This window comes from Microcoleus sp. A2-C3, assembly GCF_036706065.1.
In the GTDB taxonomy this organism is placed as follows: Bacteria; Cyanobacteriota; Cyanobacteriia; order Cyanobacteriales; family Microcoleaceae; genus Microcoleus.
The window spans coordinates 1-57,671 of sequence record NZ_JAUBVX010000012.1; the positions used below are offsets into that span (position 1 = coordinate 1).

The following is a 57,671-nucleotide window of genomic DNA, read 5'->3' on the forward strand; positions in this document are numbered from 1 at the left end:
CACACCCCCAGCCCCTCTCTAGAGGACACACCCCCAGCCCCTCTCTAGAGGACACACCCCCAGCCCCTCTCTAGAGGGGAGCTAGATCCGGTCCCCCTCCTGGGAGGGGTTAGGGGTGGGTATTATCTCGATAGTGCCGACAAATCAAGGGATTCTGTTGTGTGGAAAAAAGCTAAAAGCCGATCGACTATTTGAGCAACACCACCCTTAACATTAGACTCAACATTCAAAGGCATCACCGGATCGTGCAGTGACAAGCGTAGCAGAAACCAGCCCGATTCGCTAGCTGACGTGCAGGAAATTCGCAAACCTTCGTAGTTATTGGGCACAATTTCCCAGTCGGCTTGCTTTGCTGCAAATTCTTGCAGTTGCTCAATTACCTGATTTCCGTGCGCTTTGAAATCATCCACACCAATTTTAATCCGAAACTCTGCACTTTCTTCAGGTTCTTGTAAATTTGCAATCAAATCCGGCAAAGATTGATTGGCCAGCTTAGATTTAGCCAACTCAATCAACAATTTGCTGACCAAATAAGCGCCATCATCCAGAAAGTAATTTTCCTTCAAAGCGCCATGTCCAGAAGTTTCAATGGCTAACCATGATTCCTGTCCGGCTTGATTGAGGCGAATCGACTCGTCAATCACATTTTTATAGCCGCGTTTAAACCGATGGTGAATTCCTTGCAAATCCTGTTCGATGAATTGCGTTAAACCATCGGATGTGATAGAATCGGTGACGATGGTTGATGCTGGGTGCTCTTGGAGGACGATCGCCGAAATCAACGCGATTAACCGATTGCGATTCAGTTCCTTGCCAAATTGATCCACAGCCGCACTGCGATCGACATCCGTATCAAAAATAATCCCAAAATCAGCTTGATTGGCAATAACCGCTTGACAAATTGACTGCATTGCCTGTTTATCTTCGGGATTCGGCACGTGATTGGGGAAAGTACCATCGGGTTCTAAAAATTGGCTGCCGGTGGTGTCTGCACCCAAAGGTTTTAAGACTTTATCGACATAAAATCCGCCCGCACCATTACCCGCATCCACAACAATTTTCAATCCAGTTAGCGGCTGCTCAAAATTATCGGGATGATTGACTGATTCCCTAATTTTTTCGACAAATTGGTTGCCATAAACTGAGATAAAATCATGCTTGGTAATCTTACCTGGTAATGCTACTAGGTCAAATTCATTAGTCGCAGCTAGTGTTAAGATATCGGTAATATCTTTTTTTTGTAATCCACCATTGGCAGTAAAAAACTTTAAGCCATTGCGATTAAAAGGTAAATGGCTAGCAGTCAGCATAATCGCGCCGTCGCACTCAAAACCTGGGGTAATTGTACTCATAAACATGGCGGGAGTTGAGGCCATTTCAAAGTCGTAAACTGTGGCACCAAGTGAGGCGATTCCGTCCATAACTGCTTGCATTAATGTTGGCCCGGAGAGGCGGCTGTCACGCCCGATCGCAATTATTAACTTTTCAGCAGGTTTGTGGACTTTTTGCACCAGCCAACTGACAAAGGATTTACCTAAGATTGTGGCAATTTCCGGCGTGAGGTTGACTGTTTCACCGGGAACCCCTTCGAGGGCGATACCACGAATATCTGAGCCGTTTTGCAGTTTTGTCCAGTTATAATTTTGCATAATCAATGATGGTAAGAAGGTTCGGCAGCGGATTTTGTAACGGATGTAACGGATTTCAGGGATTTGAGGGATTTCAGGGATTTCAGGAAGAAGACATGAACAGATCAGACGGCGGTTTCAACCGCGACTCGTTAGTGTCAAGTTGAACCAGAAAATGTTTGTATTTTTCGTTTATCGCCGAGGCCAGATCCCCCTAAATCCCCCTTAAGAAGGGGGACTTTGAGAATGCTTTTCTCCGCCCTTATTATGTGGATATCCCCCTAAATTCCCCTTAAGAAGGGGGACTTTGAGAATGCTTTTCTCCGCCCTTATTATGTGGATATCCCCCTAAATTCCCCTTAAAAAGGGGGACTTTGAGAATGATCTTCTATTGTCCCCCCCTTCTTAAGGGGGGCTAGGGGGGATCGGGCTTAATTGATGACATTAAACTCTAATTACTTAGTCCCGTTCAACGCTATAAATTGCTTGCAAACTGAACTCGCCATGCGCGGGAACTTCCACAATATCCGTCGCGGCATTGGTCGTTTCTACGCAGATTAAGCGCTGATAATCTGCATCATCAAGGTCGGCCATGTTTTTAGATATTGTCACCCAGGGATTCCACACAACGGCGGATTTACTGCCAGATGATTTAATCCGAATCCGACGATTGAGGGCGCTATCGTCTATGACGAATTCGTTGGTGACATCGAGATAAATTCGATCGACCTCACCGACAGCTACGACTGCACCTACTTGAGTTTTTTCGACTCCACCGTCAACTTTATCAAGATATTGGCTGTTTTCTAAACCCAAAACCTGTACGCGGTTGATGTCGCCGACTAGGAAGTAGGTGTGGAAGGCTTGGGTGAGGGGAAATGCTTTGTCGCCGAGATTCCGGGTGATTAATTCTACTGTGAGAGTGGTGCCGACGGTAATTACGATCGCCAGTTCAAAAGCTTGGGGCCAAATTGCTCTAGTTTCCTCGGTATCCTTGAGGCCTAAAGTGACTTGGGTTGCGCCGTCTGGTGTGGTGGAGGTGTTGACGACATTCCAGAGGCGATTGCGGACAAATCCGTGGACTGGGCGGCCCAAGCCTTCGGGATCTGGACCAAACCATGGCCAACAGATGGGTACACCGCCTTTGATGGCTTTTCCTTCGGCGTAGTAGGCTTTGTCGCTGAGGAACATCAAATCTGCGGTTTCGGTGGCTGGTTGGAAGGAGAGCACTTGGCCGGAATACACAGAAATTAAGGCTTTGGCTTGGCCGTTGTCGATGTGAATCATCGGGAAACCGCCGTTTCCGGTGGCGAAGGTGAGGTGGCCGGCGATGCTGTAGTCTGTGTTTAGTTGGTCAATACTCATGCTGGTGGCCTGGTTAATTGCTTCCCAATTATCCGATATTATGGTGGCTACGGTTGTTTGTATTGTTGAGTTTGAGTGGGATGTGCGATCGGTTAATACAGTTGTAATGTGGATAATATTGATGTGTTCTGAGAAAATTTAGGTTTGCTGGCGAGAGTATCTGGGAAGAAACCCGGTTTCTGGGAATTACGCAAAGATTAAGAAACCGGGTTTCTCAGAAAATCTAGGTTGGTGGCGAGAGTATCTGGGAAGAAACCCGGTTTCTGGGAATTACGCAAAGATTAATACAACTGGTTTTTGATATCAATTGCCAAAAATAATGCTAAATCCCCGATACGAATTTAGGGTTTTTCTTGCTGTTTTTGATTGTGCCAATCTGCACAGGTATAACGGTTTCAAGCCCTAGACCGGAAAATAGGTATTTTCCGGCCCAGATCCCATTCCCGATATTGACTTGTTTTTTTGTTTCAATCCCTAATAGGGTTTTAGGTATTTTCCGGCGCCAGGAGCAGCCTCGAATTCTACTTCTGCTCCGTTTCAATCCCTAATAGGGTTTTAGGTATTTTCCGGCGTGACTTTTTCAACTGCAACTTGCCAATTGGTGACGTTTCAATCCCTAATAGGGTTTTAGGTATTTTCCGGCTCTAGCGATTCCTCCCGGCTCCAATGAGTCCTAAGTTTCAATCCCTAATAGGGTTTTAGGTATTTTCCGGCTATTGTGCTGTTACCGCCGACATACCATGCAGATGTTTCAATCCCTAATAGGGTTTTAGGTATTTTCCGGCGAAATGCTAGCCGATCGCAATTTCGTGATTGACGACGTTTCAATCCCTAATAGGGTTTTAGGTATTTTCCGGCTCTGGCCACTGACGATGTAGCGGACTTGTTCATTATAAGAAGTGTTTCAATCCCTAATAGGGTTTTAGGTATTTTCCGGCTTTCCCTGCTACCTAATGAAATTGCAGCGGCAAGTTTCAATCCCTAATAGGGTTTTAGGTATTTTCCGGCTTGATTAGCTTTCAAAATAGTTGATTTTATTTATACGTTTCAATCCCTAATAGGGTTTTAGGTATTTTCCGGCGTCTAGGCACGTCGCGATCGAAGTAACATTGCACGTTTCAATCCCTAATAGGGTTTTAGGTATTTTCCGGCAAGATGGGGTCAAGCCCAAGCTGCTTCCTGTTTTGTTTCAATCCCTAATAGGGTTTTAGGTATTTTCCGGCCAACAATACTCGGAAGCTTCGACTATTACGACCCGTTTCAATCCCTAATAGGGTTTTAGGTATTTTCCGGCATTTTGTAGCATTAGATTTCATGGTTGCTCCTTACAGTTTCAATCCCTAATAGGGTTTTAGGTATTTTCCGGCTTTTCAATTCAGTCCAATGGTGTACCTTAAATTGAGGTTTCAATCCCTAATAGGGTTTTAGGTATTTTCCGGCCGTATTAGCGCCGAAGCTGCTGGGCTAGGTATTTTGTTTCAATCCTTAATAGGGTTTTAGGTATTTTCCGGCGCGCCGGCCTACCGAGCTGCCCCCGCTACCCTGGTTTCAATCCCTAATAGGGTTTTAGGTATTTTCCGGCCGCCGACTCTTTAATCTGGCAAGCGGCCAAAATTCTCTCGTTTCAATCCCTAATAGGGTTTTAGGTATTTTCCGGCAGGTATTGCAAACTCCCCTTCTCATACCCGAAAGAATTATCAGTTTCAATCCCTAATAGGGTTTTAGGTATTTTCCGGCCTCCATTAGTGCTAGCAGGTCGGTTGCAGATGGGCAGTTTCAATCCCTAATAGGGTTTTAGGTATTTTCCGGCTTGTGAGTCAGTGAGTCAGTAAAAAGTGGCAGTTCGGGTTTCAATCCCTAATAGGGTTTTAGGTATTTTCCGGCAGAGACTTCCATCCGAAAAAGCTCAGAATAGACCGTTTCAATCCCTAATAGGGTTTTAGGTATTTTCCGGCCCGTGCAGCTAGAAAGTAGTGCATCACTTCATAGCAGTTTCAATCCCTAATAGGGTTTTAGGTATTTTCCGGCTATGCGGGAAAGCGTAAGTTCCACTGGTCGTTCAAAATGTTTCAATCCCTAATAGGGTTTTAGGTATTTTCCGGCCAATATAATCCGAGGGTTCCCGATTATTCTGCCTCCCAAGTTTCAATCCCTAATAGGGTTTTAGGTATTTTCCGGCGTCATTTTTCTTAGCTAATCGCTTCATAGCGCTCGTTTCAATCCCTAATAGGGTTTTAGGTATTTTCCGGCTTGAGTAAAAAATCAATTCAAAGTCTAGAAGAGTTTGTTTCAATCCCTAATAGGGTTTTAGGTATTTTCCGGCGCGTAGCCCCTAGTTGTATACAGGGTAGCTCGTGTTTCAATCCCTAATAGGGTTTTAGGTATTTTCCGGCTTCCTATGTCACTCCCAAGCATTCCCCCCGATGGTTTCAATCCCTAATAGGGTTTTAGGTATTTTCCGGCCCGAAATTCTTAATAGCGCAATCAATCGCCAACTCGTTTCAATCCCTAATAGGGTTTTAGGTATTTTCCGGCCTGACTATCACTTCCCATGAAGACTTGAGCGTTCGTTTCAATCCCTAATAGGGTTTTAGGTATTTTCCGGCTTCCCGATACCTCAGCCCGAACCAACTCCGAAAAGTTTCAATCCCTAATAGGGTTTTAGGTATTTTCCGGCTTGACGAATCTTTCCTTTTTGCTGAGCTATTTCGTTTCAATCCCTAATAGGGTTTTAGGTATTTTCCGGCCTTACCCTCTAAATCCCCCGGCGACCCATCGCGAGTTTCAATCCCTAATAGGGTTTTAGGTATTTTCCGGCACGAACTACCCTGCATACAGCTAGGAGCTACGCCGGTTTCAATCCCTAATAGGGTTTTAGGTATTTTCCGGCCAAATATTGCGAATCAATGATTGAATGCAGTTCGTTTCAATCCCTAATAGGGTTTTAGGTATTTTCCGGCGCAGAAAAAAAGTGACAACAAAGTTGAGAATTATCGGTTTCAATCCCTAATAGGGTTTTAGGTATTTTCCGGCTTGTGGGAGTAGCAAACCATCCCCAATTTGATGGTTTCAATCCCTAATAGGGTTTTAGGTATTTTCCGGCTAATCCCTGATAAGTGGATACAAGATGCTGCTGGTTTCAATCCCTAATAGGGTTTTAGGTATTTTCCGGCCCAGCAAGCTGCCTTTCATTCCAAGGATTTGTATTGTTTCAATCCCTAATAGGGTTTTAGGTATTTTCCGGCTCTATCTCAGTGTGGATGCCGGGCCATGTTACCGTGTTTCAATCCCTAATAGGGTTTTAGGTATTTTCCGGCCGCCCGTTCCAGAAGGCTTGCTGTATTTGGTTTTCAACGTTCATTTGCGTCTGTATTAGCAAAAATACCATTTCAGCCACCGGCTTGTCAAGAGGCAAAATTTTCAACAGCCCTCAAAAGCACTCACAGCAACCATTACAGGGTTTGCGGGAATCGTTTTTTTCGGCTAAGTACCTCAAACCCATGCTCTGCAAGCAATACAGCCGAAAAACTTGACCCCTCAAAAAAAACACCTACCGGTTCCCGCAAATTCTCATAAATCAGAACCGGGCTACAAAACTCCGACTGCTGACAGCGCCTCCGCTTCAACCTCGTTCATCTCATCGAGTTTCTGCCAAACTTGGTGCATCAACTCATCCAACCCAACTCGACTCACCGCCGAAATCATCAACACCGGAGCACCGCTGATTTCCTGCAATCGCGCGATCGCATTTCCAATTTCCTCATCCTCAAGATCGATCGCATCTACCTTATTAAAAGCCAAAATCTGCGGTCTATCGCCCAAACCTCGCCCATAAGCTTTCAATTCTTCTTGAATTGTGATGTAATCGGCGATCGGATCTTCATCAGTAATATCCACCAAATGCAGCAACAACCGAGTCCGTTCAATATGCCGCAAAAACTCATAACCCAAGCCCGCGCCCTCGTGAGCCCCGGCAATTAATCCCGGAATATCAGCAAAAACAGTACCGTCGCCGCTCGGTTTCCTGACTACGCCCAAATTCGGAATTAAAGTTGTAAACGGATAATCTGCAATCTTCGGACGCGCCGCCGACAAAGCAGAAATTAGCGTCGATTTGCCCGCATTCGGCAAACCAATAATTCCCACTTCAGCTAATAGCTTCAATTCCAAACGCAAAAACTTATGTTCCCCTTCTTTTCCCGGCATCGCATAATCTGGAGCCCGGTTAGAATTTGTCAGAAAACACTTATTTCCTAAACCGCCTTTGCCACCTTTGGCCACACAAAAAGTCTGTCCCGGCGTGACTAAATCTGCTAAAACTGCCTGAGTTTCCGCGTCGTAAACTACTGTACCGCAGGGAACTTCAATTGTGCGATCGTCCCCAGAAGCCCCAGTCATATTCTTCGGCGCGCCCTTCTTCCCGTTTTCGCCCTTAAAAATCCGGTTGTACTGGAAATCTAGCAGCGTTTGCAGGCTTTCCACCGCCACCATAAACACAGAACCGCCCCGCCCGCCGGTGCCACCGCTTGGCCCACCCGCTGGTATATACTTTTCTCTGCGAAAAGCTACCATACCGTCGCCGCCTTTGCCGGCTGCGACTTGAACATCCGCTCGATCGATAAATTGCATAATTTAGTCAGTTGTCAGTTGTCAGTTGTCAGTTGTCAGTTGTCATTAGTTATGATACCAGATCCAAGTACAATGTTTATCTTTTGGTGCGCTGTGTACCATCCTAATCAACTAATTAGTAGTCATTGGTTAATAGCTGACACTCATTAATCGAACATTTCAAAAGAATGACAACTAACAACTAGCAACTGACAACCTGACAACTGACAACTAGCAACTAACAACTGACCAATGACAACTGACAACTGACTACTAACAATATGTCGATACATCTTCCTTACAATCATCTGCCAAATAGCAGAGAGCTCGAAAGCGCATCCCCACCAACTGTTCGTAAAGTGGGTTAATCTGGCACATCGCCGGAATGTGGACGATTTTGCGACCAAATAGTACGACATCTCGCTCAAACGGACACTGAGACGGAATCATTTTGCAGACGAAATGTGCCACTCTGGGATCGTGAACTTCCCAGGCGTCAAGCCAGTCTTTGACAGGTTGCAGGACATTTTTGTGGTGAGGTTGAGGTGGCCGCGCCGAAAGCGGTGTTGCTGCATAATCAACGACTGCTTGGCTGCTTGGGCCCTGCGGCTGACAGTTGCTGTCTTCGATGGTGTGTCGCAGAGATTCGATCGCCTCGACGTTATGACCCAAAGCTATGCAAAAATTGTAAAGTACCTCGTCTTCGCTGAGCGAGTACGTACCGTCTGCTAAGGCTACCATGACTGCTGTTCTCAAAAAATTCTCGCCGTTGGCGGTTCCTTTCCCTAACACAGCAGCTAGTTCCTCTGGGGCAATCGGTTCAAAACCGGCATCGAAAGATACTGGATGTAATTGATCCTGAGTTAGATTCGCAATCATTTTTTGCTCGTTTTCGTCAAAGTTGCCGTCAGCCCAAGCAATTGTCAGCAATCCCCGCAGCCAAGCGGCAATCTCTTGATCCGTGCAGTTGCATTTCGCGTTACTCATCAGCATTTCCAGTTCGATATACCAGTCGATTTGTTGGTTTGGAGCGGGATCAATATTCCACCCTAAATAATTTTTACTGCTTTTTTGCTCGATCGATCTTTTTGTTGAAGGTTTGTGCCCGAAGATTGCTCCAAACGCTTGTAGTGGACGTGTTAAAAGCATATTTGTGTCTCAGGAGTGTCGCTGTCTAGCGAGCTAATCTATTGGATAATTCTATTCCCCTAAAGTGTCATCTATCTGGAGGAATAGGTTTGTCTGATTCATCTTAACTATAGTTGCACCGATTCGAGATGGCGATCGAATTTTTGGCAAGAAATAACAGATTGGCTAATATAGGATCTGCTAGGGAACCCAGTTTCTCGCGGACGGGGCGATCGAACTTCGCTATGTTTATATCTTAATATATATTTTTGTAAACTTTTGTGTATCGGAGCGCAATATTTGACAGCGAGCCGGCTTAATGCTTTGGAAAGAACAAAAGCTGATGCAACTATTACCGTCTATCAAGGGTTATGATTGCTGTGTTCGTCTAGAAATAATACCATTTATCAAAAAAAATTACTGCAAAAGAAGTGTTGGGTTTGTTTGCTGAATCTGTTTGTCGGGTGCGTCGCTGTGAAACTCTCTATCGAATTGAGAGCTTCTCGACAGGGACCCACCCACGGCTTTATGTATACTATTCCCTTCTTCCTTCTGTCAACAGCCAACTATCAACTATCAACTGTCAACTGTCAACTGTCAACTGTCAACTGTTACTTAACTGCGGCGACACAAAATCCAACGCAATTCCATCGGCGGGCGTCCATTTGCCATCGGAAAAACATCTCTACCCGTGGCCCAACTGGGAAACCAGGGCGTCGGAGGCCAGGCTTCTTTTGGCAGGTGGTGGCGTTCGTACTCCCACACCAATTCGTCGGAGATTTGGACTAAGGGTAAGCCTTCCATTGCGGTGGCGAGCTCTTGGGGCGTAAATAAAGTAGACCAGGAGAGTTGGGCAACTTGTCGCACGAGGGGATCAGGCTGGTAGTCGCCGACAGTTAAGAATGTGCTGAACAACAACACGCCTCCGGGACAGAGGAAATCGCACATTTTAGCGAGGAAAAGCCGTACTTGATCGATGTCTCGAAAATGTGAGATGACTTCGGCGGCAACTGCTAACTGGTAGCGGGCTGGTTTCATCCGCATTAACGGGTCGAGTACATCGCCTTCTGTTACTGTGACGGGAAGGTTTTCGGCGGTTGCGGCTGTTTGCAATTGTTCGGCAAAAGCTGGGGTGAGCTCGATCGCATCTACAGAATAGCCTAATCTCGCCAGCGGCAAGGTATTGCGGCCAGTACCAGCGCCCACGTCTAAGATGCGGATGCGATCGGGATTTCCCAATTTAGCAGCCGTTGCCATCAATTTTGCATCGGGATGGGAGCCAAATAGAGGCGGTTCTCTAGTGTCAACCCAGCTTTTATATTGTTCTCCAACTGTTGAAGTAGTGACAATTACTTTGCAAGCTAAACCGGTTTGTGGCGGCTCTACAGATTCGTATTGCAGGATCATCATTGATGCTGTTGAGGTGCGATAGCCCTGTTCTAACTTAGTAACTAAAAGCTTTCTGAGTTCCTCTTTACGGTCTTCTGGGAGGGGTCTGTCAAGGGTGCTAAATAGCTTTTCGATTGACTTGAGATAGTGGTTTACCATTCCCGGTACGCAGGGGAAAGCTAATTCTCCGCGTGCGGTGACACGAGTATTGATTTTGTAGAGGATGGCTTGCTGGAGAATGTCGGGATTTACTACCAGCGGTAGCTGTTCGGTTTGGTCGATCGTGCTTTCGGCGCCCATAAGTTCAGTTGACAGTTGACAGTTGACAGTTGACAGTTGACGGTTGACGGTTGACAGTTGTCAGTTGTCAGTTGTTAGTTGTCAGTTGTTAGTTAAAAAAAATAGTATCTTGTAGATACGATGTTTTTGCCCTGATCTACTTAGAGCTTTGTTTTGGATAAATCTTAAATTTATAATCTCAAATCTACCAAGCCCAAAATCCGATTAAGTCTGAAAATTCGAGTTAATATCTCGATCGACTGTAGCGCATTTAAATTGGATCTTTTACGGCGAGGTGGAAAAAGCGTCAAATCTTCCCGCCTTCTCCCCCCGTCAGCCATCACAGGCAATTTATCTGGGTAGCAACTTAAAGCAGGGCTTAGTTGCTGCCGGTAAAAGTCACTTCGGGGAACTTTGACTGAGCCTCAGTCATCGGGCGCCGTCTGCCTTCCTCTTGCCAGTAGTTGATCACTTCTGTGGCTTGGTTAAGGACTTCGACGCGATCGTTGTCAGCAATCCAGTGTTTGGCTTCGAGTTCGTTTTTGAGTTCTTCCCACGCATCCTTGCGGGGCCAGAAAAAGTAAGCAGTCAGCGGGCTAGTTCCTTTACCGACCACTTGGTCAACGGCGAGGGCAACATTCTCTTCTAGCCAGAGAACTTTTAAGATGAACTTGGACAAGCAAACCTCCGGGGTTCCGATCGAACTTATTAAAAATTTCTACAATCGCTAAGTGTAGCACATTCTGTTCAATAATGAGTCATCGACGATTAAAAGTTTTGTCGCGCGGCTGGGTTTCCCGCTGCTTATGGGCTGGAAACCGATAAAATTTGTGCAAAACCCGCCCCAGCTACAGGGATAATTAAGTTGTGAACAGAGTTATTTTAGTTTTTGACATTGACGGTGTGGTGCGGGATGTGTCCGGTTCCTATCGGCGGGCGATCGCCGATGCGGTAGAACATTTCACGGCGGGTGCTTTTCGCCCGAATTCTCTGGATATCGACTCTCTGAAGTCGGAGGGAGTGTGGAATAATGACTGGCAAGCGTCTTTCGAGTTAGTTTGCCGTTATTTTGAGCGGATTGGGCGATCGCGAAATCAACTTGCTTTCAACTATGACGAATTAGTCGCTTTTTTCCAAAGTCGGTATCGCGGAGATGACGATCAAAATTGGACTGGTTACATTTGTGACGAACCGCTACTATTAAGTCCAGCTTACCTGGAAAATTTAACAGTTGGAGGGATTATTTGGGGCTTTTTCAGCGGGGCGATGCGAGATGAAGCAGCTTATGTTTTGAAAGGGAAACTCGGCTTAAATTCTCCCGTGTTAGTGGCGATGGAAGATGCACCGGGAAAACCAGATCCGACTGGACTTTTCGCCGCAATTGAACAGTTGGAAAACCTGCACGATTTAGACAAAAATTTGCCCGTGATTTACGCCGGAGATACAGTTGCCGATATTTACACTATTGTGAAAGCGCGGGAAGTACAACCAAATCGGGTTTGGCTGGGGATAGGAATTTTGCCACCTCACGTTTTGGATGATGCTGTGCGCTGCGAGGCCTATGCTGCGGCGCTGAAAAATGCTGGTGCAGCAGCAGTTTTTAGGAATGTCGAAGAGTTGACTGCTGCACGAATTGGAGAATTAGACGGCGGTTGAAACCGCGTCTACGGAAGATCAGAAGATCAGACGGCGGTTGAAACCGCGTCTACACAAACGATGTCCGAGCTCAGAGGGACTCAAGAAAATAACATAATTTAAACCGTCCGATCTTCAACCCGCGCAGGCGGGTTTTGTTTGTGTAGACGCGGTTTCAACCGCCGTCTTCTTCGGATAATATTGGCATTTTTGGGGAGAATTCCTGATTGCAAAATGCCGTACAATCATCGGGATTCTCGAACTTTACCATTAACACTTTGAAATTATTTCAAATTCAAAAAATCGTCTAAGGCGCTAACTACAACTGGCGGCCAGCGACGGGTTTTTGCCACCCAATCGAGGTGTTTGTAGCGGGAATCGAGGCCGACTGCGGCTACCCAATTGCTCTCAGCTTCACCGGGCTGTCCTGCCTCCCAAAGACAGGCACTGAGGGCTGCTCTCATGTCAGCAAATTGGGGATATCTGCGGACAATATTTTTCATGTTGCGAATTGCTTCTTTGGTTTGCCCGTTTTGATAAAGTGCGAGGGCGTGGTTGGCGCGGGCAAAGGCGTATTCTGGAGCTAATTCAAAGGCTTTTCCGTAGTCGGCAATTGCTATTTCCCATTTACCTAAACCTGCTTCGGCGTTACCTCGGTTGTTGTAGGCTGCTGGATCTTTGGGGTCTAATTCTAGTACATGATTGTAGTCGGCGATTGCTTCTTCCCAGCGTCCTAAACCTTCTAAGGCTGTGCCGCGATTTAGGTAGGGATCGGGGGCATTGGGAGCTAGTTCGATCGCCTTTTCGTAGTCAGCAATTGCTAGTTCTAGTTTATTTTGGCTAACTCTAGAATTACCTCGGTTACTCCAAGCTGCGGCTTGTGAGGGAAATTTGTCAACGATTTGAGTCCACAAAGTTTCGGCTGCGGGAAATTTGCCTTCATTTGTAGCTTCAAAAGCTTTCTGAACAAGTTCTCCTAATTCCTGCTGGGGATCGGCGAGATCTGTTGGTTGTACTTGTGCGGTAGCGGGCGCGATATTCCCCAACCAAACTAACCCAGTTACAATTAATACTGTAAAAAATGTGAAAAGTGAGCGAATCATCTTTGGTGGCAGTTGAAACTTTACTTAAAGACATTATTAACCGAAATTCCGGGTATTGGTTCGATATTTTAGGAGTAATTTTATGAAAAAACGCTTATTAATTTTGGGCGGAACGGGTGATGCTGTTGAACTAGCTGCCAAAGCGTCTCAAATCGCTGATATCGAGGTGATATCTTCGTTAGCAGGACGCACTAAACAGCCTTTGACCCCAAAAACGGGTACGGTGCGAATTGGGGGGTTTGGTGGGGCGACTGGGCTGGCTGAGTTTTTGCGTTGTAGCCCGATCGACTTATTAATCGATGCGACTCATCCGTTTGCGGCGCAGATTTCTGCCAATGCTGCGATCGCTGCGGTTGAGTGTAATGTCCCTCATTTGATGATGGTGCGCCCTGGTTGGGAGATGGTGGAGGGCGATCGCTGGATTGAAGTTGCCAACCACTCGGAGGCTGCAACGGCTTTATCAGGGCAGTCTCAGCGGGTGTTTTTGACGATTGGTAGGCAGGAATTGGCTGCCTTTGCGGGTTTGGATGCTATTTGGTTTTTGATGCGGGCGATCGATCCTCCTGCACCCAATACTCCTGTTCCTAACGGTAAATTGTTATTAGCAAGGGGGCCTTTTTCTTTGGCAGATGAGCGGCAATTGCTGTTAGAATATCGCATCGATACAATTGTCAGCAAAAACAGCGGCGGCGCTGCTACCTATGCGAAAATTGTGGCTGCTAGGGAACTGGGTATTCCGGTTGTGATGGTGCAGCGGCCGCCGATTCCCGATGTTGAGCAGGTTGCTGATGTTGAAGGGGCAATTTCTTGGTTAGTTGAGCAGTTATGAGTTATTAGTTATTAATTACATCCTTTTGGCGATCGGAATGTACCCGATCCAGAAACTGAGGTTGTAGCAGCCAGACTGCAAAAATTGCTCTCCCCCTTAGTGTCTAATCAACTAGCCTACTAGCAGCAGTTGGGGTTAAGGTCGCAGATCTGACGGGGTGACAACGCTTCTGTCTTTTTAATAGCGATCGATTTAAACTCTTATAAGTGCAAGGCTTTCCGGTTGCTGGTCACTGCCTCAGTAAAATTATTCTAATACCCATACCAAATAAGGAGACTCAAATATATGCAATACAAAAACGGTATGCCCATTGCCATTATTGGCGCGGGAATATCAGGCATTACGACAGCCCATATTCTCAAGAAAAATGGTTTCCAAGCAGTTGTTTTCGAGAAATCCCAACAGGTTGGCGGAGTATGGGCACTTGCATACCCAAACGTACACCTGCAAAATATCAAGGAACAGTATCATTTATCTGATTTTCCCTGGCCATTCACCCCTGATTTACATCCCACCGGAGAACAAATCCTGAATTATTTGGAGCAAGCGGTCAACCATTTAAATCTTGATGTGCGGTTAAATCACGAAGTTATCGAACTCAAAGAAACAGAAGATGGTTGGCTATTAAAATATAAAAACGAGGATGGCGTTCACGAAGAATTATTTGGATACGTCGTTATCTCAGTTGGGCAATATACAGAAGGAAAGTATCAACCTGAATTTCCAGGTATAGAAAATTTCGGCGGCAAAATCATCACTGAACGGGATGTCCACACCCTTGATATATTCGACAATCAACGAGTTGTAATCCTTGGCTTCGGAAAAAGTGCTTTGGACATGGCGACTTTCGCAGCCAAACAAGGCGCACAAGTAAATCATGTATTTCGTACACCGCGCTGGCTTGTGCCAGAATGGATTTTGGGCGTACATTTTACCCACGCATTATTCAGCCGTTTTGGAACAGTGATGATGACAAGTTGGGCACATCCAACCGCCATTGAACGTTTCCTGCACAATCGCCTTGGTTTCATTGTTTCAGGTTTTTGGGATTTGATTGCATCCATCTTCCGCTTTCAAGTTCAGCGAAATGCTTCTGGAAAAGGTCAAGAGGCCCAGCGCCGCATCCAAGCTGTACAACCAGATCACAAACTATTGCCTGATTTACGTTCAGCCACAGCGGTTGCGCCTGAAAATTACTATCCGTTTATTGCAGAAGGAAAAATCTCGCCCCACCGTGCAGAATTATCTGGTTTTTCGCGAGAAGCAGTAAAGTTGAAAAATGGTTGCGAGATTCCATGCGATTTAGTCATTCTATCTTTGGGTTCGCAAACGCCGATTTTTCCATTTTTGCCTGATCAATATCGAAAAATGTTGGAAACCGAACCCGATGGCGTGCAGTTATATCGCCACTTGCTTCATCCTCGGATTCCTGGCATTGCCTTTGCCGGGTTCAATCATGGATATATGCACGTGCCAGCAGTCGAAATTGCCACACAATGGCTGTGTGCTTACTTGCGTGGTGAACTTGACTTACCTTCCAGCGAAAATATGGAAAAAAGTATTGAATATATCCGCCAGTGGAAACGCGCAAATATTCAATTTGAACCTTCGCGATCCTGTGCGATTAACACTCGCTTTCAACAATATATTGACATCATGCTTAAAGATATGGGTGTTTCTCCTTACCGAAAATTGCCTAACGTTTTCGCTGAGATATTCGGCAGATATCAATCATCCGATTATCTTGGCGTATCGGAAGAATATAATCACAAAAAGAAAAGTCGCTCTACTCCACTACACCCTCTTCCGTTGGATACATGATTGCTTCTAAAGCTTACCAGGGGGTCAATTGATATAAATTCCGGTTGCACCGGAATTATTGTTGACTGTTGACTGTTGACTGTTAACTGTCAGTCAACAAACTGAATGATAGTTGAGTATTGACTGTTGGTTCGATTGTACAATTCCGATGCTAGCGGAGTTGATATGACGCGCTATTCTGCTGTCCATTTCGCACTTATTGGAAAGGATATCCAAGTTTGGGTAAATTTATTTGCTGACAATTCGGCATGATTGTTCGATCGCCAAAATCTAAGTTTTCTACCCAAAATTTGAGTAAATTCTGAGCATAATTCCTGATTGAAAAATGCTTCCCTAGCTGAAGTTATTACCTTACCAATGGGTACTGCCTGGGAATATAAATCTCTCGGCTATGCCTTCAATTCCAATCACCAATTCTAAATGCCAAATTACTTTGATTTTTTCTGACTATTCAAAGAATTAAGATGATTTTTCATCTCTTGTAAATATGCTTTTAAAACTGGATACTGCGAAGTTGTTAGCAGCGCATCTTTTTTCTGGGTGACAGTTGTTTCTAAGGGCAAAACGCGATAGTTCGTTTTATTGTTCTGAGTATAGCGCTGTACCCAAGTCGGAATGGTTTTGATGTTGGTAATTTCTGTAGTTTTTTGGGGAAACTTTTTGCGAATATCGATTTGCAAAATTACGCCTAAGTCTGTATAATTTTGAGTCTGACCGGAAATAAAATTTCCCATTGAATAAATTGCTACGGCTTTTCTTGTTTTCCCGTTTTTTCCGGGGAATTTAAAGATTTTGTAAGGCTGCACGACGTGGGGATGGCTGCCGAGAATGATGTCTGCACCGGCTTTTAAGAGGTTTTCAACTAATTGTTTTTGCTGCGGGTTTGGCTGTCGCTGATATTCGTCGCCAAAATGTAGGGAAATTGCAATTATATCTGCTCCTTTTTTTCTGGCTTTGGCGATGTCTTTGACTATCTGTTTTTCGTCAATTAGCGAAACCAGGTAATCTTTGCCTTTGGGTATCGGGATGCCGTTAGTGCCGTAGCTGTAGGCTAACATCGCAAGTGAAATCTTGTTTTTGGTGATGATTAAAGTCGTATCGCCCGCTGCTTTCGATTTGGCTGTCCCTGTGGACGCTATTTTGCGATCACCCAAATTCGCGATCGTCTTAATTACTCCTGTTTCTCCCCGATCCAAAGCATGATTGTTGGCAGTTGTCAAGATATTAAATCCAGCTTTTTTAGCCGCATCCAGTAATTGAGCCGGTGCGTTAAATAGCGGATATCCCGTATATCCGCCAGCATCTTCGCCCGCTAAAGGTGTTTCGAGATTTCCCGTTACCCAATCGCCTTTTGACAGGATACTTTTAACTGGTGCGAAGAAACTGTCAAAATTGTATGTTTGCTTTTTTGCGTCGTAGCCCGATCGCGTTTGCGTACTGTGCATCATGATATCGCCCACAGCAATCAGTTGTGCTTCTTTGATTTCAGACTTGGGTTTTGCGCGTATAGTGGCTGCAATGGGCGATGGCATCCCGCCCCGCAAGCTACGACTTTCGCGCTGTATATTGGGTTTTGGCGTTTGGATGTCGCAGCTTGCGATCGAAAGCACAGCAATTACCGAAAGCAACCGACGAAAATCCATAATTTTTAATAGTGATTTATCGGCATCTATGGTATCATAACTAAATTAGTTTTCGCGAAATAAATGACTAAAAAATATCTAATTATTGCCTTTTTTATTTTTATCTCAATTACCACTTTTAGTATTTTAACTTACGCTCAAAATTCTGGCGATAAACCTTTTGAATTTGCCTTAATTGGCGACTTGCCCTACAGTGCAGAACAAGAAGCAAAATTTCCGAATTTGATTGCAGAAATCAATCGATCGCCCGCAGCATTTGTCGTCCACGACGGCGATATCAAAAACGCTTCTAGTGTGTGCGATGATGCAACTTTTGTCAGTCGCCAGCAGTTATTTAACAAATTTGAAATGCCGTTTATTCTCGTCTATGGCGATAACGAATGGACTGACTGTCACCGTTCAAATAACAGCAGTTACAATAATCCCATAGAAAGACTCGCTAAACTGCGGGAAATCTTCAACAAAGGTACTCAAAGTTTGGGAAAGCGCACCTTGACTCTCACCCGTCAAAGCGAAAACCCACAGTTTGCTAAATACCGTGAAAATGTCCGCTGGACTTATAATGGGATGGTATTTTTTGCGATAAATATGCCGGGAAGTAACAACAATTTTGGTCGCACACCTGAACAAGATCAAGAATATGCCGATCGCAATTCAGCTAATTTAGCCTGGATCAAAGAATGTTTTACCTTAGCCAAACGCAGCAACAGCAAAGGAATTATGTTAGTTGCTCAGGCAAATCCGGGCTTTGAACTCGATCGAACCGACAAAAGAATAACTGGCTACAACGATTTTATCACAACTCTGGAAACAGAAACCCACAGTTTTCCGGGACAAGTCGTATTCGTGCACGGCGATACTCACTACTTCCGCATCGATAAACCTTTACCCCGTTTTACCGATGAAACTCAACTTCCGAGACTGAAAAACTTTACTAGAGTTGAAACTTTTGGTTCTCCCAACGTGCATTGGTTGCGCGCTACTTACGATCCTAAAAGTCCTAATTTATTTGAATTTAAACAGCAGATTGTTCTGCAAAATTAGGCGATTCAACAGCACTTTTATACAAGATAAATATTTTTTGTCTTACAATGAAGATCGGTAGCATTGAGGAATTTATTTATGACGATCGCAATTGAGCGCATTACCCTTGAAGAATTTTTGAAACTGCCAGAAACCAAACCAGCCAGCGAATACATTGAGGGCGAGATCGTCCAAAAACCTATGCCGAAAACAAAGCACAGCCTATTGCAATTAAGAAGCTGCAACGAAATTAATTGTGTGACTGAAACTCCCAAGATAGCTTATGCTTTTCCTGAGTTGCGGTGTACGTTTGGCGGGCGATCGATTGTTCCCGATGTTGCGGTACTATTGTGGGAACAGATTCAATTTGATGAGAACGGCGAACCGTTGGATGATGTGCTAATTGCACCCTATTGGGCGATCGAAATCCTGTCGCCACAACAAAGCTCAAATCGCGTAACTAAAAAAATTATTCACTGTCTGCAACATAATTGTCAGTTGGGATGGCTAGTCGATCCAGGCGATCGATCAATTTTAGTATTTTTACCCAATCAACAACCGCAATTCTGCGAAGGTAGCGATGTCGTTCCCGTGCCCGAAATGATTCCCCTAAAAATCACCGCCGAACAAGTGTTTAGCTGGCTGAGAATGCAAGCATAAACAGCAGGTTCTTAGTGAGGACTTGGCGTTGCTGATTGACGGTATGAATTAAGTTCTACCCAAAACCTCAACGACCCAAAAAGTCTATGTTTTACTCAATGGTAAAAAAAGTCAATTCATACTCAAGTTCAGCAACGCCAAATTTTCGTTCCTTATCTCTAATTTCCCAGCGGTGGAATCTTCGCCAAAACACCTTTTTTCAAAGCTTGAGGACGCTCAGACCAAGGCAACAAACCATCCGGCTTAGCATAATATTGACTCGCACATTCAAGCACCGCCTCGACGCTTTTCGGCTCATTTGCAGGCAAATCACCAAACAAATAAGTATACTTTCCAGCAGCAGCAAAAGATACTGCACAAGCATGACTGCAAGCACTCATGCACTCAACTTGTTGAATATCAAACTTATCAGACAACTCCCAATCTTTAGCGAGTTTCGATAAATCTTCCATGAATTGTTGGCCGCCACTTTTACCTTCGCGCTTGCCATCTTTCCAAACACTAGCGCAAGCAGTGCAAACTAAAAGACAGTGTTTTGTTCGTACAGCCGTGTTAGTTCCATTCATCATCCATACCTCGTAGATGCGTTTAAAAGTGAGTTAGATATCGGCGGGCATTCTGACTTGAGAAACCACAAGGATTTCATTACAGTTGCGGGACAGCGCCGGACTTGCACCGAACTTTCCCCGTTTCCTCTGGCGGCTGCTCCCCGCTAGAACCGATCGCGAATTCAAATCCTACCACACTTGCCGCCTTTTTCCAAAAAAGTTATCTTGGTAACAGCGCTTTTTAATATCTACCCACATAAACCCCGTTCGTAGTAAGGACTTTAGTCCTTCTTAAATAACGGCTGAAGGACTGAAGTCCGAACGATCAAACCTTATGAACACTTTTCCCGACTTTTCCACCCACGGCTATCAAATAACCCGCGAACTCGGATACAACAGTTTGGGCGGCCGCGTCACCTATCTCGCCACAAAAGTTAACACAAATAAGTCCGTTGTCATCAAGCAATTTCAATTCGCGCAATTAGGTGCTAGCTGGACAGAATACGATGCTTACGAACAAGAAATCAAAGTGCTCAAAAAGCTCTCACACCCTGGAATTCCCCGCTATCTCGATGCTTTCGGGACTGACAGCGGATTTTGTATGGTGCAGGAATACAAAAATGCCGAATGTGCGATCGCCCGGACTTTTTCGCCGCCGAATATTAAACAAATTGCGATCGCCACTTTAGAAATTCTAGCTTACCTGCAATCCCAAGCACCGTCTGTAATCCACCGCGACATCAAACCAGAGAACTTATTAATAGACGAAGACTTAAATGTTTACTTAGTAGACTTTGGTTTTGCCCGGTTAGGAGGCGGAGATATCGCCGCCAGCAGCGTTGTCAAAGGCACAATGGGATTCATGCCACCAGAGCAAATGTTTAACCGGAAATTAACAAAAGCATCCGATCTTTACGGCTTGGGGGCGACGCTGATTTGCTTGTTAACAGGTACAAAATCCGTGGATGTCGGCAACTTGATCGACGATAATTATAGCATTCATTTCCGGCATTTAGTACCGCCATTGCAGCAGGGTTGGATGAACTGGCTGGACAGGATGGTAGCACCGAGATTGCAAGACCGATATCAGTCGGCTGCGGATGCTTTAACTGCGCTACAATCTTTGGATGTCAGCAGCTTGCCGAAAGTGAGAATTGATCGCGACCGCATTCAATTCACCGCCAGAGAATATGGAGAAATCTTAACACAAACTATTGCAATTAGCAACCCAATTCCCGACACAATGCTTTGTGGCAGGTGGGAAGTCGCGCCACATCCGAACGATCCGCCCCACACGCCCTACGACCATTCTTGGATCTCCTTTGAACCGCAGGCATTTGAAAGCAATAATATCGAGTGCAAAATCGCAGTCGATACGAGCAAATTGCTGGCAAGTCAAATTTACAACCGCCAAATCATCTTGCGCGCAAATTCTGAACCCGGAACTCATACAATAGAATTGCAAGCTACAACGGCCCCGCTGCCCGTACCGCAGAAAACTACTTTTTTGTCGGTATTCAGGAGGCTGAGTTTTATATGCTATTTGATGTTAATAGTTATGATATTTTACAATTTGGATTCTTATTCTCCCTATGTGGAGGTTGACATCTTTTTGTATTCTGGGACTACTACTATCCTGCTTCCAGTCTTTTTCACGAGTGGCTTCTTGGGATTGTTAGTCGCCGAAATCGCCATTACAGCCAAAATTAAAAAATATGATTTTAATTGGTTTCTAGCTTTATGTGGAGGGTTAATAGGATTGATTTGTTCTGGTTTTATTAGCAGCATATTAACCCGTATTATTTTTGATATCGCGAAGGGTACGATCGATGATCAATTAATAAGTTTTGTGTATGCTGGGTCAGTGCTGGTTTCGATCTCAGTAACTTTACTTGGAGCCTTAATACTAGGAGGAAGGATTACAAATGTTACGATCAAAAATATTACGATAGTAGCAGTTATTGTGCTGCTTTTATCATTTTCATTCTATGCTTATAGAGTCGTACTGATTCTAGCGGTGGCATCCGGGATTTACGCGATAGCCTATTCGGAATTTAACAAGCGGATTAACGAGCAGATAGACAGAGAAATTATTGAAATAGATGCTACCAAAAGAGATTTTCTTACTGGCGGATTTTGGCTGAGTTTGTTAGTAGCATTTTTATTACTTGTTAGGTTAAAATATCAATTAGAATGGGTTGAACAAAAAGAAATATTAGTTGTAGGAGGAACGATAATTACATCTTTAGCCGCCACTGGACTTCCGTTAATTGACTCGCTCGTTTTTAAACCAAAAAGAATCCTTGCCAACTATCGCAAATCCCTACCAAATTTGATTAAACGGTAAAAACTTGTTCGCAGCAAGGACTTTCAACCTCAATGACTGAAGTGTTCACTACAAACCTTACCAAATATTAAGAGTCTGCATTCCGGCCTGTTGTTGGCGGATTGTTTCGAGAGTTCGCTTTAAATCCACTTTAAAAAACCTCGCTATTAACTATCACAACTATCAACTACTAACTATCAACTATCAACTATCAACTATTTACCTATGAACGCTTTTCCTGATTTTTCCAACTACGGCTATCAAATAACCCGCGAACTCGGACACAATCGCGCGGGCGGCAGAGTTACCTATCTCGCTACCGAAATTAATACCAAACGTTCTGTTGTTGTCAAACAATTTCAATTTGCCAAGACTGGTGCTAATTGGGCGGAATATCAAGCTTACGAACAAGAAATTGAGATTTTGCGATCGCTAGATAACCCCAACATTCCCCGCTATTTAGATTCCTTCCCAACTGCATCCGGTTTCTGCATGGTACAGGAATACAAAAAGGCTAATTCTCTCGCAGCTTCCCGCCAGCAAACTCCGCAAAAGACTAAGCAAATTGCTATTTCTGTGTTAGAAATACTCAAATACCTGCAAAACCGGGTGCCGCCAGTCATCCACCGAGATTTGAAGCCGGAAAATATCTTGGTGGACGATCGCCTAAATGTCAGCCTTGTCGATTTCGGATTTGCTAGAATCGGGGGGGGAGAAGTAGCCGCCAGCAGCGTTGTCAAAGGCACTTTGGGCTTTATGCCGCCCGAACAAATGTTCAACCGCCAGCTAACAGTCGCATCCGATTTATACAGTTTGGGCGCGACGCTAATTTGTTTATTAATCGGGATAAATTCTACCGAAATTGGCAGCTTGATGGATGAGACGGGGCGGATTAATTTTAAACATCGCTTACCGCAGCTAACTCCAGAATTCCTTGAGTGGCTGCAAAAAATGGTGGAACCGAATTTTAAACACCGCTATGCTTCCGCAAATGCAGCCCTCAATGCTTTGATTCCTCTAGAGGTGGTTCAGCAGCCTAAACAGTCAAAACTTGCACTGATATCAGTTGGATTATTAACAGCAATTGCTGCTATTTTTATTCCTTTGCTCTGGAAATTTCCCGAACCTCAAACAGCAGTCGATATCAAACCAGTAATCAACGCAGTAAAGTTAAATCCTCAGACTAAAGTGATGTTAACTGACGAACTAGAATCGACAAAAACTCGAGATTTTTGGTCTTTGAAGCAAAACAAAAAAGTCTATTTTGCTGTAAGTGCTGCTAACTTGCCAGAAGGAAAATATAGAAGTTATTGTAAGGTTGTCAACCCTCAAGGACTATTCGCAGCCCAGGGTCAATTTTATTTAAAAACGACGGGCGATCGATTAAATACTTGGTGCTGGTACAATTTTAAACAAGATGACAAACCTGGCAATTGGCAGTTTCAATTTTACTTAAACGGTCAAAAAGTGACGCAAAATAGTTTCAAGGTCTTACCTTAACGTTCGGGCTGGCAGTTAACTACTCCAAAACAGACGTTGTTCAGTGCTGGCAGTCAATTTCTTTGCCGTCAAAAGTTGGCGGACTCCAAGTTTCTGCATAACTTGCATTAACTCCATTGCTATAGCAGATAGCACTAATAGTTTTTATTAGATTGCTACCCTTTTCTTTGTAAGCAAATACTGCGCCCTTCTGGTAAGCAAATACTACGTCCTTCGTGTCGGATTTCCCGGGGTTGCTATCAGTAAATGTGGCGATCGCGATCGCGCTTTCAAATTGTGCTGGTTCGCGGCGATTGCGCCTAGTTTGAACCGGGCCCATTGATGAGACGATCGTGTAATTATTGTTCTTGGTCTGTTCTTTAATTCCAATACCCAATTTTGCAATGGAATCGCTAAATTGACCGTATTCTGCATAGTAAGCTTGCTGCCCTTTATTGATTTTTGCAATAAAGCCTCTGGCTTCCAAAGAGAATATATCAACCTTTGACGGGGAAGAGGGCGGGACGATCGTATTGAGTTGGAAATCGTAAAAAGACGCTATTATGCCAGCCATAACCCCGCTGTAAATTGCAATCCTCGGCAGAAAACTGGATACTGGCAATCTCGATTTTTTACTGGTTTTAGGTACATTGACTGACATTTTTTTAACTGTCATAAAGTACATCTGCTAAGTTTGCAGGGTGCGCGCCGCACACCCTACACTCTAAAAACTAAGCTGTTTCGTGCTGTTTGTGCCATGCGGGATGCCACAGCAATTCGGCAGTCGATCGCTTCTCGACCATTTCCTTGGTAATCGTACAGTCAGCAACATCCTTGCGGGAAGGCAACTCGTACATCACATCGAGCATTAACTCCTCCAAAATGCTGCGGAGAGCTCTCGCGCCGGTTTTGCGCCGATAGGCCTCCTGGGCGATCGCCCGTAGCGCATCCGGCTCAAATTCCAACTCCACACTATCCATCTTCAACAGCTTCTGATACTGCTTCACCAGCGCATTTCGGGGCTCAGTCAATATCTGCATCAAAGCTGCTTCATCCAGCGGCGAAATCACCGTCACCACCGGAATCCGCCCGACAAACTCAGGAATCAAACCAAACTTAACTAAATCATCCGGCTGTACCTGCTGCAAAATATCAGCAGCCCGCTTATCCTTCGCCGGCAGAGTCGAGTTACTTTCGGTTTCTGTTGGCTGAATAAAGCCCAAGGATTTTTTACCCAAACGCTGTTCAACTATTTTTTCCAAACCGACAAAAGCACCGCCACAAATAAATAGAATTTTGCTAGTGTCAACTTGAATAAAATCTTGGTAAGGATGTTTGCGGCCGCCTTGCGGGGGCACATTAACCACTGTTCCTTCCAACATTTTTAGCAGCGCTTGCTGCACTCCTTCTCCCGATACATCTCTGGTGATCGAAGTGTTTTCACTTTTGCGAGCAATCTTGTCAATTTCATCAATATAAATAATCCCGCGCTGTGCCGATTCGACATCAAAATCTGACATTTGCAACAGGCGCAGCAAGATATTTTCCACATCGTCGCCGACATATCCAGCTTCTGTCAGCGTCGTCGCATCGGCTACCGCAAACGGCACTTCCAGCATTTGCGCCAAACTCTGCGCTAACAAGGTTTTGCCGCAACCAGTCGGCCCGACTAGCATGATGTTGGATTTTTGCAGTTCGACATCGCTGTCGGGGGAAGATTTGCCGCTGTCTTTGGCTTGGTCTACGCTTAAGCGTTTGTAATGGTTGTAAACTGCTACAGAAAGGACTTTTTTGGCTGAGTTCTGGCCGATGACGTGGTTGTCTAAATGCTGTTTAATTTCTGTGGGTTTGGGGATTTTAGCTAAAACAATTTTCGATTTGCTCGATCGACTCTGGCGTCGTGTTCCTTGTCCCTGAGACTCTCGCACCTCTGATTGGGGAATCTGTTGACCAACTTGTGTTTTGCTGGAATCAAAGAACTCTTCTTCTAAAATTTCATTGCACAGTTCCACGCATTCATCGCAAATGTAGACGCCGGGCCCAGCTATTAACTTGCGGACGTACTCCTGGGACTTACCGCAAAAGGAGCATCTGAGATGGGAGTCATATTTTGACATATTTAGCCTCTTACTTTACGGTTACGGTTGCTTGTTTTGACTGGAGAAGTTGCGGCGCGATCGAATTCTTTGCCCTAGAAAGGTTTCCCGATCGGACACCCACGCCAGTCTGTCGATTTTAGATTGAAGAATTTTAGATTTTAGATTTACTCCACAAATAAATTTTGGAGGTTGAACCTTCGTCTAAAACTTGGGGATATACACAAATTAAGTCAGGGGCTTGTCTCAATTTTTTGCTTGGTCAAGCTTCGCGGTCTCTATTTCTAAGTTAACACTTTTGAGGCACGGTCATTAGTCGTCAGCCCTCCGACCCAATTTTTAATTTTTAATTTTCACTTTCGAGCAAAGCGGCACGGGCTTACCATTTTTTGTATTCCAAAAATTTTCCCGACATAATTATTTTCACTCGATCCCCTTTTGAGTCTGCTTCTTTCTCGACATCCAAAGTAAAGTCGATCGCGCTCATAATCCCGTCACCAAATTTTTCGTGGATTACTGCTTTGAGTGGCATTCCGTACACCTGCATGATTTCATAGAAGCGATAAATCAGCGGGTCAACCGGAACAGCAGCATCCAAAGAACCTTTTAACGGAGGTTCACAGAGAATCGCAGCCGTCTCGCCCGACAGTCCCAAAGCCGAGACAATTTTCTCGGCTTCATCGACCGATGCGGTAGCTTGACGGTAAATAACCGCAGCAATCCAAACTTCGTCGCGCCCCAAAACTTTTTCCAAATCTGCAAAACTAATTCCCTGAGCTTTTTTAGCCGCCAAAAGCTTTTCTGTAATTCCTGAAATTGCCATTAAATATTCTCCCTTCACTTCAGTCTCAGATGTGCAATATCTCTCACATTTTGGTGATTTTGTCAATACTAACTTGAGAAAAAAAATCGAATTGATAGCTCGGAACTTCAGCAAAAGCTGGTCTCGTCAACCCCACAACTCATACAATTTGAGATTTGAGATTTGAGATGTTAGATTGGCACTGACTGATGACTATCCGGGTTTGGAGCTAGTCAACAGTTGCATTCTTTTTTCCAACAGGTATCACAACTGGTAAATTTTAAAAGAACTCATAACTGCCTATGGCAATGGTACAGTTGGCAGTATATGTAATAAAAGTTACACACGCAAAGGCCTTCGGCATTCGGCAAACGGCTGAATTTTGATCGTGCTAGCCTGAAGCTCAATTCTCGCTCACGTAGCCAAAGCCCCTTTACCGGAAGAACGAGACGAAAGCCCCTAGCTTTAGATATGGGGATGAAGTCGGGCGCGGTTTCAACCGCCTTGAAATTAATTGCCCAATCTTCCTGATTGCTTATTGCTTAGTATACTATGGTATAGTAAATTAAGAACACAAAGGAGGGGAAATGAAAGGGCGGTATCAATACAGATTCTATCCGACAATTGAACAAAAAATTAGATTATCTAAATTGTTTGGCTGTGTGCGGGTAGTCTGGAATGATGCTCTAAGACTTTGCAAACAGTCAGACAGAAAACCTAGTTCTGCCGAATTGCAAAAATTAGTTTTAACTTTAGCTAAAAAGACACCAGAAAGAGAATGGTTGGGAGAAGTTTCAGCTATTCCTCTACAACAATCTGTCTCAGATTTAGAGACTGCGTTTAGCAATTTTTTCAAGTCCTGCACAGGAAAAAGAAAAGGAAAAAAAGTCGGCTATCCTAAGTTCAAGAAAAAGACAAACAGCCAATCGGCAAGGTTAACGCGCAACGGTTTTGTATTGAGAGGTAATGAGGTTTATCTGGCCAAAATAGGGGACGTATTTCCCGTTTGGTCTAGAAAATTACCATCCAATCCTAGCTCTGTTACGATAATCAAGGACTGTGCAAACCGATATTTGCTAAGCTTTGTTGTAGAAGTTTCCCCCATCCAGAGCGAGGCTAAAGACCAAAGCATCGGTGTAGACTTGGGCATTAAAACCTTCGCTGCAATGAGTGATGGTACAACCGCACAAAGTCCAAGCTACAAAGTGCTAGATCGTAAAATTCGCAGACTACAGCGCCAGCTATCCCGTCAAGTCCAGACCTCAAAACGTCGGGATAAAACTAGGCTTAAAATTGCCAAGCTACACAACCAGATTGCTGATACTCGAAAGGATTTTCTGCACAAACTATCTACTAAGTTGGTGAGTGAAAACCAAACCATTATCTTAGAAGATTTGAACGTAGCAGGTCTGGTTAAAAATCGGAGATTGTCAAGGGCAATAAGTCAGCAAGGATGGGGAGAATTTAGGACGCTTTGTGAGGGCAAGTCGGAGAAATACGGCAGAGAATTTAAGGTAATTTCTCGCTGGGAGCCGACCTCTCAAATTTGCTCAGAGTGCGGGTTTAGATGGGGAAAAATAGACCTCTGTGTGCGCCGGGTCCAGTGCTTAAACTGCGGAGCTAAACACGATCGAGATTTGAACGCCGCTAAAAATATAGAAAAAGTCGGGATGGGGCATCGCCACGACTCTAAACGAGCACAGAGTTTGAGTAAAACTACTTCGGTAGTATCGGACAATGAAGTGAAGCGCCTAAACTTCGGAGACTATTTATTTTAGTCCGGGTTTAGAATCCCCTCGCCTTTAGGCATGGGGAGTATGTCAACACTCAAAACCGGCAACTGACAAAAGTATGGAGATTCAGACCAAAGATTACAACATCCATTACGATCGCCCTACACAAACAGTCACCTGCTGCGGCTCGTTCCGGCTCAGCCAGGCGGAAGAATACGCACCGATCGTCGATCTGCTCAACGAAGTGGCTGACTCCTGCCCAAACACCGTTACTCTAGACTTGCGAAAGCTAGAATTTTTAAATAGTTCTGGAATTAATATTTTCTCAAAATTTGTGATCAAAGTGCGCCAGCAAAAAAATATTCAAATCGCCATCAAAGGTTCTAAACAGATCCCCTGGCAGATAAAATCCCTGAAGAACTTGCAGCGGCTGATGCCTTCCTTGCACTTAGAATTGGAAGAGTAGCGAAAAAGGTAAAGATGAATCCCAGGCTAAGTCCGGGAACCAGGATGAGGGTGGCTGAAGTTAATCGGAATAAGTCATAGTTAAACTAGCACAAAACCGTAAAAAACTTCAGCACAGACTAAAAATTACCAATTTTCAATTGCTATGCAGGAAGAACCATCGAGAGAACAGCTACTTTTGGACGTTCAGCGGCTGAGTGCGGAACTTGAAAACTTGAAGCGCGAAAAGGTTGACCTAGAAATTTTGCTGGAGACTACCACCGAACATTCAGATACGATGGAAGCTCACTTGCTGAGCAAAGCTCAGTTGGCGCTGCGTTCAAGCGAAGAGCAGTTTCGGGCGATCGCCTCGGCAACTCCCGTGCCCGTATTAGTTTCTCGCCTCTGTGACGGCTTAATTCTGTATGCGAACGCTCAATTGGCTTCTCTCCTGAACATACCCCTAGAAAAATTGATCGGCTGCACCACTCCAGACTTTTACTTGAACCCCGCCGATCGCCCAAAGGTACTTGAGGCACTTGCTAAAGAAGGACACCTGCAAAACTACGAACTCCACTGCAAAAAATCAGACGGCACCGTTTTCTGGGCGATGATCTCGGTTCAGTCGCTGGTGTTTAACGGGCAGCAGACGGCATTGTGCGCCTTGTACGACCTCACCCAACGCAAGGAAGCAGAACAAACTCTCCAAGAGAGCGAAAAGCGTCTCCGCCGCCAGAGTTTGGCTTTGTTGCAGCTAGGTAGGCAGAGGACTCTCAACAACGGCGCGCTGAATGTGGGAATTCGCGAAATTACCGAGGCTGCTTCCCGCACTTTGGAAGTGGAAAAAGTCAGCGTCTGGCTTTACAACCACTTGAGATTTGGAACTCGTTACCCCAATCCGTCTCAGCTAAATTTTACCGAGAGAGTGCTCGCCCAGAACCAAACAGAGGCACTCGATACAGAGGCCACTGCCCCAGAGCAACACGAGGGGGTGAATCATTCTAAGTTTAAAATCCCCAACCTCAAATTAGTTTGTCTCGACTTGTACGATCGCACCCAGGAGAATCATTTGAGCCGGGAGTCCACATCGGCAAGCGATTTAAATTTATCAATTTTAGAGGTTGAAGGCGACACACCGGGTGAAAATTTGCGATCGGACAATGCTTTAGAACCTACGACAAAAACTCAAAAATCTCTACAAACAAATTTTTCCCACTCATCTTCGCTAGCCGAACATTCCACTGTGCGGCCAAATGCCAGCAAGCCCAATTCATCCATATTAAATGTAGCAATTAGGCTCGGCGGCCAGATCGTGGGCATCCTCTCTCTCGAACATATCGGCGCGCCCCGCCAGTGGGCTTTGGAGGAGCGCACCTTCGCTGATTCTTTGGCAAATTTGGTAGCGTTGGCGATCGAAGGATTTGAGCGCCAGCGGGCTCAGGAAGCACTCTCCAAAGCCAAAGCGCAGCTAGAAATGACCGTCGATCAGCGCACCGCTCAACTCACCGCCGCCAATAAACTGCTCCGCATCGAAATTGCCGAGCGCAAAAGAGCCGAAATAGCCTTGCAAGAAGCCTTACACAAAGCTGAAGCAGCTTCGAGAGCTAAAAGCACTTTTTTAGCCAATATGAGCCACGAGCTGCGGACACCGCTCAACGCGATTATCGGTTACAGCGAAATGCTACAAGAAGAAGCACGCGAATCGGGACTCGAAGACATCATTCCCGATACCCAAAAAATTTATAACGCCGGCAAACACTTGCTGACTTTAATTAACGATATTCTAGACCTTTCTAAGATAGAAGCTGGTCGGATGGAGCTTTATTTAGAAAAATTTGACCTCAGTAATTTAATAGAAGAAGTCGTTGCAACTTTGCACCCTTTGGTCGAAAAAAATCAAAATCAATTGCAAGTTTCTTGCTCTGAAAATTTGGGAGTGATGTATGCAGATTTGACTAAAGTCCGGCAAATTCTGTTCAATTTGCTCTCGAATGCCCTGAAGTTTACCGAAGGTGGAACGGTGCTGTTGAGCGCGACTCGCGAACCAGCAGGCGACAGCGATTGGGTTTATTTGCAGGTATCTGATACGGGGATTGGAATGTCGCCAGAACAGCAGCATGGTTTGTTTCAACCTTTTATGCAAGGAGATGCTTCGACTACTCGCAAGTACGGTGGCACCGGTTTAGGATTGGCGATTAGCCGCTTGTTTTGTCAGATGATGGGCGGCGATATTACTCTTGAGAGTCAATTAGATATTGGCTCTACTTTTACAGTTCAATTAAAAGCAAAAGTTGATATTAGTCAGTAGTCAGTAGTCAGTAGTCAGTAGTCAGTAGTCAGTAGTCAGTAGTCATTGGTCATTAGGAAGAAGGCAAGGAGTACGCGATGGATTTAACAGATTTAACGGATGGGTGAAAGATGCAATAATTCGCCATGACCAATGACCAATCACCAATGACCAATGACCAATGACCTATTCCTGTTTTAATTGTGACACCGATCGCGATCGACCTCTGTTGCCGATCACACAGTAGCATTTTTTCCCAGCCTAGAATACCTGTATTATCCCAAAATTGTGTCGCAGGCGGGATCAGGCGCCTCGCTGCATTCACAAGTCGCACCTCAACCTGATTAAGGGGGTGGGGGGTTACTTGCAGAAAGGCAATTGGGTAAAAGTAATGCTATGGTCGGGAACCAGTAGAAGGCAAAAGTTAACAGGAAATCAGGAATTATCAAAGGTCTCTGGACGCAGAAACACAATTCTGCTTTTTACCTTCAAACTGCTGCCTCTACTGGCGAGATAGCAATGCCGCCTTCATCAGCGCGCAAGTTCTCAGAATCAAAGGAGTGCATCTACATGATTAAACCTTGCAGTCAACCGCTAAAAATAAATCCTTTCACTTGTCATCGCGATCCCGCTACAGGCAGGTGGATTGTAGTTCCAACAGTTCAGAATGCTTGCGAAACAGACTCTACTTTTAAAGCAAAAGCCGAAGGCGAAAACGAGGGTAAAGTAGAAACGATTCTTTCTGCTTCGCCTACGATTTCGCTGCCGAAAAAAACCCTTTCCTTCTCCTTACTTCCGTTTAAAAAGCTTGGTAAAAAATCTGTTGTAACTTTCAGCAGGTAGCTATTGCAGGGGTCTAATCTAGTTTCCACGGTTAGTCCCCAGTTATTGCCAAACAAAAAAATGAACTTATCCCTAGCCTAAATTGCCAAAAAGCGATATACTGCCAACAAACTTTATCCTTCAATATCCGTGAAGTATTTGCTCGATCGCTTCATCGAACTTACATGGACAGACCGACCGATTCGCCAGCGGGGAACAGTCATCGTTGCTATCCCCGTGATTTGTCTGTTTGCTTCACTTATAGCAATTGTAGGTATCCGCGATATTACCCTAAAAATCAGACAGCGAGCAGATACTAATAGGGAAATACTTCAGGAAACTAACCGCTCGTTAACACTGGCGGTGGATGCGGAAACGGGCATTCGAGGTTACGGGTTGACGAATCGCCGCGATTTTCTAGAACCCTACTTAAAAGCAAAGAAAAGTTTGCCTCCGCTGCTGGCTAAAATCAAAGTTATGGTTCGAGAAAATAAACTGCAAGCTCAGCCATTTGAAGAAATCAAAAAAAGTAGCGAACAGCAAATAACTTTCTTGCAAAATACTTTGAATAAGCTCGACAGTTCTGCCATAAAAGTACAGTCACCGGAAATAATTCAGGTGTTTGCTCAAGGCAAATTGAAGATGGATAAGCTGCGCGCACAAATTAATGCGTTTCTTGATGTCGGCGAAGCCCAGCAGAAAGCTTTAGATCGGCAAAGACGAGAGTTGATAGATTTAACTAATTTCGTACAAGTTGCTGGTTTGGTTTTCGGCTGTTTAGGTGCAGGGGCTTCCTGGTATTTATTTGATAGTTTAGAGCAGGAATTGAGGAAGCGGCAAGCAGGCTTGGAGGAAAGTAAAACTCGGATTCAAGCTGTGGTAGATAATGCGGCTGACGGGATTATTACTTTGGACGAAGGGGGAAATATTGAGTCTTTTAATGCGGCCGCAGAACGGATTTTTGGCGCTCAAGCCGATCGCACAATTGGCTCGAACCTACGCAGGCTGATAGCTAAACCACAGCCGTACAACACCGCGGGGGATTACTCGATCGAATATTTTATGTTAAATCCCGATGCTAAGCTGAAGACTTACCAGCAAGAAACAGTTGGACTTCACAGGGACGGAACCAAGTTTCCGATGGAGTTGGCCATCAGCGAGATGCGTCTGGCAAATCAACACTTGTTTATTGCGATTTGCCGCGATGCTAGAGGACGAAAACAAGCTGAGGAAACTCTGCGCAAGCAAGCGCAAATGCTGGATTTGGCGAACGATACGATCGCGGTACTCGACTTGAACGGGACGATTTCTTATTGGAATTTGGGCGCGAAGTGGCTCTACGGATGGCGGAAGTCGCAAGCAATCGGAAAAAATATTCACGAGCTTTTGCAAACAGAATGGAAGCAGCCTTTGGAGGAAATTCAAAAAGTATTTTTCGAGCGGGGTTCTTGGCAAGGGGAACTGGTGCGTACCAAGAAAGACGGCACAAAAATAATGGTGGCAAGCCGGTGGACTTTGCAGTACGACGATCAAGATCAACCCGTGGCTATTTTGGAAATTAGCAACGATATTAGCGATCGCAAACGCTCAGAAATTGCTTTAGCCGAAAGCGCACAGCGGTTTCGAGATACCTTTGAACAAGCCGCAGTCGGCATGGCTCAAGCGAGTGTGGATGGCAAGTTGCTGTTAGTCAATCAAAAACTTTGCGAAATTTTGGGCTACAGTCGCCCAGAATTGGTTGAGAAAAGATTTCAGCAGATTACTTGGCCCGGAGATTTAGCAAGCGAACAGGAACTTTTGCGCCAATTGTTAGCAGGAGAAATTGAAAATTTCTCTCTGGAAAAGCGCTACATCCGCAACGACGGAGAGTTGCTTTGGGCAAACTTGACGGTTTCGCTGCTGCGAGAACAAAATGGCAGTCAATTTCTGATGAGTGTGGTAGAAGATATTAGGGAACGCAAACAAGCTGAAGAAGCGCTCAAGTTGCGCGCTGAAGAATTGAATTGGATGGCGCAGTCGCTGGCTAAGACGACGAGTGTTTTGAGAAAGCGGAATCAAGAATTAGACCAGTTTGCTTATGTAGTTTCTCACGATTTGAAAGCGCCACTCAGGGCGATCGCAAATCTCAGCAGTTGGATAGAAGAAGACCTCAGCGAGTCGATGACAGAGGATACTCTGCACCAAATGAACCTGCTGCGCGGCAGAGTTCACAGGATGGAAGCTTTGATTGAGGGACTGCTGCAATATTCCCGCGTCGGACGCATTCAAGTGCCTTCAGAAATGGTAAAAGTTGAGAAGTTATTAGCAGAAGTTATTGATTCGTTGGCGCCGCCGTCGGGATTTGAGGTAAAAATTGAACCGGGAATGCCAACTTTTGTGACTGAAAGATTGCCGTTGCAGCAGGTTTTTGCTAATTTAATTAGCAACGCTATCAAGCACAATAGAAGTGAATCCGGTTACGTAAACATATCGGTTAAAGACTTTGACGATTTTTACGAGTTTGCTGTGGCGGATGACGGGCAGGGGATTGCTGCTCAATATCATGATAAAGTTTTTGTGATTTTTCAGACTTTGGAAGCTCGTGATAAAGTTGAAAATACTGGCATTGGTTTGTCGCTGGTGAAGAAGATTGTTGAAGGTCAAGGGGGCAGTATTTCCATAGAATCAGCCGAAGGTGAGGGAGCAACTTTTCGGTTTACTTGGCCAAAGCAATCTGTTAGCAAATAAGATATAGCCTTTCTCAGAAAGATCAGGTACGCTTCCAACATAGGGCATAGCGCACCGCGAAGCCGATCGTAAATGTGTGGTGATCCGTGCGCACCGAAAGTCCGATAGCGCCTGTTTAAACTGCATCGCAGCGGATTTCGATGATAAATCCATCAGGATCGTAAAAGTAAATGCCGCGTCCTGTAGCGCGCGTGACGGGGCCACTGTCGATCGCAATTTGATTAGACTTTAGCACTTCCAGAGCGCGATCGAACAAATCGCGATCGATATCAAAAGCCAAGTGGTTAGCGCGAGTAAAAGCCTTCTGGGGATCTGGGTTTGGCGGTTCCAAATCTGGCTGCCAAAATAGGTCAATCACAGTCCCGTCTGGAGTGATGAAATTAGCGACTTTACCAGCGGCGACCATTTCTGTTAAACTTGCGGGAATTTCCGCACCTGTGAGTTCCTGCAAGCCGAGAATTGTACCGTAGAAGTGGCGGGAAGCATTCATATCGCGCACGTTTAAAGCGATATGGTGAACCCGGCGCAAGTTCCCCGGCGCGAGGACAATTTTGACGGTGCTTTCGGTAGTTTGCATGATTGTCAATTGCGAGTGTTAAAATTGAATGCTGTTAAGCTATTCTGCATTTAAATTATATGTCAAAAAACAATCAAACTCTTGTGGTACGTTGCTCTGAGCATCGCCCCGAATATATAATTTAAATGTGCAACAGCTTAGTGAGGACATTAGCTAAATTATGATTATTTGTCATTAGGGAACGATGCCATACCTACAAATAGCATTGCTAGCCCGCCTCCCAGAATCGCGAACGCCAATAAACCCACAGCTAAATCTAATCCCGATGTATTTTCCATTAAATTAAACCATTCTCCAATTAAATCTAATCATCGGTATTTGTTAATTGCTGATTGCTTGTCAACAATGGTGAACAGAAGTAGGTGCGATCTTATAGCATCGGCTAATCTTGTAGAGTGCGAATTTCGCACCGAAAAAGTCAACCGATGCCGAAGCGATGGGGGGTAAAAGTCAATCGGTGCGTAGTGTACACCCTTCTTCCTTCTTCCTTCTTCCTTCTTTCTTCCTTCTTATTTCTTATTTTGCCAATTCTTTGTCAATCGCAGCGATCAATTCTGGCGAATCTGGGCCCACGTTGCTGCCGAATCTGGCAACTACTTCACCCTGTTTGCTAACTAAGAATTTTTCAAAATTCCAGGAAACCTCACCCTTGGGATCGACTGCACTCGTCAGCTTAGCGTACAGCGGGTGCTGCTGACTGCCTTTAGCGCTTACTTTGTCAAATAATTCAAAGCTGACACCGTATTTTGTAGTACAGAAATTGACGATTTCTGCGTTACTTCCTGGTTCTTGACCTCCGAAGTCGTTGCAGGGAAATCCTAAAACGCTGAGTCCCGCAGCGCTGTACTTCTGGCTCAATTCTTCGAGTCCTTTGTATTGAGGTGTATAGCCGCATTTGGAAGCTACGTTAACTATCAAGAGTACCTTGCCAGCGTACTCTCCTAGCTGCTTGTCTGCGCCTGCGATCGTTTTTACTTTAATGTCGGAGATGGTGCTGGGCATTTTCAAATACTTCTAAATTTGACCACCACAATTTTACTGCAATTTGGTACATATTTGTCGATGTGTCGATCGCTCAAAATTTCAAGATGTTTATAGTGAGGACTAAACTCCTCATAAATATCTCAGGACTTTAGTCCTCACTACAAACTAATGTGATTGTTAATTTTGGTCATCTGAGTGGCTTTCCGTCATCCATTTTTGGTAAGTTTCTTCCAGTTGCTTGTTCTCTAGAACGAGTTCTATGCGGACTTTGACGCAACCGTGGCGGGGTTGAGAGGCGATCGCATTTAAGATTTTGCTAGCTTTCTGCACAGAGGTATATTCAGCCTTAACTGTCGGTTCCTGGCGATCGCTCTTAGTCTCCGTCAAGTCTATACCGGTAATGTGTCCCTCGCCCAAATCTATTTCTGCCAACACCTTCGGATCATCGCCCACTTGTTCGACAATCAGCTTTTCCCACTGGATAGGCACTTGTACCATCCGAGTTTCAATTTCTTTGCGGACAATGACTTCGCCGACTTTACGCTTGCTGCGATTGATCACCAATCGTTCTTCTAGCAAGCGAATTACATCTTGATCGACAATATCAAAGTCTTCCTCGCGCTCATCTGTCTCTAAATGTTCATTTGGGCGATCGGTATCTGTGAGATTTGACATAACTGTTGAGGGATTAGTTGACTCGCTGTTGCTGACTTCACCAAGCTGTTCTGAGGGATTTTCCCAAGACTGAGGCTCGGCATTTGCCGAAATCACCGGCAGCCGATCGACTTGCTCCGAATTAATAATTAAAAACAGCGCTTTTTGGTGATAATCAACTTTTTTTAGCAGCTTAATACTTACTAAAAAAATCTTATAATTTTCGCTACCTAGCCCTGATACCACAAAATTTAGCTGACCGCTAGCATCAAAATAGACATCTTTTATTTTGCCTACCAAGTGACCTTGGCTGTCTTTGACTGTAAAACTTTTTAGCTTAGTTCTGACTTTTTCCGGCACTCGGTTGAGATGGGTAATTGATTTTGCCATTGCTATTTTTTCGGCTGATGCTTGACCGTTCATTTTTTAAACTTTCCTGCTAATGGATTTTTATTATGAATTGGTAATGGCGAATTGGTAAAGGCGGGGAAAGTGCATAAAATTTGCCAAAACCCGACAATTTTCGTACTCCACCCGCCGTTATATAGGAATACGATTCAGTTAAGAAAGATGCCCCCTAGCCCCCCTAAAAAAGGGGGGGACAAGAATCTGATCAAAGTCCCCCGACTATCCGGGGGATTTAGGGGTATCTCCGGGAAATAAACACTGTTAACCCAAGCGTATTGCGTTATCTAGGAATTGCGCGATCGCACAACTCAAACCTCTGCGGTGACAGAATTGTGTGATGAATGCGCAATTCCTATTCAAGACTTGCTGCGGTTGGTTTAGATAGTTTTATTATCTACAACCGGAGTGCCATCGGTGTTAATGTCTAATTCTTCACGGCGCAAGGTTTCTTCGCCCTCAACCGTGCTGCGGACAACTTCTTTTCTGATGTTGACTTCTTCGCGCACGAAGGCTTCTTTGTGAATGTCGGCCGTTTCTTCGTAGACTTCCATGCGTGCAACTTCCCCTGATTGGAAATCAGCTTCACCGACTGAAACTACTCGACCCGCTTCTACGGGCGTTACTCGCTCGATTACGACTCGTTCTTTTTCAATGGGTACTGAAGCTCGTGCTGTTTCTGTTTCCACGCGCTTACCAACTGCTACGGAGCCGGTTTTGGCGCGGTTTTTGTTGGCAATCAAGCGTTCTTCATAAAGCTTGAAATTTTGGTGGTTCTGTTCGTTGGTTTCGTAGAGGGGGCGATCGATATCGTAGCTGTAGCTGCTGCGATCGTAGCTAGCAGGAGCTGCTGTGATTGCTGCTGATGTGCCTTGATTGCGGTAAACGCTTCTTACTTCTTCTTCGCGATCGTAATCTACGGGTTCTAATTCATTGTAAGCCGGCAATAGTTCTGCTTGCTCTTTGCTGCGAAGGCCTGTGGCGTGGACGCGATTGGCTGCGTAGTCGAAGCGGGCCGAGCCGATCGGCAGCAACACTTTTTTACCAAAAATCCAAATACCGGTATCAACTACCAGATAGCGGAAACGACCCGTTTCATCAACCAAAGCGTCATAAACAGTACCTACTTTTTCGTCAGATTCGCCGGCATAAACATCAAATCCCTTGATGTCGTCTCCAGCAAAAATTTCATCCTTATAATTGGGTTCAAAATCTGCAATTCTTTGAAGTGCCATGTTTTTATCCTCGTTGCTCTACTTAAATTAATAGTAGAAATTAATGGCTTAACTTCCCTCTCCCTAAAGTCTGAAGTGTTTAATTTAGGGTGTTTAATACTATAGGAATACAGCGCGGTGTCGGTGTTGACGCACTCAGCAATTCAGAACCCGATCGAGAAGACCGGGCGGTTGAAACCGCTTCTGGACAAACAAAACCCACTCCAAGCGGGTTAAAGACTGGGCGGTTTAAATTACGTTATTTTCTTTAGTCCACGGAGGTGGACTACCGTTCAAGAAGGCTAACACGTTTGTTTAGAGGCGGTTTCAACCGTACCTCCTATCTTAAAGTTGAGTTCTGAGAGTCTCTATCCTTTTGCGGTTGACTCCTAAATCTGACTCTCCCAGACGCGAAGCCGATCGCACATGAATCACCTTTGCCCCATCATCTACCAAAAATTCTACGTCATCAACAAACCCCATCAAACCACTCGTGAACTCCGCATAGAGGTAATTATCAGTTGCGGTGATAATCTTAGTTTTTGCAGAGGACTCGATCACCCCTTTGAGCTTAGCCATTGCCTCAGCAGGCGACGAAGTGTATGCCAAAGGCTCGATTTGGTGTTCGGCATCTTGACTGAAGCTGCTGACGCAGTTGGGGGAAGCAGGGCACGCGGCGAGTTTTCCTGACACAATGCCGATATTGGCAGGTCTTTTTCCAGCAAACATGGTTTTTTCTCCGGGAAGTGCGATAAAAATAGCGATCGACAGTACCGCTACCGCTACCAGTGATATTAAAACAACTAGGACTCTTTTCAATGCTGTAGGCGATTTTGTTTCAACTGTCTGCAAAGGATTATCCCTCCTAAAAGTGCAAGTTCGATCTAATATTCATATATTAATTGAAATTGAAATTGAAATCAAAAAATAAAAAACATTTATCATAAAGAATTGGTTTAAAGCCGAAACCCTGATCGGGATCAATTAAAATCAGACTATTCATCACTCCAATCCTCGAACTTCCAGGTCAACTGTCAACTGTCAACTTTCAACTTTCAACTTTCAACTTTCAACTTTCAACTTTCAACTGAATGAATTTGTTCTTCAATCAACCAGTAAGTCAGCATTGTTCCTTTACCTTTAACCGCAATTTGACCACGATCTTCAAAAACAAACTGCTCTTTCAAACGCTCGTAAGTCTGTGCAGTCACTTGAATTTTACCCGGCAATCCGTTCGACTCCATCCGCGAAGCAACATTCACAGTATCCCCCCACAAATCATAACTAAATTTGCTAATCCCAATAATTCCCGCCACCACCGAACCGCTGTGAATTCCGATCCGCAATTGAAAACTTTCTCCAATTTTGAGATTAAACTTTCTCAAAGCTACCTGCATCTCCAAAGCCAAAAGTGCGATCGCCTCAGAGTGATCCTCCCGCGCCGTCGGCAAACCCCCAACCACCATATAAGCATCCCCAATCGTCTTAATTTTTTCCAACCCGTGCAACTCAGACAACCTATCGAACTCCGAAAAAATTCCATTCAAAATTTCTACCAACTGCGTCGGACTTTTGTGAGCAGAAAACTCTGTAAAACCCACCAAATCAGCAAACAATACCGTCACCTCATCAAAATGATCCGCGATCAACTTTTGCTCTTTTTGCAAGCGCTCAGCAATAGGTTTCGGTAAAATATTCAGCAGCAATTTCTCTGTTTGCTCTTGCTGCAACTTCAGCGCAGCCTCAGCTTGTTTCCGCTGAATCATCGAACCGAGCTGCGTAGCAACCGCACTCACCAATTCCAACAAGCGCGGCTGACATTCCAGAACTTTCTCGCGATAAAAAATCAAAATAGCTAACACTTGGTTGTCCGCCAAAATTGGCAAACCAAAAGCTGCTTTCAATCCCACATTCACCGCAATTTCCGATCGCAAAAAAACCTGATATGGTGCAATAGAAATATCCTCAATCCATTCAGACTGATGCGACTGCCAAATCCTCCCCGGAAGTCCCACACCAGCAGGAAAAGTTAACTGCCAACTTGTCTCTCGGAATTGGGCAAAACTCGAGTCGCTGACATACCTGCCTCTAGCGCATCTTAAAACGCCGTCACTGCAAGGAATCCAAGCTTCGCCCAGATTCCATTCAATAGTTTGGCAAATTAAACCTAAAATCACATCTATAGCCGACTCAAAATCCTCAGATTTGCTAATAGCTTGAGTTGCCTGTAGCAGCAATCTTGTTTCCATTTCAACCTGACGGCGTTCGGCAATTTCCTGGTGCAACTGAACATTTTGAGCTGTCAACTTTTGATTTTTTTCTTGCAATTGCATTTGCAAGGAACGCACAGTAAGTTGATTGCTCACTCGCGCCAATACTTCTTTCACCTGAAAAGGTTTTGTGATATAATCTGCTCCGCCCACTTCAAAAGCTTGTGCCTTATTTATTCCTTCTTCTAGCGCGCTCAGAAAAATGATGGGAATTTCCCTAAATTGCGGTTGTGATTTCAATTGTTTACAGAGTTCGTAACCGTTAAAATCCGGCATCATAATGTCGAGCAAAATCAAATCTGGCGCGCTCGATTGAATCGCATCTAGGGCAGAAAAACCATTAGTAACAGGTCGAACTTTATAGCCATTGTTCTGCAATATTTTAATCAACAAACGCAGATTATCTGGCGTGTCGTCAACTACTAAAATATCTGCTTGATAGTTTTCAGTTTGTTCCGCCTTCATCTCCACGATCTGATTCCTCCGCCTCGGCAATTAAATTGAGAATTTTCTGGTAATCAAAATTATCGAGATGACCCTGGAGGATTTCGACAAATTCAGGATGAGCATCCCTTAATTCCTCGATTGTCCTGGCAATTAAGTCAAAATCAGCACTGCGGATTACCTGCCTAATATTATCTATCCATTCTGCGGGCAGTGTGGGTAAATAAGCAAGCGCAGCATTAGATATGGAATCAGATAGATGATACCGATCGCCCGTTGGGATAAAATCAGTTGAGTCAGAGTAGAGATACTTCACCCCCAAATGTTTGTTAAGGGTATCAAATATATCATTTTTGCGGAAAGGTTTGCTAATAAAATCGTCGCAGCCGACCAATAAAGCAAACGATCGCCTGCCTTCAATTGTACTAGCTGTCAAAGCAACAATCTTCGGAATCGGGGATTCTTGATGGGAAATACTCATTTCCCAGTTTCCTTGCTGCTCTTGCTCTCTCTGCTGTATTCTGGCCTTAATTTCTTTAGTAGCTTCGTAGCCGTCCATCACTGGCATTCGCACATCCATCAAAATTAAGTGCGGGTGCCAATTTTCCCACATTTCTACTGCTTCGCGGCCGTTGGCAGCTTGTTGCAGCTTAAAACCCAAAGGAGAAAGCATTTTGACTAAAAGTTCGCGGTTGTCTTCGCGATCGTCCACAATTAAAATCCGGTAGCACGGTTGATTTGGTTCCAACCCAGCAACTTCGCGGTTAATTTCCGGGGCTGGAATATCAGCAGTACCAACCGCACAGACTGGGATTTCAATTTTAAAAGTAGTGCCTAGTTCCAGTTGACTTTCTACCACAATTTCTCCTCCCATCAGGCGGACAAATTGACGGCTGATCGTCAATCCTAAACCCGTGCCTTTCTGAGTTTTTTGACCAGAAGCTGTTTGCACAAATGCCTGAAAAACATTGCCCAATTCTTCAGGAGCAATGCCAACTCCTGTATCTTCTATTTCAATCCGAAGGAAAACAATCAGATCCCGATCAGAATTATCAACATCTTCTCTCAATTCAATAGTTGCAGAATCACCTCTATCGATCGCAAAGTCCCTAATACTTTTTGTGGTATCAAAACACACTGTTGGATTCGCCAGTAAATCAACAATTTCCGAACTCTTTAATTTTACAACTCTTAATATAATCGTGCCTGTCTGCGTAAATTTAATCGCATTACTGAGGAGATTGATCAGCACTTGCCGCAGTTTAACATCATCGGTTCGCACGTACTGGGGAACGTCATCCTCACGCTGGAAAAGCAACTGCAATTCTTGATTTTTTGCCCGCAATAAAAACATATCTTGCAAGTCGTCCAGCAAATGGTAGAGATCGAAGTTTTTCGGATCGACAATCATCCGCCCAGCTTCGATTTTTGACAAGTCTAAGACTTCATTGATCAGGGTGAGCAAGTGTTCGCCACTGCGGCGAATTATTCTCAGATTTTCTCTATTTTCGACAGTAAGATTGGGGCTGCCTTCCATGATTTGTGCAAACCCCAGTATGGAATTGAGAGGAGTCCGCAACTCGTGGCTCATATTTGCCAGAAACGTGCTTTTAGCTTTGTTTGCAGATTCAGCAGCTAAGGCGGATTGTTGCAGTTGTTCTGTACGTTCGTCAATTTGGGTTTCTAAGGTGTGCTGGTAATCTGCTAGTATTTTTTCGGCTTGTTTGCGATCGCTAATATCTTGAAAAGCTGCGATCGCATAAACAATATTTCCGCTCTCGTCAAAAATCGGCGTAGTATTGATCTCGATCGCAATTATTTTGTCATCTTGACGGATTTCTACATCGTCAACCTTGACAAAATCTCCTTTGAGTGCGCGCAAAATTGGCAGATTATCCGGCGGGTAAAGCTGATCAGTATTGGCAACATACAGTTGATAAGTTGCAGCTAATTGTTCCGCTGTGCTTTCCGGGATCGTGTCTGCACCCAGCAAATCGCGCGCTGTCTGGTTGAAATAGGCGATCGAGCCGTCGGGATTGTAAACAGATACCCCCACTGGCAAAGCTGCTAAAAATTGCTTCAGGCGGCTTTCACTCGCCGACAGAGCCACATTTGCTAGCTTCAACTCCTCGTTTACCTCTTGCCTCTTCAGGATTTCATCTGTTAACTTTTGGTCTTGCAAGTAACTGTGAATTGCTTCTACCACCGTTAATTTTAAGTCTTCATTTTGCCAAGGTTTAGGGATATAACGGTACAATTTAGCATACTTGATAGCATTGCTCAGAGCTTCCAAATCTGCTTGCCCCGTCAGCATAATCGTCAGCGTATCCGGCGAGCTTTCGTGAATTCTTCTGAGCAGTTCATCCCCTTTAATATCCGGCATGATATAATCGGAAAGCACCAAAGCAATCTCGTATTCATCTGCCTGCAAATCTGCCAGCAACTCTAAAGCATCTTCCCCTCCTTCAGCCGTTTCAATAATACACTGATCGCCGATCGCCTTTTTCAGTTCAATCTTTAAACTGTTCAAAACATCAGGTTCGTCATCAATACACACAATCACAGGTTTTTTCATAATAACTTTGCCAGCCCAGATTTGATCGTCTCTATTAACTGTTTGCTATTCCACGGTTTGTACAAACAGCAATATAAATCAGCTTCTTGTACTGCCCGCTCGACTGCCGCTGCATCCGCTTGTCCGGTCAACATCACCTTAATAATTTTAGGATATTTTTGGTGAACTCTAATTAAAAGTTCATCACCTTTAATTCCCGGCATCAGCCAATCAGAAACAATCACAATCACCTCAGCTTCTTCTTCAAAATCCTCAAGCAAATCTAAAGCTTCATCACCACTTTCAGCTAATTCATAAAAGTAATCATCTTTAAATTCATTTTTGAGCTGCATCTTGAGAGTCTTCAAGATATCGGGTTCATCGTCAACGCAAAGAATTACAGGCTTATTCATCTTTTCCTCTCTGCTTGAATTTTAGTGGGTTTACCGACATGACTTGCTCCTCTGTGATTGATTTCGGGCGAGGATGCACGATATCTGCCCCGTATCTTATTTTAAGAGGACTTCCGAAAAGAAACCCGGTTTATCGCAATAAATCTTGTCTTTGTCAGCGAGACAGCCCCTGGCGCTACCGGGAATCAGCCCCCTGCGGGTAAGTTTTGTTTAATAGATTGGCAGCGAGACGGTAAAAGTTGTCTGCCCCGGTACCGATTCTACAGCAATTGTACCTTCATGTTTGTCAACAATTTTTCTCACAATATCCAATCCCAAACCGCTACCTTCGCCCGCAGATTTAGTCGTAAAAAATGGCTGAAAAATCTTAGGAATAATTTCTGGGGGAATACCTTTGCCGTTATCAGTAAATTTGAGCAAAATATTTGCCTCTTGCAGCAGAGTTTCAATCGTCAAAATACCTTTATAATCCATTGCTTGCAGGGCATTGTGAACAAGATTCGTCCAAACTTGATTTAAGTCATCGGGATAGCACATAATTTTCGGTAAATTTCCATAATTTTTAACGACTTCTATACCGTGTTTCAGTTGATTTTGATAAAGGGTTAACACCATTTCAATGCCATCGTGCAAGTTCGCCTGGACTTTTTCTTGCTTGCTATCGAAATGAGCGTAGCTTTTTAAGGCAAATACTACTTTTCCCGACTTAGCTGTCGCTCTTTGGATTAGGCTAATACTTTTCTTAAAGCTCACAAACTGGTAAGCTGTATTGAAAACTACTTCCCAATCCGGCAATTTAAAAAGTGGCAACAACTGTTCTATGTTATCGTAGATTTCCATGTCAACTAAAGTATCCGCAATTTCTTCAGCATTTTTAACAGATGCTGCCCTCAAATCCCCAGTCAACTGCTGCTTAAATTTTCGCTTCTCTCTGCTAGTAAATAAAATTTTTTGATTGGTAGATCTGTAAAGTAACGCTAAAAAGTGAGCTTGACTTTCTTCGGAAAGTTGTTGAAAAAAATGAGGCATTTTTCCTAAATTATCGTCCCAGAAAGTAGCTATATTATCAATAGAGGAGCCGATAATGCCCAGGGGGGTATTTATTTCGTGGGCAATGCCGGCAATCAGTTGTCCCAGTGCCGCCATTTTTTCCGATTGAATCAAATGCTCTTGGGTGGCTTGCAGTTGGTAGATGGCAGTTGCTAAATCTTGATTTTTTTCTTGCAAATTTTGTTGCAGTGAACAAATTTTTAAATGAGTTTCGATCCGGGCTAAAACTTCTTCAACCTGAAACGGTTTGGTAATAAAGTCCACTCCCCCAACTCCAAAAGCTTTAACTTTATCCATCACGTCGTTAATCGCACTGATGAAAATCACCGGAATGTCTTTGGTTACTTCAGAATCTTTGAGCCGCTGACAAACTTCATAGCCATCCATCTCCGGCATCATAATATCCAGCAGCACTAGATCCGGGGGCATTTTTTGAGCGGCAGACAGTGCTAGCTTACCGTTAGGAACTGGGCGAACTTGATAGCCTTTTTCGCTCAAAATTCCTGCCAGCAGCCGCAGGTTTTGTGGTGTGTCGTCTACTACTAAAATATTAGCTCGATTGGTGTTGGAGGAACTTGAATTCATCGGTTATTTACTGGTTTTCGCTGCGATCAATTATGGTAAGGATTCTGTCATATTCAAAATTATTAATGCAATCTTGAAGGGTGTCAGCCAGAGAGGGGTTGACAGTGCCGATTTGTGCGATCGAACTGGCGATCGCCTCCATGTCCACACTCAAAATATTTTGCTTGAATTCAACCATCCAGTCTGGAGAAAGAGAGGCGATCGCCTCCGGTGTCAGCACATCCTGACTGGACTCCCCTACACCCGCCACACTGACTGCTGTTGGATCTTCATAAATATAACGTACTCCCAAATGTTTGCCCATTGCCGCAAAAATATCCTCCTCTCGGAACGGTTTCCGCATAAAATCATCGCAACCCGTCGAAAGAATCACCGCCCGTTCTTCCTCCAAAACACTAGCAGTCAGAGCTACAATCGCCGTTGCTTGCCCGCCAGTTGTAGTTTTAATCTGTTTCGTTGCCTCGTACCCGTCCATCACAGGCATTCTCATGTCCATCCAAATCAGATGCGGTTCCCAATCCATAAAAATATCCACCGCTTCTTGACCGTTATTCGCTTCTTTCAACTCAAATCCCAGCGGACTGAGAAGTTTGACCAACAGTTGGCGGTTCAGGGGTTTGTCGTCCACAATTAGCAAGCGGTAACTCGGCTGATTCGGTTCGAGGGCAATAACTCGACGTAGAGCTTTTTTGATTTCAATATCAGCAGCTTCAACCAGGTGAACTTGGATGTCAAACTGAAATAGTGCACCCTTGCCAACCTCGCTGCTAACCGTAATTTCACCTCCCATCAATTGCACGAACTGTCTGCTGATCGCTAAACCTAAACCTGTGCCTTCCTGAGAATCTTTACCTGTTTTTGTCTGTACAAATGCTTCAAATAACTGATGAATTTCCTCAGCAGCAATGCCTGCACCAGTATCTTGAACTTCAAAATGGAGCGAGTAGCGGCCGGGCAATTCATCAGGGCTGTTTTTGTGCAAATTCCGCTTTCTTCCTTTAACTTGCACCGAAACTCCCCCTTCTGAAGTAAACTTAATTGCATTATTAAGCAAATTAATTAAAACTTGGCGCAATTTCACTTCATCGGTGCAAATGTAATGGGGAACTTCCGCGTCCCGATCGAAGATTAATTGTAAGTTTTTTTCCTCAGCTTTGAGAGCAAACATATCTTCTAAATCGTCGAATAATCGGTAAAAATCGAAGCTTTTTTCATTAATAGTAGTGCGTCCCGCTTCGATTTTGGACAAGTCTAAAACTTGGTTGATTAAAGCCAGCAAATGTTCGCCACTCCGCAGGATAATTCCGACATCTTCTTGATTTTCAGGAGACAGATTTTTACTGCGGATCATGACTTGAGCAAAGCCGATGACTGCGTTCAGGGGCGATCGCAATTCGTGACTCATATTGGCGAGAAAGGTACTTTTAGCTTTGTTGGCTGCTTCGGCAGCTTCTTTCGCCTGCTGCATTTTCATTTCCGCTTGTTTGCTATCAGTAATGTCTTTAATAAAACCTTCGTAGTAAAGTAAATTTTCTGCGGCATCGCAGACAGCGCGACAATTTTCCGAAATCCAGATGATGCTGCCATCTTTGCGGTAGATTTCCGCTTCAAAGTTTGACAATATCCCGTACTCGTCGATCAGCACTGTAAATTCGCAGCGGCGGTTGGGATTTACGTAAAGCTGGTTATTGAAATTCGGCTGCGCTGCGATCAATTCTGCGGGCGATTCATAACCGTAGAGTTCAGCTAAAGCGGGGTTAGCGCTGATGTATTTCCCGTCAGCAGCAGTTTGAAAAATGCCGTTTAAAGCATTTTCATAGATGTTGCGGTACTTTTCTTCTGCTTCGCGGAGGGCTGCTTCTGCTTTTTGGCGATCGGTAATATCGCTAGAAATCGACAGAAAACAAGCTTCTCCGTCAATATCAATGGTTTCAATCGACAGCAGCGCCGTTCTTTCTGCACCACTTTTATTGCGAAACCTCAGCTCGTAATTGTGAATTGCCGTCTTGTTTTTCAACATTTGAATCATGCGATCGCGCTCTGCTAAAGTCGCCCAAAAATTCAGATCTACCGCTGTTTTTCCAATAATTTCTTCGTGACTGTAGCCCATCATTCGGCAAAAGCTGTCATTAACTTCAAGGTGGCTGCCGTCACTGATTCTCGTGATTGTAATTGCATTGGGACTGGAACGAAAAGCTTTAGAAAACTTTTCTTTTGCCTTAGCAAGATCGCCCGTGCGTTCTGCAACTTGCACTGCTAAATTTTGGTTGTATTCAGTTAACAGTTTATGCGCCTGTTTGCGTTCAGTAATATCTTGAAAAGCGCACATCCCGTAGACAATGTTGCCTCGATCGTCGTAAATAGGAGTGCCCCAAATTTGCAGGGGAACAGTTTTGTCAGTCAAGGAGATTTCAATGTCATCAACAGTTACACTTTTGCCCTGCAAAGCATTTAAAATTGGGTCGCGCTCCGCCGGGTAAATTTCTTGAGTTCCAGCTAAATAAACTTTGTAAGCTTGGCGCAAATTTTCGGCATCTGCTGCTATAATTCCTTTACCTAAAAGTTGCTCTCCTGTAGGATTAATGTAGTGAGGTTGACCGTTTGGCTCGGTAATAAAAATGCCTAGCGGTACTGCATTGAGAAATTGTTTGACTCGGTTTTCGCTTTCCGATATCGAAGTAAATGAATGCTGCAATTGCTCTGCCATGCTGTTAAAAGCAGTGGCAAGTTCTCCGAGTTCATCTTCGCGATTCAGAGTGAGGTTTGTATCCCATTCATTCTTTGCCAAAGCTTTGGCCGCTGCATTCAATCTTAAAATCGGCCGCACCACCCATTTAGCAGTAAGAATTCCCAGAATTGTCGCCACAATCAAAGCTGCAACCGACAGCAAAAAAGTCGTGCGGGTATTGGCGTTAATTTGCTCCATAAAGTCGGACTCTGGTACAACTACGACAATCAGCCAATCCAACCCCCGATCGTCTTGAAAAGGAGTTACCTCCATAAAATTGCGCTTCCCGTCAATATCAAAAGGAAGCTGTTGAGAATTTTTGATTTTAGCTAAGCTTTGGTAGGTTTTTTCTAAATGCTGTGCGGTTTGGCGAATTACGGGATTCTCGCTTGCTGAAGCTTTGATGCGTTTTGCTTCTTTACCTTCCACTGCGAATTCTTGGCCCGCTGTTGAAGTGGCAATTAACATTCCCGATCGCTCCATCACAAAAGTTTGCCCAGATTTACCAATTTTGAGGCTGACGAGAAACTCTTTGATTTTGGAAAACAGCAAATCGCTGCCAGCTACTCCTAACAGCTTGCCAGCGTCGTTGTAGATAGGCATAGCAGCAGTAATTGCCAGTTCCCTAGTCAAAAAATCTGTATAAATTGGAGTCCAAACAGGTTTTTTGGCGGCGGCTGCTGCTATGTACCAAGGGCGAATTCGCGGGTCGTAAATGTTGGGCGAAGTTTCCATTAATTGAACGCGGTTTCCCTGAGAGTCACCAGTATATCGAGCTAATTTGTTGCCAGTCGATTTGTCAGCCGCAGATATCATAATCTGATCTTTAGTGCGGATTGCTCCAGAGTGGTCTCCATTTTCTTGGGCTATATAAATGATGCTGATTGTATCAAAATATTGAATTTGTTCGAGAAAATGAAGTTCTAATTTTTGTTTATCTTCTAGGTTTAATTGCCCCAATTTTACGCCTTGAACGTTGAGGTGATTGACAATGTGGGGAATTGACATATAGTTTTCCATGCGGTCTTTGATGCGATCGCTAATTTCTCCCCGCAACTGAGCGGCAACATCGTTGACCGCGCGCTGACCGTTTTGGAACGACAGCCAACCTACAATTCCTACGGTGCCGACAATTTGCACTAAAAAAGGAAGCACGAGCACAGTTTGTAATGGAGCTTTGCCGATAATTTTGGTAGCAAAGCGATTGAGCGGTTTAGGAAACATATTCATCCTAAGAGTAATTGGTAATTGGTAATTAGTAATTGCTGAAGAGAAATAAAAAATAGTTATCGGTGTATCCGTGATTTTCGCACCGTGAATATATGGTAATAGTAGAAGGTATGGATTTAAATAACTATAACGTATTTCTGCTGACAGTTTTTCCGTAACTATTAATACAGATAATTGATGCGATCGATCTGTTGGTCACTGCTGCGCGATGCTGTTTTCTCTTTTGCTGTTTGGTTTTTGGCGCAGCGCCTAGGGTTGGCAGCAGCGCTGCCAACCATGTATGTGTAGCACGTGTTTGTTGAAAGACTAGAAGGAACCGCCCGATCGCACAAAAAGCTGATTTTACCTGCGATTTAACTCCACCCTTTCGCCGTAACGCAATAGCATATCCAAACTCTCCAAACGATTTTGCCAAGTTTGCACCTGATAGCTATTGTCGGCAGAATGCAAGCGCATGGAAGATTGAAATTGAGATTGAAAACTCGCCAACAATCTTTTAGCAGTTGCTAAACTTTCGGTAGAAGGATTGGCTGCCAATTTGCTGAAAGCTTGCGCCAATTCGTCCGATCGACTTTTGAGCACTTTCAGTTCAGATTCCGACACCCGCAACTGATTGTTAGCCAACAAAAAACTCCATTCCTGCTTGAGAGTAGTATACCGCGAAGCCGCTGCTGCAAAGGGCTGGCGGTAAGGAATTGGTTCGGAAGCAGAAGCGGAACGCACGGGGCGCCCTTGAGTGCGGTTAAAAAAGCCCTGCATCCCGCTGTTGATACTTTCCACCGCAAAAATAGCATAGCCCCCAGTCGGCAAATCGCGCAAAGCTTGAATTTGGTCGATCGCCACAACTTCCGGGAGTGTCAACAACTTAACCGACGGAGAAATCAAAGCCGAACCGAGCATTTGTTCCTTTGCTAGCGGTTCAGTTATGCGCTGAAGTCGGTTCGTATCCAAAGCATAAGTCATCGGCACAATCAAATCTACAATGCCTTGACGGGCCCAAACTTCCCAATTTTGTTGAATTTTGTAAATCCGCTGACTTTCTGGGTGCGGAAACACCGCCACCGACAGAATTGTGCGGGGAGAATTCGACCCCAAAAGCCGATAAACTTCAGCGACAAAAGTATTAATTTGATTAGTTTTAAATTCAACCCACTGCCGCCACAAACTGCCGTCTTTGGGAGAAATATTCACCGGATCTACACCAGTCAACTGCTTAAATTGCTGTCTCGCGGCAACACCGTAACCGTAGGTAAAACCCGCATTGTCATTTTGAAAAGGATAGCGAATATAGTCTAATTGGACTCCATCTACTTTGTAGCGGGTAGAAATTTCGCTAATAATTTGGAGTAAATAACTGCGCGCTTCCGGGTTTGCCGGATCGATATAAAATTTACCGTCATTAGGATTTTGGATGCGTCCTTTATTGTCAATATTTGCCCAAGTTGGATGAGCTGAAAGCACTGGCCCAGGATAAGAATTAGGTTGACCAATTAAAGCATTGTGGCGCTTATTTCCGGTGGCAAAAATCCAAACCCAAGCATGCAATTCGATGCCTCGCTCATGGGCTAATTTAACAGCAGATTCCAGGGGGTCCCAGCCCACTGTCAGGGGGTTTTGTTGGGGTGCAACTTGACTGGGATAAATCGGATATCCGGCATTCAAAGTTTCAAAGAAAACGGTATTGATCCCGGCGGCGGCAAGTTGATCGAACACAGCGGCCAAACCCTGTTCCGATCGCGCTGCGACGATCGTACCGCGATCGAGCCAAACCGCGCGAATTTCCGCCCCAACGCGCTGCCCTTCCTGGGGATAATTTTGCCACAGCAACTGGCGCGCTTGCACCCACTGCTGCCTAGCCTCAGCGTATTTTTGCTCTTGTAGGAGTTGGTCAAAATTTTGCAAAACCTGCCGGGCTTGGGCGACCGCCCGCGTCCTTGTGCCTTGCAAAGGCAGCGGGCGACTCGCAGACGGCCCTACACTGTTGGTTGACGCCACCAGTTGAGGGGGGGTAGCAGCATTGAGATTGATGGGGGTATTGGCTGAATTAGCTGCTGTCAGGGCGCTTTCAAACCGGCCGAGGAGGTTGGTGAGTTCTTGGCGCATCAAGTACGCTTCAATGCTGACGATCGGCTGATTGGAATTTGCCTGCACATCCAAACCCGCCGGCGCCGACTGATCCGAAGGGTCTGTAAAAGTTGCAGGTACTGGATCGGGAAGGGGGGGAGAAGGAGAAAGTCGGCTCAGCGGGGTATTTCGTGGCGAACTAGGCGTATTTCTCGTAAGTCGGTCGGGGGGATTTGGTAGCGGGGGTGTGGCTGCTATAGGCGCAGCAGGGGAGCCGACAGTTCCGCCCCAGCGGGCGATCGAGGCCCGCAGCCAAGCCGAGTCTATATTTGGGGAACCGTCGCTACCCCAGCGCCAGCCGAGATAGGTAGCGCGATCGGTGGCGATCGCAGCGGAGGAACCGGAACTATCTTTCCAAGTAGCGACAGTTTGACTGTTCGCGTCGGCAGGAATCAAGACACCGCCTTGGACTGAGGCATTTTGTTGTTCCGGTGGCACCCAATTGCTAGAAGCGGTGCAAGCCAGATCCCGGCAGCGGGTGCGGGGTTGCACCGCCCCCCGCTGAGTCAAGGGAAAAGCCCAATAGGCCCCAAGGAGCGATCGTAAAGATTGACGCACCAAAGCCGGGGAACTGCGGCCGACTGGGCCCGAAGCAATCAAGCGGCCACCCTGTTTTGTCCAAGCTTCTAAAACTTTTATTTGCGCTGGAGTCAAAGTTTCAATATTGGCCAAAAACAGCACGTTAAAGCCTGCTAAATCTGCCAAATTTTTGATGTCTTCGAGATTGATTGGTTTGTAAGCAATGCCGCTTTCCCAGAGGCGCGTGGTAATCTTTACCCAATCGGGGGAATTCTCGGAACTGCGAACAACGCCGAGAACTACTTCCGCGAAACTGGGAGAGGGAAATAGGATGGAGAGATTGAGTAATGTACTCGCTAGAGTTCCAATTAAGACTCTTTTCCAGAAGGTGAAAAAGCGATTTTTTTGAGACTGAGAGCAGGCTTCAGGCATTTGACCATGCTCTTTGATTTGTTGCATTGACACGACAATTACCCACCACACCGCTTATTCAGTTGACAGTTGACAGTTGACAGTTGACAGCTTTCCTCTACCTGGAAGTCCGAGGATTGAAGCAATGAATAGTTATTGTAGGGCGATGCACACCGCACCGGTTGATTCAGTTGGTAATTTTTTTTACTAATATCATTTTTACAAAATTTTGCGACAAAAGAAGTGTTTGGTTTGTTTACACTGGCTTTGTAAGCAGAGGTGCGTCGCTGTTAGATTGTCGATTTTAGTTAGGGATTTATCCCAGGCGACGCACCCTACAATAACTTAGTCAACCGGCGCACATTGCGCACCCTACAAATTGAATTGGTGCGCATTGTGCATACAATATGTTCGACGATTGCAAATCCCATCCCCAACTCACAACTCAAAAGTTATTGAGTAGCAGCTTCATTCACTGGGAATCGATCGATCAACTGCATCGCCCGACAAGCATTCCTCCGCAAAGAATCAGAGACGTGAGGGACATGAGGAATCTGAGATAAGAAATCCAAAGTCCGGCGCAAAATCCGCACCACATCCCCTTCATCCAAACTTGTATGACTAATCAGTTCCAGCCATTCAACGCCCAGAGCCCACTGTTCCACCAAAGTTACTATATCCCGTTCCAGCCAAATCGGGATTGCAGCTTCGTGGCGGTACTGTACTTGAAACAATCGGCGGCGCAGGCCTTTTTGCAGATTGTCCAAAGGTGCCAAAACTTCCGCAGACAGCGAGTAATGAGTCCAACTATCAGGCCGAGAAACTTCTGTAACTAAGGCCGCGCAAGCAGCAGCGAGGTGGTGGGGGTCGAGTTCGTCAAACTCGGCAGACATTAGGGACAAACCCAGCCACAGTTCATTATCACCGCGAATGGCGGCGCAGGCTTGGCCCAAGATTGTGGGCACCAACCTCTCGGAGGCATCATCTCGATTGACATTTGCCGAAACTACTCTTTCCAAGCAGCCGAAATTCAGCAAAATGTCAATTAAGTTGAGAAATTGCTCCCAGTAGCGAGCTCGCTGTTTTTCTAAGTCTTGTTCGGCTTTGCGAATTTCTTTTTTCAATTCTTCCCGGCGGCGCTGGCGCTTGAGCAAAGTACCGGGATTGCCCCATTCTAGAACTGGGTGAATTTCTAGTTGATCTTCTACGGCGGCGATTTTCTGCTGTTGCTCGATCGCCTCTGGGCTCGGTTCCGGTATCGGCAATTCTGGGATAGATTGAGCAATGGAGATAGTGTCTTCATTTCCCAAGCGGCACTGGCCGAGTCTCAGGGTCAATTCCGCAGGCGGGATCAAGGTATCTGCAACGCTCAAACGGGGTAATTCGGCGTGGAGGGTGGCGACATCGCTAATGGCGACGATATACCAGCGGTTATCTTTGCCCAAGCATACCAAGTTTGGTGCTTGCCCAGAACCTGCGATTTTGGCAACCAGTACGGCGGGCACGGGAGTTGTGTGCGATCGTTTAGCTGTGGGAACGTGCTTACCTTTGAGACTCAGAACCGTTCCTAGCACTGCAAAAGCCACAGCTACGGACATCTCCTTAATTCGAGCTTCTTCTGCTTGGTGCAATAAAGTTTTCAGCAAACGTTTGTCTTCTTTGAGCCTTCCCTGCAATTTTTCGTAATGGGCGAGTTGTTTTTCCAGGGTGGAGACATTACCTCCGGCCGCCAGAGACTCTTCCAGCACAGCCAATTCAGCTTGTACCCGGTCTAATTCCGATTGCTGTGGCTGCAAATACAAAGTAGACAGATATTGACCAAAACTCCGTTCTACCAACTCTTGAGCTTCATCAATAGTGTGAGTTTGCAGCAAATTCAGCACCATGCCGTAGCTGGGCGTAAACTGACTGGCGAGGGGGTCGGCTTTGGCTGTTGCCAAATAGGAGGCTTCTTTTGCGCCTTCAAAGCGTGTCTGAACTGCGACCACGTGTCCCAGCTCGTCCATGCCCCGCCGACCCGCCCGACCGGCCATTTGCAGGAATTCTGAAGCGTTTAGCAGTCGGTGTCCCTTGTCGGTGCGCTTGGACAGGGTGGAAATGACTGTGGTGCGGGCGGGCATATTGATCCCGGCTGCGAGGGTTTCGGTGGCAAATACAACCTTAATCAAACCTCTGCCAAAGAGTTCTTCTACTAAACCTTTCCAAGCGGGTAAAATGCCTGCGTGGTGGGCTGCGATGCCTTTTAAAAGTGCTTCTTTTTGACCGAAGCGTTCTGCTTCTGGGTTTCGCTGTAAAAAATCGTCGATGATGCGTTTGAGTTCGGCTGTTTCGGCTTCGTTAACCAGGGAGAAATTGCCTACTTCTGCTACTGCTTGGTCGCATCCGCGACGGCTGAAGATGAAGTAGATTGCTGGTAGCATATCTCGATCGTCCAACCGGGACAAAACATCGGTCAAACTGGGAGTAGGAATGCTACCTCTTTCTGCTTTTTGCTGCTTCTTTTTGGGGACTAACCGCGGATTAGCTCTTTTGCCGGTTTCGTCTAGCAGCGGGAATATGCCTTTTTGATTGGCGAAGTGGAATTGCAGCGGTACTGGCCGAAAGTCTGAGTAGACAAGCTCTGTGGGCCCGTGAACTTTGTTAATCCAGTCTGTGAGTTGCCCACTATTGGCAACGGTTGCTGAGAGGGCGAGCAGTTGAATTTCGCTGGAACAATAGATGATCGATTCTTCCCAGACGGTACCACGCTGGCGATCGTTCATGTAGTGACACTCATCGAGCACCACGGTTTCGACTCCGGTGAGCGAAGCACCAACAGCGCCGATCGGTGTACCGTAGAGCATATTCCGAAATATTTCGGTAGTCATCACCAAAATCGGCGCATCTCGATTGAAGGAGATGTCACCCGTCAGCAAACCTACCATCTCGTCTCCAAATTGATGGCGGAAGTCGCGCAGCTTTTGGTTAGAGAGGGCTTTGAGGGGAGTGGTGTAGAAAACGCGCCGCCCCCTGGATAGTGCTTGATGGATGGCGTATTCGCCGATTAAAGTTTTCCCGGAGCCTGTGGGAGCACACACCACAACGGATTTACCTGCATCGAGGGCGGCGATTGCCTCTCTCTGAAAGTTATCTAGCTCGAATGGAAATATAGTCTTCAGATCCAGCGCTGGGCGGTTCTGGGCAAATTCTGGCACAAGGGTTATTATGAGGTTTCAGGGTAAGTATGCTTAAATCTTGCCGAAAGCAAGGCAGCAGAGGACTGTACTGATTTTAGACCTTTGTTAGCCGATCGGCACTCGCAGGAAGAAGAGACGAGGAATGGGAGAATTTTTCTTTTGCCTTCAATCGTTCCTTACCTCAGCTTTCAGCGGTCAAGTTCTGACTACAAACTTACAGCACTTTTCAGGTATCTAGCTACGCGAAAACCCGGTTGCTGTAAGGGCGTGTCCTCTGCCCGCCCTGATTCCCGGCTTCTGCCGTGTAGTCGATCGACCTGGAATCTGCTATCTTATCGCAAAAATTCTAATTTTTTGAAATGCTATTTCATTCAGTTGACAGTTGACAGTTGACAGTTGACAGTTGATAGCGACCTCTACCTGAAAGGAAGAGGATTGGAGTAAAGAATAGTCTGATTTTAATTTCTCCCTAGAAGGGTTCCGGCTTTAAACCAATTGGCGTTGCTTAATCAGGGTATGAAATAAATAATTTTAAAATCCAGAAACTTTGTAGACGCTGGTTTTTATGAATTGCATATTTAGCCTTTCATACCGTAAATCAGCAACGCCGAAGTTTGTAGTGAGAACTTTAGATCCGGGAAAAGGACTGAATTCCGAATGCTCGAACCTGATTTAATTTGGTCGATTTTGCGATCGATAAAATGGCTTTTTCACCACTGTAGCCGGGTAACTTTTCCCGCGAATCTCGACTTCTAACTGCTGACCGATTTTAGCTAATTTTGCCGGAACAACCGCGAGGCCTACCGCCCGATTCAAAGTAGGCGATAATGTACCGCTAGTAACTTCTCCTACAATTTCGCATTCAAAGATTACCGGATAGCCGTGGCGCGCAATGTGCCGCCCCTGCATTTCTAACCCTACCAACCGTTTTGATACTCCCGTAGCTTTCTGCTGTTCCAAAACCTCGCGCCCAATAAAGTCACCTTTGCTATCGAGGTGAACTACCCAACCCAATCCCGCCTCTAAAGGCGTGGTATTGTCGTCAATATCTTGACCATAAAGTGCCATTGCTGCTTCTAAACGCAAGGTATCTCTCGCACCCAAACCGCAGGGAACAACACCAGCATCTAGCAATTTTTGCCAGACTTTTTTCCCAGTTTCTATATCCACCATTATTTCAAATCCATCTTCGCCGGTGTAACCTGTTCTGGCGATAAAACTCGGCTGTCCCAACAGCTTGGTTTCTAAGTGTCCGAAAGCTTTGATTGGTGCGAGATTGTCTTCCACGAAAGGCTGGAGATATTTAACAGCTTCTGGCCCTTGAATTGCGATCAAAACTTGGTCTTCGGAGATGTCTGTGAAAATAAGTTCGTTCAAGTCTAAGTGGGCGAGAATCCAGGCTTTGTCTGTAATGCGAGTGGCGGCGTTGACAATGATTACTGCACGTTCTTCACCACTGGTGGCATCGGGTTCTTGGCAGTAGAAAATAATGTCGTCTAAGATGCAGCCTTTGTCATTTAGTAAGACTGTATATTGAGCTTGTCCTGGTTGCAAGCGGCTCAAATCTGAGGGTACTAAGGGTTGAAATTTTTCTATTACTTGTTTTCCTCTCAAGCAGAACTTTCCCATGTGGGAAATATCGAACATTCCTGCTTGCTGACGTACTGCTTGGTGTTCGCTGCTGATGCCTGCGTACTGTACTGCCATCTCCCACCCGGAAAAGGGCACTATCCGACCTTTGAGCTCTAATGATAGTTCGTACAGAGGCGATCGCGCAAGCTGACTCGGATTCTCTGGATTGTTGGGTTCAGTTGACTTTGCCACAGGTAGCGCTTTGTTTTTTTTGCGGGTAGACTTGTTTTGATTTTAGGGGAAAATTGGTTTTTGTGGTGTGCGATCGAATTTCAGGTAATGCCCAAAGAAGACCGGGCGGTTGAAACCGCGTCTATACAAACGAA

At 45.1% G+C, this 57,671-nt stretch carries 37 protein-coding genes, 1 CRISPR repeat array and 1 riboswitch; of the genes, 12 read left to right on the top strand and 25 right to left on the bottom strand.

Annotated features, from left to right (window positions below; translation table 11 throughout):
- Positions 1–122 precede the first annotated feature (122 nt).
- The 6 genes from QUB66_RS09020 to QUB66_RS09045 all read right to left on the bottom strand — a co-directional run bounded on the left by QUB66_RS09020 (position 123) and on the right by QUB66_RS09045 (position 11,097).
- A complete protein-coding gene (locus QUB66_RS09020) occupies positions 123–1,649 on the bottom strand; it encodes a phosphomannomutase/phosphoglucomutase (RefSeq protein WP_332966875.1) in 1,527 nt (508 codons plus the stop codon).
- Positions 1,650–2,087: 438 nt separating this feature from the next.
- Complete coding sequence (locus tag QUB66_RS09025) at positions 2,088–2,993, bottom strand: D-hexose-6-phosphate mutarotase (RefSeq protein ID WP_332966876.1); 906 nt, start codon at positions 2,991–2,993, stop codon at positions 2,088–2,090.
- Between the two features lie 464 nt (positions 2,994–3,457).
- A CRISPR array of direct repeats spans positions 3,458–6,310; the repeat unit is 37 nt; unit sequence GTTTCAATCCCTAATAGGGTTTTAGGTATTTTCCGGC.
- Between the two features lie 271 nt (positions 6,311–6,581).
- Complete coding sequence (gene obgE / locus QUB66_RS09030) at positions 6,582–7,622, bottom strand: GTPase ObgE (protein WP_265236269.1); 1,041 nt, start codon at positions 7,620–7,622, stop codon at positions 6,582–6,584.
- A gap of 252 nt (positions 7,623–7,874) precedes the next feature.
- Positions 7,875–8,750 carry a Mo-dependent nitrogenase C-terminal domain-containing protein gene (locus QUB66_RS09035; RefSeq protein ID WP_265236267.1) on the bottom strand — a complete coding sequence of 292 codons (876 nt, stop codon included), beginning with the start codon at positions 8,748–8,750 and terminating at the stop codon, positions 7,875–7,877.
- A 594-nt stretch (positions 8,751–9,344) separates the two neighbouring features.
- The gene (locus QUB66_RS09040) at positions 9,345–10,418 is read right to left on the bottom strand and encodes a class I SAM-dependent methyltransferase (RefSeq protein ID WP_332966877.1); all 1,074 of its coding nucleotides are present in this window, start codon (positions 10,416–10,418) and stop codon (positions 9,345–9,347) included.
- 358 nt (positions 10,419–10,776) lie between these two features.
- The gene (locus QUB66_RS09045) at positions 10,777–11,097 is read right to left on the bottom strand and encodes a 30S ribosomal protein PSRP-3 (RefSeq protein WP_265236287.1); all 321 of its coding nucleotides are present in this window, start codon (positions 11,095–11,097) and stop codon (positions 10,777–10,779) included.
- Between the two features lie 167 nt (positions 11,098–11,264).
- On the opposite strand from QUB66_RS09045, the gene QUB66_RS09050 reads away from it, so the two are divergent.
- Positions 11,265–12,053 (top strand): TIGR01548 family HAD-type hydrolase, encoded by a 789-nt coding sequence (locus tag QUB66_RS09050; RefSeq protein WP_265236263.1) that lies wholly within the window; start codon positions 11,265–11,267, stop codon positions 12,051–12,053.
- A gap of 263 nt (positions 12,054–12,316) precedes the next feature.
- On the opposite strand, the gene QUB66_RS09055 is transcribed toward QUB66_RS09050, so the two are convergent.
- Positions 12,317–13,135 carry a tetratricopeptide repeat protein gene (locus tag QUB66_RS09055; protein WP_265236261.1) on the bottom strand — a complete coding sequence of 273 codons (819 nt, stop codon included), beginning with the start codon at positions 13,133–13,135 and terminating at the stop codon, positions 12,317–12,319.
- 82 nt (positions 13,136–13,217) lie between these two features.
- Here QUB66_RS09055 and QUB66_RS09060 point away from each other — a divergent pair, with 82 nt between their 5' ends.
- Entirely contained in the window at positions 13,218–13,964 is a 747-nt protein-coding gene (locus tag QUB66_RS09060) for a cobalt-precorrin-6A reductase (RefSeq protein WP_265236259.1), read from the top strand.
- A gap of 285 nt (positions 13,965–14,249) precedes the next feature.
- Positions 14,250–15,785, top strand: coding sequence for a flavin-containing monooxygenase (locus QUB66_RS09065; protein WP_332966878.1), 1,536 nt, complete (start codon positions 14,250–14,252; stop codon positions 15,783–15,785).
- 428 nt (positions 15,786–16,213) lie between these two features.
- Here the strand turns inward: QUB66_RS09065 and QUB66_RS09070 are convergent, their stop codons facing one another.
- Positions 16,214–17,428, bottom strand: coding sequence for a CapA family protein (locus QUB66_RS09070; RefSeq protein ID WP_332966879.1), 1,215 nt, complete (start codon positions 17,426–17,428; stop codon positions 16,214–16,216).
- 63 nt (positions 17,429–17,491) lie between these two features.
- On the opposite strand from QUB66_RS09070, the gene QUB66_RS09075 reads away from it, so the two are divergent.
- Positions 17,492–18,472, top strand: a complete 981-nt coding sequence (locus QUB66_RS09075; protein WP_332966880.1) for a hypothetical protein — start codon at positions 17,492–17,494, stop codon at positions 18,470–18,472.
- Positions 18,473–18,550: 78 nt separating this feature from the next.
- On the top strand, positions 18,551–19,111 hold the full coding sequence (locus QUB66_RS09080) for a Uma2 family endonuclease (RefSeq protein ID WP_332966881.1): 561 nt from the start codon (positions 18,551–18,553) through the stop codon (positions 19,109–19,111).
- Between the two features lie 158 nt (positions 19,112–19,269).
- Here QUB66_RS09080 and QUB66_RS09085 read toward each other — a convergent pair whose 3' ends face one another.
- A complete protein-coding gene (locus tag QUB66_RS09085) occupies positions 19,270–19,680 on the bottom strand; it encodes a DUF1636 domain-containing protein (RefSeq protein WP_332966882.1) in 411 nt (136 codons plus the stop codon).
- A gap of 22 nt (positions 19,681–19,702) precedes the next feature.
- Positions 19,703–19,849: riboswitch (cobalamin riboswitch) on the bottom strand.
- Positions 19,850–19,993: 144 nt separating this feature from the next.
- Here QUB66_RS09085 and QUB66_RS09090 point away from each other — a divergent pair.
- Complete coding sequence (locus QUB66_RS09090) at positions 19,994–22,006, top strand: serine/threonine protein kinase (protein ID WP_332966883.1); 2,013 nt, start codon at positions 19,994–19,996, stop codon at positions 22,004–22,006.
- A gap of 204 nt (positions 22,007–22,210) precedes the next feature.
- On the top strand, positions 22,211–23,485 hold the full coding sequence (locus QUB66_RS09095) for a serine/threonine protein kinase (protein WP_332966884.1): 1,275 nt from the start codon (positions 22,211–22,213) through the stop codon (positions 23,483–23,485).
- Positions 23,486–23,525: 40 nt separating this feature from the next.
- Here the strand turns inward: QUB66_RS09095 and QUB66_RS09100 are convergent, their stop codons facing one another.
- The 3 genes from QUB66_RS09100 to cynS form a co-directional block, all read right to left on the bottom strand.
- Complete coding sequence (locus QUB66_RS09100; protein ID WP_332966885.1) at positions 23,526–24,140, bottom strand: type IV pilin-like G/H family protein; 615 nt, start codon at positions 24,138–24,140, stop codon at positions 23,526–23,528.
- A gap of 55 nt (positions 24,141–24,195) precedes the next feature.
- The gene (clpX, locus tag QUB66_RS09105) at positions 24,196–25,581 is read right to left on the bottom strand and encodes an ATP-dependent protease ATP-binding subunit ClpX (RefSeq protein WP_332966886.1); all 1,386 of its coding nucleotides are present in this window, start codon (positions 25,579–25,581) and stop codon (positions 24,196–24,198) included.
- Between the two features lie 358 nt (positions 25,582–25,939).
- A complete protein-coding gene (gene cynS, locus QUB66_RS09110; protein WP_332966887.1) occupies positions 25,940–26,383 on the bottom strand; it encodes a cyanase in 444 nt (147 codons plus the stop codon).
- Between the two features lie 566 nt (positions 26,384–26,949).
- Between cynS and QUB66_RS09115 the strand changes: the two genes are divergently transcribed.
- The 5 genes from QUB66_RS09115 to QUB66_RS09135 all read left to right on the top strand — a co-directional run bounded on the left by QUB66_RS09115 (position 26,950) and on the right by QUB66_RS09135 (position 34,375).
- Positions 26,950–28,140, top strand: a complete 1,191-nt coding sequence (locus QUB66_RS09115; RefSeq protein ID WP_332966888.1) for an RNA-guided endonuclease InsQ/TnpB family protein — start codon at positions 26,950–26,952, stop codon at positions 28,138–28,140.
- Between the two features lie 73 nt (positions 28,141–28,213).
- A complete protein-coding gene (locus QUB66_RS09120; protein ID WP_265236237.1) occupies positions 28,214–28,561 on the top strand; it encodes a slr1659 superfamily regulator in 348 nt (115 codons plus the stop codon).
- Between the two features lie 144 nt (positions 28,562–28,705).
- A complete protein-coding gene (locus QUB66_RS09125) occupies positions 28,706–30,847 on the top strand; it encodes a PAS domain-containing sensor histidine kinase (RefSeq protein WP_265236235.1) in 2,142 nt (713 codons plus the stop codon).
- A 498-nt stretch (positions 30,848–31,345) separates the two neighbouring features.
- Positions 31,346–31,669 carry a hypothetical protein gene (locus QUB66_RS09130; protein ID WP_265236234.1) on the top strand — a complete coding sequence of 108 codons (324 nt, stop codon included), beginning with the start codon at positions 31,346–31,348 and terminating at the stop codon, positions 31,667–31,669.
- Between the two features lie 129 nt (positions 31,670–31,798).
- Positions 31,799–34,375, top strand: coding sequence for a PAS domain S-box protein (locus QUB66_RS09135; RefSeq protein WP_332966889.1), 2,577 nt, complete (start codon positions 31,799–31,801; stop codon positions 34,373–34,375).
- A gap of 115 nt (positions 34,376–34,490) precedes the next feature.
- Here QUB66_RS09135 and QUB66_RS09140 read toward each other — a convergent pair whose 3' ends face one another.
- From QUB66_RS09140 to gcvT, 13 genes are all read right to left on the bottom strand, one after another.
- The gene (locus QUB66_RS09140; protein ID WP_265236230.1) at positions 34,491–34,952 is read right to left on the bottom strand and encodes a VOC family protein; all 462 of its coding nucleotides are present in this window, start codon (positions 34,950–34,952) and stop codon (positions 34,491–34,493) included.
- A gap of 516 nt (positions 34,953–35,468) precedes the next feature.
- The gene (locus QUB66_RS09145; protein WP_332966890.1) at positions 35,469–35,954 is read right to left on the bottom strand and encodes a glutathione peroxidase; all 486 of its coding nucleotides are present in this window, start codon (positions 35,952–35,954) and stop codon (positions 35,469–35,471) included.
- 159 nt (positions 35,955–36,113) lie between these two features.
- On the bottom strand, positions 36,114–37,013 hold the full coding sequence (locus QUB66_RS09150; protein WP_265236226.1) for a YsnF/AvaK domain-containing protein: 900 nt from the start codon (positions 37,011–37,013) through the stop codon (positions 36,114–36,116).
- A 362-nt stretch (positions 37,014–37,375) separates the two neighbouring features.
- Positions 37,376–38,230: a DUF2382 domain-containing protein gene (locus tag QUB66_RS09155; RefSeq protein ID WP_265236225.1), complete on the bottom strand. Its 855-nt coding sequence runs from the start codon at positions 38,228–38,230 to the stop codon at positions 37,376–37,378.
- Positions 38,231–38,554: 324 nt separating this feature from the next.
- Positions 38,555–39,061: a DUF1499 domain-containing protein gene (locus QUB66_RS09160; protein ID WP_332966891.1), complete on the bottom strand. Its 507-nt coding sequence runs from the start codon at positions 39,059–39,061 to the stop codon at positions 38,555–38,557.
- 224 nt (positions 39,062–39,285) lie between these two features.
- Entirely contained in the window at positions 39,286–40,950 is a 1,665-nt protein-coding gene (locus QUB66_RS09165; protein WP_332966892.1) for an adenylate/guanylate cyclase domain-containing protein, read from the bottom strand.
- A complete protein-coding gene (locus QUB66_RS09170) occupies positions 40,925–43,498 on the bottom strand; it encodes a response regulator (protein ID WP_332966893.1) in 2,574 nt (857 codons plus the stop codon). Before QUB66_RS09170 ends, QUB66_RS09165 begins: the two co-directional genes overlap by 26 nt.
- The gene (locus QUB66_RS09175; RefSeq protein ID WP_265236218.1) at positions 43,495–43,890 is read right to left on the bottom strand and encodes a response regulator; all 396 of its coding nucleotides are present in this window, start codon (positions 43,888–43,890) and stop codon (positions 43,495–43,497) included. Before QUB66_RS09175 ends, QUB66_RS09170 begins: the two co-directional genes overlap by 4 nt.
- Positions 43,891–44,100: 210 nt before the next feature.
- A complete protein-coding gene (locus QUB66_RS09180) occupies positions 44,101–45,525 on the bottom strand; it encodes a hybrid sensor histidine kinase/response regulator (RefSeq protein ID WP_265236216.1) in 1,425 nt (474 codons plus the stop codon).
- 7 nt (positions 45,526–45,532) lie between these two features.
- Positions 45,533–49,477 carry a PAS domain S-box protein gene (locus QUB66_RS09185; protein ID WP_332966894.1) on the bottom strand — a complete coding sequence of 1,315 codons (3,945 nt, stop codon included), beginning with the start codon at positions 49,475–49,477 and terminating at the stop codon, positions 45,533–45,535.
- A gap of 348 nt (positions 49,478–49,825) precedes the next feature.
- Entirely contained in the window at positions 49,826–52,558 is a 2,733-nt protein-coding gene (locus QUB66_RS09190; RefSeq protein ID WP_442923268.1) for a family 10 glycosylhydrolase, read from the bottom strand.
- 431 nt (positions 52,559–52,989) lie between these two features.
- The gene (locus tag QUB66_RS09195) at positions 52,990–55,731 is read right to left on the bottom strand and encodes a DEAD/DEAH box helicase (RefSeq protein WP_332966896.1); all 2,742 of its coding nucleotides are present in this window, start codon (positions 55,729–55,731) and stop codon (positions 52,990–52,992) included.
- Positions 55,732–56,385: 654 nt separating this feature from the next.
- Positions 56,386–57,537: a glycine cleavage system aminomethyltransferase GcvT gene (gene gcvT / locus QUB66_RS09200; RefSeq protein WP_265236208.1), complete on the bottom strand. Its 1,152-nt coding sequence runs from the start codon at positions 57,535–57,537 to the stop codon at positions 56,386–56,388.
- Positions 57,538–57,671: the final 134 nt, after the last annotated feature.

Excerpts from the sequence above, each read along its gene's own strand:
- QUB66_RS09020 (WP_332966875.1), bottom strand. The coding sequence starts at position 1,649 with ATGCAAAATTATAACTGGACAAAACTGCAAAACGGCTCAGATATTCGT.
- QUB66_RS09025 (WP_332966876.1), bottom strand. The coding sequence starts at position 2,993 with ATGAGTATTGACCAACTAAACACAGACTACAGCATCGCCGGCCACCTC.
- obgE (WP_265236269.1), bottom strand. The coding sequence starts at position 7,622 with ATGCAATTTATCGATCGAGCGGATGTTCAAGTCGCAGCCGGCAAAGGC.
- QUB66_RS09035 (WP_265236267.1), bottom strand. The coding sequence starts at position 8,750 with ATGCTTTTAACACGTCCACTACAAGCGTTTGGAGCAATCTTCGGGCAC.
- QUB66_RS09040 (WP_332966877.1), bottom strand. The coding sequence starts at position 10,418 with ATGGGCGCCGAAAGCACGATCGACCAAACCGAACAGCTACCGCTGGTA.
- QUB66_RS09055 (WP_265236261.1), bottom strand. The coding sequence starts at position 13,135 with ATGATTCGCTCACTTTTCACATTTTTTACAGTATTAATTGTAACTGGG.
- QUB66_RS09060 (WP_265236259.1), top strand. The coding sequence starts at position 13,218 with ATGAAAAAACGCTTATTAATTTTGGGCGGAACGGGTGATGCTGTTGAA.
- QUB66_RS09065 (WP_332966878.1), top strand. The coding sequence starts at position 14,250 with ATGCAATACAAAAACGGTATGCCCATTGCCATTATTGGCGCGGGAATA.
- QUB66_RS09070 (WP_332966879.1), bottom strand. The coding sequence starts at position 17,428 with ATGGATTTTCGTCGGTTGCTTTCGGTAATTGCTGTGCTTTCGATCGCA.
- QUB66_RS09075 (WP_332966880.1), top strand. The coding sequence starts at position 17,492 with ATGACTAAAAAATATCTAATTATTGCCTTTTTTATTTTTATCTCAATT.
- QUB66_RS09080 (WP_332966881.1), top strand. The coding sequence starts at position 18,551 with ATGACGATCGCAATTGAGCGCATTACCCTTGAAGAATTTTTGAAACTG.
- QUB66_RS09085 (WP_332966882.1), bottom strand. The coding sequence starts at position 19,680 with ATGATGAATGGAACTAACACGGCTGTACGAACAAAACACTGTCTTTTA.
- QUB66_RS09090 (WP_332966883.1), top strand. The coding sequence starts at position 19,994 with ATGAACACTTTTCCCGACTTTTCCACCCACGGCTATCAAATAACCCGC.
- QUB66_RS09095 (WP_332966884.1), top strand. The coding sequence starts at position 22,211 with ATGAACGCTTTTCCTGATTTTTCCAACTACGGCTATCAAATAACCCGC.
- QUB66_RS09100 (WP_332966885.1), bottom strand. The coding sequence starts at position 24,140 with ATGACAGTTAAAAAAATGTCAGTCAATGTACCTAAAACCAGTAAAAAA.
- clpX (WP_332966886.1), bottom strand. The coding sequence starts at position 25,581 with ATGTCAAAATATGACTCCCATCTCAGATGCTCCTTTTGCGGTAAGTCC.
- cynS (WP_332966887.1), bottom strand. The coding sequence starts at position 26,383 with ATGGCAATTTCAGGAATTACAGAAAAGCTTTTGGCGGCTAAAAAAGCT.
- QUB66_RS09115 (WP_332966888.1), top strand. The coding sequence starts at position 26,950 with ATGAAAGGGCGGTATCAATACAGATTCTATCCGACAATTGAACAAAAA.
- QUB66_RS09120 (WP_265236237.1), top strand. The coding sequence starts at position 28,214 with ATGGAGATTCAGACCAAAGATTACAACATCCATTACGATCGCCCTACA.
- QUB66_RS09125 (WP_265236235.1), top strand. The coding sequence starts at position 28,706 with ATGCAGGAAGAACCATCGAGAGAACAGCTACTTTTGGACGTTCAGCGG.
- QUB66_RS09130 (WP_265236234.1), top strand. The coding sequence starts at position 31,346 with ATGCCGCCTTCATCAGCGCGCAAGTTCTCAGAATCAAAGGAGTGCATC.
- QUB66_RS09140 (WP_265236230.1), bottom strand. The coding sequence starts at position 34,952 with ATGCAAACTACCGAAAGCACCGTCAAAATTGTCCTCGCGCCGGGGAAC.
- QUB66_RS09145 (WP_332966890.1), bottom strand. The coding sequence starts at position 35,954 with ATGCCCAGCACCATCTCCGACATTAAAGTAAAAACGATCGCAGGCGCA.
- QUB66_RS09150 (WP_265236226.1), bottom strand. The coding sequence starts at position 37,013 with ATGAACGGTCAAGCATCAGCCGAAAAAATAGCAATGGCAAAATCAATT.
- QUB66_RS09155 (WP_265236225.1), bottom strand. The coding sequence starts at position 38,230 with ATGGCACTTCAAAGAATTGCAGATTTTGAACCCAATTATAAGGATGAA.
- QUB66_RS09170 (WP_332966893.1), bottom strand. The coding sequence starts at position 43,498 with ATGAAAAAACCTGTGATTGTGTGTATTGATGACGAACCTGATGTTTTG.
- QUB66_RS09175 (WP_265236218.1), bottom strand. The coding sequence starts at position 43,890 with ATGAATAAGCCTGTAATTCTTTGCGTTGACGATGAACCCGATATCTTG.
- QUB66_RS09180 (WP_265236216.1), bottom strand. The coding sequence starts at position 45,525 with ATGAATTCAAGTTCCTCCAACACCAATCGAGCTAATATTTTAGTAGTA.
- QUB66_RS09185 (WP_332966894.1), bottom strand. The coding sequence starts at position 49,477 with ATGTTTCCTAAACCGCTCAATCGCTTTGCTACCAAAATTATCGGCAAA.
- QUB66_RS09190 (WP_442923268.1), bottom strand. The coding sequence starts at position 52,558 with ATGCCTGAAGCCTGCTCTCAGTCTCAAAAAAATCGCTTTTTCACCTTC.